This window comes from Tenacibaculum aiptasiae (assembly GCF_965221665.1).
GTDB classification, from domain to species: domain Bacteria; phylum Bacteroidota; class Bacteroidia; order Flavobacteriales; family Flavobacteriaceae; genus Polaribacter; species Polaribacter aiptasiae.
Map to the genome: position 1 here is coordinate 173,015 of NZ_CBDCSN010000003.1, position 57,671 is coordinate 230,685.

The 57,671-nt window shown below is 30.2% G+C and carries 50 protein-coding genes (2 of these 50 running past the window's edge); 26 read left to right on the forward strand and 24 right to left on the reverse strand.

Features of this window, described 5'->3' with window-relative positions; genetic code table 11:
• Positions 1-1,538, forward strand: the end of a protein-coding gene (locus tag ACOQN8_RS12520; RefSeq protein ID WP_420552941.1) for a TonB-dependent receptor. 1,690 nt of this gene lie to the left of the window's left edge; 1,538 of the gene's 3,228 nt are visible here — the last part of the coding sequence; the start codon falls outside the window, past its left edge; its stop codon occupies positions 1,536-1,538.
• Positions 1,539-1,765: 227 nt separating this feature from the next.
• Here the strand turns inward: ACOQN8_RS12520 and lysA are convergent, their stop codons facing one another.
• From lysA to ACOQN8_RS12535, 3 genes are all read right to left on the reverse strand, one after another.
• Positions 1,766-2,971, reverse strand: coding sequence for a diaminopimelate decarboxylase (gene lysA / locus ACOQN8_RS12525; RefSeq protein WP_235274033.1), 1,206 nt, complete (start codon positions 2,969-2,971; stop codon positions 1,766-1,768).
• 351 nt (positions 2,972-3,322) lie between these two features.
• Positions 3,323-4,561, reverse strand: coding sequence for a peptidase T (pepT, locus tag ACOQN8_RS12530; RefSeq protein WP_420552942.1), 1,239 nt, complete (start codon positions 4,559-4,561; stop codon positions 3,323-3,325).
• Positions 4,562-4,626: 65 nt separating this feature from the next.
• Positions 4,627-5,697: a DUF3810 domain-containing protein gene (locus ACOQN8_RS12535; RefSeq protein WP_420552943.1), complete on the reverse strand. Its 1,071-nt coding sequence runs from the start codon at positions 5,695-5,697 to the stop codon at positions 4,627-4,629.
• Positions 5,698-5,824: 127 nt separating this feature from the next.
• On the opposite strand from ACOQN8_RS12535, the gene dnaB reads away from it, so the two are divergent.
• Together dnaB and ACOQN8_RS12545 are read left to right on the forward strand one after the other, a co-directional pair.
• Positions 5,825-7,339, forward strand: a complete 1,515-nt coding sequence (gene dnaB, locus ACOQN8_RS12540; RefSeq protein WP_150899189.1) for a replicative DNA helicase — start codon at positions 5,825-5,827, stop codon at positions 7,337-7,339.
• 74 nt (positions 7,340-7,413) lie between these two features.
• Positions 7,414-8,673 (forward strand): asparagine synthetase B, encoded by a 1,260-nt coding sequence (locus ACOQN8_RS12545; RefSeq protein ID WP_420552944.1) that lies wholly within the window; start codon positions 7,414-7,416, stop codon positions 8,671-8,673.
• A 303-nt stretch (positions 8,674-8,976) separates the two neighbouring features.
• On the opposite strand, the gene ACOQN8_RS12550 is transcribed toward ACOQN8_RS12545, so the two are convergent.
• Positions 8,977-12,219 carry a S41 family peptidase gene (locus ACOQN8_RS12550; protein ID WP_420552945.1) on the reverse strand — a complete coding sequence of 1,081 codons (3,243 nt, stop codon included), beginning with the start codon at positions 12,217-12,219 and terminating at the stop codon, positions 8,977-8,979.
• A gap of 224 nt (positions 12,220-12,443) precedes the next feature.
• Here ACOQN8_RS12550 and ACOQN8_RS12555 point away from each other — a divergent pair, with 224 nt between their 5' ends.
• Together ACOQN8_RS12555 and bshA are read left to right on the forward strand one after the other, a co-directional pair.
• Positions 12,444-13,289 (forward strand): transketolase, encoded by an 846-nt coding sequence (locus tag ACOQN8_RS12555; RefSeq protein WP_150899187.1) that lies wholly within the window; start codon positions 12,444-12,446, stop codon positions 13,287-13,289.
• A gap of 131 nt (positions 13,290-13,420) precedes the next feature.
• Complete coding sequence (gene bshA, locus ACOQN8_RS12560) at positions 13,421-14,551, forward strand: N-acetyl-alpha-D-glucosaminyl L-malate synthase BshA (RefSeq protein ID WP_420552946.1); 1,131 nt, start codon at positions 13,421-13,423, stop codon at positions 14,549-14,551.
• A 34-nt stretch (positions 14,552-14,585) separates the two neighbouring features.
• Here the strand turns inward: bshA and aroB are convergent, their stop codons facing one another.
• Complete coding sequence (aroB, locus tag ACOQN8_RS12565) at positions 14,586-15,644, reverse strand: 3-dehydroquinate synthase (RefSeq protein WP_420552947.1); 1,059 nt, start codon at positions 15,642-15,644, stop codon at positions 14,586-14,588.
• Between the two features lie 104 nt (positions 15,645-15,748).
• Between aroB and ACOQN8_RS12570 the strand changes: the two genes are divergently transcribed.
• The 12 genes from ACOQN8_RS12570 to hisIE all read left to right on the forward strand — a co-directional run bounded on the left by ACOQN8_RS12570 (position 15,749) and on the right by hisIE (position 28,340).
• Positions 15,749-16,912, forward strand: a complete 1,164-nt coding sequence (locus ACOQN8_RS12570) for a proline dehydrogenase family protein (RefSeq protein ID WP_420552948.1) — start codon at positions 15,749-15,751, stop codon at positions 16,910-16,912.
• Positions 16,912-17,214: an LETM1 domain-containing protein gene (locus ACOQN8_RS12575; RefSeq protein WP_150899183.1), complete on the forward strand. Its 303-nt coding sequence runs from the start codon at positions 16,912-16,914 to the stop codon at positions 17,212-17,214. Before ACOQN8_RS12570 ends, ACOQN8_RS12575 begins: the two co-directional genes overlap by 1 nt.
• Positions 17,215-17,276: 62 nt before the next feature.
• Positions 17,277-19,046, forward strand: a complete 1,770-nt coding sequence (gene typA / locus ACOQN8_RS12580; RefSeq protein ID WP_150899182.1) for a translational GTPase TypA — start codon at positions 17,277-17,279, stop codon at positions 19,044-19,046.
• Between the two features lie 558 nt (positions 19,047-19,604).
• On the forward strand, positions 19,605-21,140 hold the full coding sequence (locus ACOQN8_RS12585) for a tetratricopeptide repeat protein (RefSeq protein WP_150899181.1): 1,536 nt from the start codon (positions 19,605-19,607) through the stop codon (positions 21,138-21,140).
• Between the two features lie 246 nt (positions 21,141-21,386).
• Positions 21,387-22,244 (forward strand): ATP phosphoribosyltransferase, encoded by an 858-nt coding sequence (hisG, locus tag ACOQN8_RS12590; protein WP_420552949.1) that lies wholly within the window; start codon positions 21,387-21,389, stop codon positions 22,242-22,244.
• Positions 22,245-22,260: 16 nt separating this feature from the next.
• The gene (hisD, locus tag ACOQN8_RS12595) at positions 22,261-23,541 is read left to right on the forward strand and encodes a histidinol dehydrogenase (RefSeq protein WP_420552950.1); all 1,281 of its coding nucleotides are present in this window, start codon (positions 22,261-22,263) and stop codon (positions 23,539-23,541) included.
• A 1-nt stretch (position 23,542) separates the two neighbouring features.
• Positions 23,543-24,568 carry a histidinol-phosphate transaminase gene (hisC, locus tag ACOQN8_RS12600; RefSeq protein ID WP_420552951.1) on the forward strand — a complete coding sequence of 342 codons (1,026 nt, stop codon included), beginning with the start codon at positions 23,543-23,545 and terminating at the stop codon, positions 24,566-24,568.
• 1 nt (position 24,569) lies between these two features.
• Positions 24,570-25,703, forward strand: a complete 1,134-nt coding sequence (gene hisB / locus ACOQN8_RS12605) for a bifunctional histidinol-phosphatase/imidazoleglycerol-phosphate dehydratase HisB (protein ID WP_420552952.1) — start codon at positions 24,570-24,572, stop codon at positions 25,701-25,703.
• Position 25,704: 1 nt separating this feature from the next.
• On the forward strand, positions 25,705-26,286 hold the full coding sequence (gene hisH / locus ACOQN8_RS12610; RefSeq protein ID WP_420552953.1) for an imidazole glycerol phosphate synthase subunit HisH: 582 nt from the start codon (positions 25,705-25,707) through the stop codon (positions 26,284-26,286).
• Positions 26,287-26,296: 10 nt separating this feature from the next.
• A complete protein-coding gene (gene hisA / locus ACOQN8_RS12615; RefSeq protein ID WP_420552954.1) occupies positions 26,297-27,010 on the forward strand; it encodes a 1-(5-phosphoribosyl)-5-[(5-phosphoribosylamino)methylideneamino]imidazole-4-carboxamide isomerase in 714 nt (237 codons plus the stop codon).
• Positions 27,004-27,756, forward strand: a complete 753-nt coding sequence (gene hisF, locus ACOQN8_RS12620) for an imidazole glycerol phosphate synthase subunit HisF (protein WP_420552955.1) — start codon at positions 27,004-27,006, stop codon at positions 27,754-27,756. Before hisA ends, hisF begins: the two co-directional genes overlap by 7 nt.
• Complete coding sequence (hisIE, locus tag ACOQN8_RS12625) at positions 27,753-28,340, forward strand: bifunctional phosphoribosyl-AMP cyclohydrolase/phosphoribosyl-ATP diphosphatase HisIE (protein ID WP_420552956.1); 588 nt, start codon at positions 27,753-27,755, stop codon at positions 28,338-28,340. The genes hisF and hisIE overlap by 4 nt, the downstream gene beginning before the upstream one ends.
• Before the next feature lie 37 nt (positions 28,341-28,377).
• Here hisIE and ACOQN8_RS12630 read toward each other — a convergent pair whose 3' ends face one another.
• The gene (locus ACOQN8_RS12630; protein WP_150899172.1) at positions 28,378-28,779 is read right to left on the reverse strand and encodes a hypothetical protein; all 402 of its coding nucleotides are present in this window, start codon (positions 28,777-28,779) and stop codon (positions 28,378-28,380) included.
• Between the two features lie 125 nt (positions 28,780-28,904).
• On the opposite strand from ACOQN8_RS12630, the gene ACOQN8_RS12635 reads away from it, so the two are divergent.
• Positions 28,905-30,056, forward strand: coding sequence for a class I SAM-dependent methyltransferase (locus ACOQN8_RS12635; RefSeq protein WP_150899171.1), 1,152 nt, complete (start codon positions 28,905-28,907; stop codon positions 30,054-30,056).
• 68 nt (positions 30,057-30,124) lie between these two features.
• On the opposite strand, the gene ACOQN8_RS12640 is transcribed toward ACOQN8_RS12635, so the two are convergent.
• Positions 30,125-31,633, reverse strand: a complete 1,509-nt coding sequence (locus ACOQN8_RS12640; RefSeq protein ID WP_420552957.1) for a hypothetical protein — start codon at positions 31,631-31,633, stop codon at positions 30,125-30,127.
• A 149-nt stretch (positions 31,634-31,782) separates the two neighbouring features.
• Here ACOQN8_RS12640 and yiaA point away from each other — a divergent pair, with 149 nt between their 5' ends.
• On the forward strand, positions 31,783-32,271 hold the full coding sequence (gene yiaA / locus ACOQN8_RS12645) for an inner membrane protein YiaA (protein WP_420552958.1): 489 nt from the start codon (positions 31,783-31,785) through the stop codon (positions 32,269-32,271).
• Between the two features lie 141 nt (positions 32,272-32,412).
• Entirely contained in the window at positions 32,413-33,336 is a 924-nt protein-coding gene (locus ACOQN8_RS12650) for an EamA family transporter (RefSeq protein ID WP_420552959.1), read from the forward strand.
• Here the strand turns inward: ACOQN8_RS12650 and ACOQN8_RS12655 are convergent.
• The 10 genes from ACOQN8_RS12655 to ACOQN8_RS12700 all read right to left on the reverse strand — a co-directional run bounded on the left by ACOQN8_RS12655 (position 33,311) and on the right by ACOQN8_RS12700 (position 42,684).
• Positions 33,311-34,129 (reverse strand): DUF1853 family protein, encoded by an 819-nt coding sequence (locus ACOQN8_RS12655; RefSeq protein ID WP_420552960.1) that lies wholly within the window; start codon positions 34,127-34,129, stop codon positions 33,311-33,313. The genes ACOQN8_RS12650 and ACOQN8_RS12655 overlap by 26 nt on opposite strands.
• Before the next feature lie 9 nt (positions 34,130-34,138).
• Positions 34,139-34,642, reverse strand: coding sequence for an OmpH/Skp family outer membrane protein (locus tag ACOQN8_RS12660; protein ID WP_272148687.1), 504 nt, complete (start codon positions 34,640-34,642; stop codon positions 34,139-34,141).
• Between the two features lie 62 nt (positions 34,643-34,704).
• Entirely contained in the window at positions 34,705-35,607 is a 903-nt protein-coding gene (gene miaA / locus ACOQN8_RS12665; protein WP_420552961.1) for a tRNA (adenosine(37)-N6)-dimethylallyltransferase MiaA, read from the reverse strand.
• Entirely contained in the window at positions 35,608-36,426 is an 819-nt protein-coding gene (locus ACOQN8_RS12670; RefSeq protein ID WP_272148689.1) for an ion transporter, read from the reverse strand.
• A 26-nt stretch (positions 36,427-36,452) separates the two neighbouring features.
• Complete coding sequence (locus ACOQN8_RS12675; protein WP_272148690.1) at positions 36,453-37,550, reverse strand: exonuclease domain-containing protein; 1,098 nt, start codon at positions 37,548-37,550, stop codon at positions 36,453-36,455.
• 32 nt (positions 37,551-37,582) lie between these two features.
• Complete coding sequence (locus ACOQN8_RS12680) at positions 37,583-38,263, reverse strand: YggS family pyridoxal phosphate-dependent enzyme (protein ID WP_420552962.1); 681 nt, start codon at positions 38,261-38,263, stop codon at positions 37,583-37,585.
• Complete coding sequence (locus tag ACOQN8_RS12685) at positions 38,253-39,491, reverse strand: DUF1015 domain-containing protein (protein WP_420552963.1); 1,239 nt, start codon at positions 39,489-39,491, stop codon at positions 38,253-38,255. Before ACOQN8_RS12685 ends, ACOQN8_RS12680 begins: the two co-directional genes overlap by 11 nt.
• Positions 39,492-39,494: 3 nt before the next feature.
• Positions 39,495-40,448: an NAD(P)-dependent oxidoreductase gene (locus tag ACOQN8_RS12690; protein ID WP_420552964.1), complete on the reverse strand. Its 954-nt coding sequence runs from the start codon at positions 40,446-40,448 to the stop codon at positions 39,495-39,497.
• A 57-nt stretch (positions 40,449-40,505) separates the two neighbouring features.
• Positions 40,506-41,570 (reverse strand): 3-phosphoserine/phosphohydroxythreonine transaminase, encoded by a 1,065-nt coding sequence (gene serC / locus ACOQN8_RS12695; RefSeq protein WP_420552965.1) that lies wholly within the window; start codon positions 41,568-41,570, stop codon positions 40,506-40,508.
• Between the two features lie 52 nt (positions 41,571-41,622).
• On the reverse strand, positions 41,623-42,684 hold the full coding sequence (locus ACOQN8_RS12700) for an acyl-CoA reductase (protein WP_420552966.1): 1,062 nt from the start codon (positions 42,682-42,684) through the stop codon (positions 41,623-41,625).
• Positions 42,685-42,756: 72 nt separating this feature from the next.
• Here ACOQN8_RS12700 and ACOQN8_RS12705 point away from each other — a divergent pair, with 72 nt between their 5' ends.
• A complete protein-coding gene (locus ACOQN8_RS12705; protein WP_150899158.1) occupies positions 42,757-43,107 on the forward strand; it encodes a 4Fe-4S dicluster domain-containing protein in 351 nt (116 codons plus the stop codon).
• Between the two features lie 98 nt (positions 43,108-43,205).
• On the opposite strand, the gene ACOQN8_RS12710 is transcribed toward ACOQN8_RS12705, so the two are convergent.
• The 4 genes from ACOQN8_RS12710 to ACOQN8_RS12725 all read right to left on the reverse strand — a co-directional run bounded on the left by ACOQN8_RS12710 (position 43,206) and on the right by ACOQN8_RS12725 (position 50,656).
• A complete protein-coding gene (locus tag ACOQN8_RS12710) occupies positions 43,206-45,929 on the reverse strand; it encodes a TonB-dependent receptor (protein WP_420552967.1) in 2,724 nt (907 codons plus the stop codon).
• Positions 45,930-46,056: 127 nt separating this feature from the next.
• Positions 46,057-48,987 (reverse strand): TonB-dependent receptor, encoded by a 2,931-nt coding sequence (locus tag ACOQN8_RS12715; RefSeq protein ID WP_420552968.1) that lies wholly within the window; start codon positions 48,985-48,987, stop codon positions 46,057-46,059.
• 16 nt (positions 48,988-49,003) lie between these two features.
• Positions 49,004-50,011: a FecR family protein gene (locus ACOQN8_RS12720; RefSeq protein ID WP_420552969.1), complete on the reverse strand. Its 1,008-nt coding sequence runs from the start codon at positions 50,009-50,011 to the stop codon at positions 49,004-49,006.
• Between the two features lie 78 nt (positions 50,012-50,089).
• Positions 50,090-50,656, reverse strand: coding sequence for an RNA polymerase sigma factor (locus ACOQN8_RS12725; protein WP_420552970.1), 567 nt, complete (start codon positions 50,654-50,656; stop codon positions 50,090-50,092).
• Between the two features lie 164 nt (positions 50,657-50,820).
• Here ACOQN8_RS12725 and ychF point away from each other — a divergent pair, with 164 nt between their 5' ends.
• On the forward strand, positions 50,821-51,912 hold the full coding sequence (gene ychF, locus ACOQN8_RS12730) for a redox-regulated ATPase YchF (protein WP_272148703.1): 1,092 nt from the start codon (positions 50,821-50,823) through the stop codon (positions 51,910-51,912).
• An 84-nt stretch (positions 51,913-51,996) separates the two neighbouring features.
• Positions 51,997-52,668, forward strand: coding sequence for a DUF2461 domain-containing protein (locus ACOQN8_RS12735; protein ID WP_150899152.1), 672 nt, complete (start codon positions 51,997-51,999; stop codon positions 52,666-52,668).
• 42 nt (positions 52,669-52,710) lie between these two features.
• On the opposite strand, the gene ACOQN8_RS12740 is transcribed toward ACOQN8_RS12735, so the two are convergent.
• The 3 genes from ACOQN8_RS12740 to ACOQN8_RS12750 are packed head-to-tail and all read right to left on the reverse strand — an operon-like array spanning position 52,711 to position 55,496.
• A complete protein-coding gene (locus ACOQN8_RS12740) occupies positions 52,711-53,460 on the reverse strand; it encodes an SDR family NAD(P)-dependent oxidoreductase (RefSeq protein WP_420552971.1) in 750 nt (249 codons plus the stop codon).
• A 50-nt stretch (positions 53,461-53,510) separates the two neighbouring features.
• A complete protein-coding gene (locus ACOQN8_RS12745) occupies positions 53,511-54,089 on the reverse strand; it encodes a TetR/AcrR family transcriptional regulator (RefSeq protein WP_420552972.1) in 579 nt (192 codons plus the stop codon).
• A gap of 60 nt (positions 54,090-54,149) precedes the next feature.
• Positions 54,150-55,496 carry an MATE family efflux transporter gene (locus tag ACOQN8_RS12750; protein ID WP_420552973.1) on the reverse strand — a complete coding sequence of 449 codons (1,347 nt, stop codon included), beginning with the start codon at positions 55,494-55,496 and terminating at the stop codon, positions 54,150-54,152.
• Positions 55,497-55,597: 101 nt separating this feature from the next.
• Between ACOQN8_RS12750 and ACOQN8_RS12755 the strand changes: the two genes are divergently transcribed.
• The 3 genes in view from ACOQN8_RS12755 to ACOQN8_RS12765 are tightly spaced (at most 36 nt apart) and all read left to right on the forward strand, a layout consistent with a single transcriptional unit that may run on beyond the window.
• Positions 55,598-55,984 (forward strand): acyl-CoA thioesterase, encoded by a 387-nt coding sequence (locus tag ACOQN8_RS12755; RefSeq protein ID WP_150899148.1) that lies wholly within the window; start codon positions 55,598-55,600, stop codon positions 55,982-55,984.
• Positions 55,985-56,020: 36 nt separating this feature from the next.
• Positions 56,021-57,139, forward strand: a complete 1,119-nt coding sequence (locus tag ACOQN8_RS12760) for a DEAD/DEAH box helicase (protein ID WP_235273995.1) — start codon at positions 56,021-56,023, stop codon at positions 57,137-57,139.
• A protein-coding gene (locus ACOQN8_RS12765; RefSeq protein ID WP_150899146.1) for a trimeric intracellular cation channel family protein crosses the window boundary here: on the forward strand, positions 57,140-57,671 show its 5' portion. It continues 89 nt past the right edge of the window; only the first 532 of its 621 coding nucleotides appear in the window; its start codon is at positions 57,140-57,142; its stop codon lies beyond the right edge, outside the window.

Sequence of the window (57,671 nt, forward strand, 5' to 3'; positions counted from 1 at the left end):
ACGGTGCAATTTCAGCACATAATGCTTTAAATAGTGCAGGTATAGGAAATCCAGGAGGTTGGGCGTTAGCAGAAACCAATGTAGGTCAATTAGCTTTTTATGTTCAAGATGAATGGGAAGTTAACGACAACCTTAAATTGACTTACGGAATTAGATTTGATAAACCATTATTTTTCGATACTGCTGAGAAAGCACAAGATGTAATAGATAATGCATGTTGTTTTGCTCCTAATATAGATTATTTTAATCCAAATACAGGAGAAACAGTAAGATTAGATAACAGAAAAATGCCAACTAATCAATGGTTAGTGTCACCTAGATTTGGATTTAATTGGGATGCAAAAGGAGATAAAACATTACAAATAAGAGGTGGAACAGGTGTGTTTACAGGACGTTTACCTTTTGTATGGTTAGGAAACCAAATAGCCAATCCTAATGTGTTTTTCTATCAAATGGTGGATCCAGATTTTAAATTTCCACAAGTATGGAGAACCAATATTGGAGCAGACTATAAATTTGAAAGTGGTTATGTAATTTCTGGTGATATTGCATATACTAAAGATATTAATGGAGCGCATGTTCAAAATTGGGGATTACGTAATCCAACAGGAACATTACAAGGAGTAGGTACAGGAAACAGAGAAATTTATGCAAATTCAGATAAAGGAAACAATGCCTATGTATTTACAAATTCAGATAAAGGGAGAACTTTCAATGCTTCATTTAAAATAGAAAAGACTTTTGAAAACGGATTGTATGCCAATGTTGCTTATAGTTATTTAAATTCAAAAGATGTAAATTCAATAGAGGCAGAAATTACAGGAGATGCTTTTGCCTTTAACCCAGTAGTAGGAAATGCAAATAACGATGTATTAGCTTTCTCTAAATATGGAGATACTCATAGAATTATTGGTGTAGCTTCTAAGAAATTTAATTATGGTGGAGGTAAATACGCAACCACTATTTCTACATTCTTTGAATATGCAAAAGGAGGAAGATTTAATTATACATATGGAGGTGATATAAATAATGATGGTTCTGCATTAAATGATTTATTATATGTTCCAACTGCATCAGAATTAACTCAAATGAATTTTGCCTCAGCAGCCGAAGCTACAGCTTTTGAAGCGTATATAAACCAAGATGAGTACTTAAGCTCAAGAAGAGGTCAGTTTGTAGAAAGGTATGGGGCATTAGCACCATGGAGAGGAAGATGGGATTTAAAAATCTTACAAGATTTTAATTTTAATGTTTCAGAAAATAAACAAAATACAATTCAAGTAAGTTTAGATATATTAAATGTAGGTAATTTAATTAATTCAGATTGGGGAGTTGTACAACAGGTAGGAAATGTACAACCAGTTGGGGTAAGATTTCCAGATGTAAATCCAGCAAATACCAATCCAGCAAACTATGTTCCTGATTATACTCAGGCACCAACATACTCATTTAATCCAAATTTAACAGAAACATTTGTATATGATACGAGCTTAAATTCTCGTTGGCAAATGCAACTAGGATTGCGATACATCTTTTAAAAGATGCAATTCAACGACAAAAACCTTCATTTCATGGAGGTTTTTTGTTTTTTATAATAAAATTTATTAATAAAGGGGGTTTTACCTATGAATTTAATTAAAAAAAAGTTTCATATTTGTATCAGTTAATAAAGATAGGGGACTTTATTACAACGTTTTAAGATATAGTCTTTGAGGGGTTGATTATATTTTAAAAAAACTCTGACTTCTAAAGTCAGAGTTTTTATTTATACAGATACTTCTACTTGGTTTTTTAAGATGTCCTCAAAAGTTTCTCTTTTTCTTATTAAGTAATCTTTCCCCTTATAAATCATAACCTCAGCAGGTCTGTATCTCGAATTGTAGTTTGAAGCCATTGAATAACAATAAGCTCCTGCATTATGGAAGCATAAAATATCTCCTTCTGAAATTTCATTAATTCTTCTATTAGAACCAAAAGTATCAGATTCACATATGTATCCGACAATGCTATAAAAACGTTCTCTTCCTTTTGGATTAGAAATGTTTTCTATATGATGGTAAGAATTATAAAACATAGGGCGAATTAAATGGTTTAAACCACTATCAATGCCCGCAAAAACAGTAGAAGTTGTTTGTTTTATAACATTAACCTTAGCTAAAAAGTACCCTGCTTCACTTACCAAGAATTTACCTGGTTCAAACATTAGAGTGACATCTTTACCGTATTCTTTACAAAAACTATTAAAACGTTGAGAAAGCTTTTTACCTAACTCTTCAATATTTGTAGAAATATCACCTTCTTTATATGGAACTTTAAAACCACTTCCAAAATCAATAAAATCAATGTTATCAAACTCTTTAGCAGTATTGAATAATATTTCTGATGCCCTTAAAAAAGTATCAATGTCTAAAATATCAGATCCAGTATGCATATGTACACCATTTATTCGCATTCCCGTATTTTCTACCACTCTTTTAATATGTGGTACTTGGTGAATTGAAATACCAAATTTAGAATCTATATGCCCTACAGATATTTTGCTATTTCCTCCAGCCATAATGTGTGGATTAATACGAATACAAACAGGTACTTTAGGATGTTTTTGTCCAAATAATTCAAGTATAGATAAATTATCAATATTTATTTGAATCCCTAGTTTGGCAACGTCTTCAATTTCTTGTAAAGAAACACCATTAGGTGTATAAATAATATTCTCAGGAGCAAAACCAGCTTTTAGGCCTAGTTTTACTTCTTGAATAGAAACAGTATCCAATCCACTTTTTAAAGAATTAAAAACCTTTAAAATATTAATATTAGATAAAGCTTTGGCAGCATAGTTTATTTTTAGGTTCTTGACCTTTGAAAAAGCACCAGTAATCTTTTTATACTGGCTAATAATTTTTTCAGTATCGTAAACATAAAGTGGGGATTGATACTTCCCAGTTAACTCTAATAAGGCTTTTCTATCCATTTTTATTATTATTTAATGCCTCAAAATTAGATAATGGGTTTGTGCTAACAAATTATATATAAGAAATAAACATATCTGTTCTTTTTGTGAAAAAAAAAGGTTGTTTACATATCTTAAAAAGGGGGTTTTCCTAATGTAATGTGTTGAAAAAGAGACATATTTGTCATGAAATAAATGTAGGGGATTTATTTCACAGTTAAATGATATTTTCTTTAAGGGGTGATTATATCATTAAATTAAAGCTCTAGTGTTTCACTAGAGCTTTTCTTTTGTTTGAAAAATAGATTTAGAAATAAAAAAACTCTAGCTATTGCTAGAGTTCTTATTTTTATAGTTAAGTATATATACTGTTTATTTGAATTTAGTAGCTACTTTTTGAGCAATACCTACAATTACTTCACTTGCTTTGATAATACTTTCAACAGGTACGTATTCGTAACGTCCGTGGAAATTATGACCACCAGCAAAAATATTAGGGCAAGGTAAACCTTTGTAAGATAATTGAGAACCATCAGTACCCCCTCTAATAGGTTTGATAATTGGAGTAATGTTCATTTCCTTCATCACCTCTTCAGCAATATCAACAATATACATTACAGGAGTAACTTTTTCCTTCATGTTATAGTATTGGTCTTTAATATCAACAGAAATTAATTTTTGACCTCTTTTAGCATTTAATATCTCAGCTAAATCTAACATTGCCTTTTTACGGTTATTGAATTGATTCATATCGTGATCTCTTACAATATAGTGTAATGTTGTTTTTTCAACAGAACCTTCCATGTGGTGTAAGTGAAAGAATCCTTCATAACCAGTAGTTTTTTCAGGAACTTCATCTTCAGGTAAAGCATTAATGTATTCATTAGCTATTAACATAGAGTTAATCATTTTACCTTTTGCATAACCAGGATGTACAATTTTACCATCAATGGTTACTTTGGCTCCCGCAGCATTAAAGTTTTCATATTCTAACTCACCAATTTGGCTACCGTCCATTGTGTATGCCCATTGTGCACCAAATTTTTCAACATCAAACATATGAGCTCCTTTACCAACTTCTTCATCAGGAGGGAAACAAACTCTAATTTTACCATGCTTAATTTCTGGATGCTGAATTAAGTATTCCATAGCAGAAACAATTTCAGTAACACCAGCTTTATCATCGGCACCTAATAAAGTAGTACCATCAGTAGTAATAATTGTTTGTCCTTTATACTGTAATAAGTCTTCAAAATAATCAGGAGATAAAACAATGTTTTCTTCTTTATTTAAAACGATGTCTTTTCCGTCGTAGTTTTCATGAATTTGAGGCTTCACATTGGCTCCAGTAAAATCAGGGCTCGTATCAATATGAGCTACAAAACCTATAGTAGGTACTTCGTAATCTAAATTACTAGGCAATGTTGCCATTAAATAACAATTCTCATCTAACTCAACATCTTCCATTCCTATTTCAATCAATTCTTTTTCAAGAACTCTAGCTAAATCCCATTGTTTTTCAGTACTAGGAAAAGCAGGGTTATTAGGATCACTTTCAGTATCAATAGTTACATACTTTACAAATCTATCAATAATATGTTGTTTGTTCATTGTTGTTAATTTTATCAGCTTCAAAAATAACTATTTCAATAGTATTTTATATATATAATTGAAGTTTAATTTGCTTGTTTAAAGTAAGCTATTAGTAGGTCTACTACATAGCTATAAGAATCAATTCCTTTTGTTTGATTGTTAGCTTTTAAGTAAGAATTATACCCTTTTTTAAAGTAAGGTTCAATAGGGTTTTTAAATTGCTTCCAATGTAAATAACTACTTCTATAGTCTTTCAGAATGCCTTTGTTAATTGTTTTTCTTATTTCAAGCGCTATTTTTTTATCTCGTTTATATATTTGACCAAAACAGTAGTTGTATGCCATTCTGTAACCTGAGTATTGAAAGTATAAATCGTCGTTGGCTATGCAAGCCAAAAAGCCGACAAAATTAGCATCATTTTCAGCAGCCCAACCTATTTGATGTGCCATTTCATGACAAGTAGTGGCTGGATAACCTGTTTTAGGAATCATATCGTTTACTTGAGCTTCCCCTGTTATTGGATTGATGTAGCCTGAAGTTGTATTATATGACTGAAATAAACTTACCAGAGAATTTTTAATAGAAGGATTTGTATAAGCCAACTGCGGATAGGATTTAGTTAACTTATTATAACCACTGGGTGCTAACTTATAAATTTCTTTTTGAGAATAAGGTACTTTCACTTCAATAGAGTCGTTGTTAGTTATAAGCAAGTGAATTCTATTTAATTCAGAAACGATTTTTTTTGTGGTTGAAACTAACTCATCAGTCGTATAAGCAGATTGTTGTAAGTTCAGGTTTTTAGCTAAAGGTTCACGAAAATAATTCAATCCCCAAAAAGCATAAAAGCAAGCATAAACAACTGCTAAAATGGAAACAAATTTGATTAACTGAGGTAGTATGAATTTAAATTTGGTTTTGAACAAACGATAAATAGCTTTGATAAATAAAAACAATAAAAAGAAGCCAAGTACATCACCAAAAGAAAAAGGAAGCCATCCTAGAAGAATTCTAAAGAATTTTGAAATATAAGGATACAATCCATTACTGTAATATTGTTCTATCCATTGTGTTTGTTGACTTAAAAAATGAATAAATATGATTTGAAATGGAAGAGTTAACGCTAGAATTAAATGTTTTTTTGAGTGCCTCATAGTGTCAAAAATAAGAAAGTTGAAACGTTATCAACAAGTTAATAACAATTTTATTGGCGAATTTGTGTAAAAAGAAATTTAGGTAATGCTGATATAAATATCAGCATAAAAATATACTTTTGTTCTCATGGAAAAAACGCACTCTGTTAGGGGAACAAAAGTTGATAAGGCTAGAATAGTAAGTCTTGAAAAAGGAAAATTACCACCACAAGCTCTAGAACTTGAGGAGGCAGTTTTAGGTGCTATGATGATTGATAAAAAGGGGATTGATGAAGTAATTGATATTTTACATCCTGAGGCTTTTTACGATAAACGTCATCAAGAAATATATTCTGCAATTTATACGCTTTTCCAAAACTCAGAGCCAATTGATTTACTTTCTGTATCGAATCAATTGAAGAAAAACGGAAAATTAGATGTTGCTGGTGGGGATTTTTATTTAATAGGATTAACACAAAAAGTAGCATCGTCTGCACATATTGAGTTTCACTCACGTATTATTTTAGAGAAGTTTATACAACGTAAGTTAATTACTATCTCTTCTGAAATTATAGAGAGTGCTTATACAGAAACAATAGATGTATTCGATTTATTAGATGACGCCGAGGGAAAGTTATTTGAAGTAACGCAAGGAAACCTTAAAAAAGGAGCAGAAAGAGCAGATTCTTTAGTACAACAATCGATTAACAAAATTCAAGAGATATCAGGTAAAGAAGGGATGAGTGGTTTAGCCACTGGATTTACCAAATTAGATGCTTTAACATCTGGGTGGCAACCTTCCGATTTAATTATTATTGCAGCACGTCCTGGTATGGGTAAAACGGCATTTGTAATTTCGATGGCTAAAAATATGGCGATTGAATTTAATCATGCAGTAGCTATATTCTCACTGGAGATGTCATCGGTACAGCTAATTACTCGTATGATATCATCAGAAACTGGATTAACTTCGGAGAAATTACGTAAAGGTAACTTGGAACCACACGAATGGGAGCAGTTAAACGTAAAAGTAAAGAGGTTATCAGATTCGCCAATCTTTATTGATGATACTCCGGCACTTTCAATTTTCGATTTACGTGCAAAAGCAAGACGTTTAGTGTCACAACACAATGTACGTATCTTAATTATTGATTATTTACAGTTAATGACAGCTGGTGGAGCAGGAGGAAACCGTGAGCAGGAAATTTCTACAATTTCTCGTAACTTAAAAGCACTAGCAAAGGAATTAAATGTACCAGTAATTGCGTTATCACAGTTATCGCGTGCGGTAGAAACTCGTGGAGGTTCAAAACGTCCGTTACTATCCGATCTTCGTGAATCTGGGGCGATTGAGCAGGATGCCGACATCGTATCGTTTATCTTTAGACCAGAATACTATGGAATGACAGAATGGGATGATGATGATCATTCACCATGTGAGGGACAAGGAGAGTTTATTGTAGCAAAACACCGTAATGGTGGTTTAGATAATATTCGTTTGAAGTTTACTGGGCACTTAGCAAAATTTTCGGATTTAGAAGAAGGATTTAGTAGTGAATTCCAGTCGAGTATGAACTCAAGTTTTAATGATGAGATTTCATCAAATAACTTCACTTCACCAGAAGATGCTTTCGGTCCAAGTGATGACGACGTACCGTTCTAGAATATTAAACAATTCATAAAATAATTTAAAATACACAATTGCTAAACAGTAATTGTGTATTTTAGTTTTTACATATGAAGAAATATATATACATAATAGCATTATTGTTATTCTCAAATTCAATTTGGGCATCATTTATCTATGTACCAATGAGTCATGATAATCAAAAGAATCATTTAAAAGCATATGGAATTGTTTATTATGCATTACAAAATGGTTTGAAAGCTAAGTGGCTGTTAAACTATGATGGAGGTGCTTTTTTAATGGAGAATAATGAGGCTGTTGAAAAGGAATGTAAAATTAGAGGAGTTTCTTATCAAATAATCTCCGATGCCAGATCGAAATTAATATTAGAAGAAATTTCATCACCATCTAAAAATCAAGAAGCGGTAACTTTAGAAAAAGCTCCTAAAATAGCGGTGTATTCACCTAAAGGAAAAATGCCTTGGGATGATGCTGTAACTATGGTGTTATCCTATGCAGAAATTCCATTTGATGTTATTTATGATGAAGAAGTGTTAGAAGACAAGCTATTGTTATATGAATGGTTGCATTTACACCACGAAGATTTTACAGGGCAGTATGGACGTTTTTATGGAGCGTTTAGAACAGCACCGTGGTATATACAACAAAAAAAGGATGCAGAAGCATTGGCTAAAAAGTTAGGATATACCAAGGTCTCAGAACAAAAAGGAGCCGTTGCTAAAAAGATACGTGACTATGTAATAGGAGGAGGGTTTATGTTTGCAATGTGTTCTGCTACCGATAGTTTTGATATTGCTTTAGCAGCAGATGGAGTTGATATTTGTGAAGGAATGTTTGATGGAGATGCTTCTGAACCAAACTATCAATCGAAAATAGATTTTAATAAAACCTTTGCTTTTAGAGATTTTGAATTAATTCGTAATCCAACAACATATGAGTTTTCTTCTATAGATATGACTCGTAAACGTAGAATAAAAAAGGAAGTAGATTACTTTACGTTAAAAGAATATTCGGCTAAGTGGGATCAGGTGCCAACGATGCTAACACAAAACCATACTCAGTTAGTAAAAGCGTTTATGGGACAAACCACTTCTTTTGATCGCAAAACTATCAAACCTACTATTATGGTTTTAGGAGAAAATAAAACCAATGGAGAAGGTAGATACATCCATGGAACAAAAGGAAAAGGAATGTTTACTTTTTACGGAGGACATGATCCTGAAGATTATCAGCATAGAGTAGGAGATCCAAAAACAGAATTAGACTTGCATCCAACCTCTCCAGGCTATCGTTTAATTTTAAATAATGTACTTTTTCCAGCAGCAAAAAAGAAAAAACAAAAAACCTAAACATTTTTTAGTTGAAAGTATCAGCGGCGTTCGCTGACCCAATAAAAACTCAACGAAACTATCAGCGAAGCTCGCTGGTGGTTTCGAAACTCGACGAAATGCTCAGCGAACTTCGCTGAGCGTTTTGTTTTAATGCAATTCAATCAACGAGCTTCGCTGATAGTTTCGTTTTAATTCAGAGCTATCAGCGAGCTTCGTTGAAAGAAAAAAAACTATAATACTTAACAAGCTGAATGTATTGTAACAAAAAAAGGTTAAAGTATTATGAACTTTAACCTTTTTTGATATTGAATGTATTTAAAACTATTTGATGTCTTTAAGCATTTCAGATATAGATCGCTCTAATTGTTGGTCACGACCTTTATCGATAATACCAGGCATATTTTTTACTTTAATAGTAGGCTCTGTTTGGTTGTTTTCCATCCATCTTCCAGATTTATCTTTCGCACTAATAGGAACAACACCCCAGTAACTTCCATTTGGTAACCCTTCCCATCCTGCAAAACTACAAGTACCAGGAACTGGCATACCTACTGTTTTTCCAATTTTAAGATCAGTATATCCAGCAGCATAACAATGTCCATCAGAATACATACTCTCGTTAAAGATAGATAATGTAGGTTTTGTCCAACGTGAAGTAGGTTCACCTCCAACTACTTTAGCTTCTGTTTCGTATGAAATAAAAGGTACTCCAGTAAAGAACATAGCTAAATCAGCAACTAGGTCACCACCACCATTAAAACGTGTGTCAATAATAATACCTTTACGATCAGAAAATTTACCCATAATATCTTTGTAAATACTTCTGTATGGACCGTCGCTCATTCCTGGAATATGAACATAACCTAACTTTCCATTACTTAATTTATTTACTTCTTTTTCGTTAGTTTTTACCCATCTCTTATATAATAAACGGTTTTCTTGTCCTAAAGAAATAGGTTTTACAGTAATAGTTTGTTTTTTCTTTGTTTTAGGGTTTGTGATATCAAGTAAAACGAATTTCCCTACTTTTCTGTTTAAGTATTTAGCAACATCTTCGTTTTTATCAATTGTAACACCGTCAATTTTTTCAATAATCATCCCTGCTTTAACGTTAAAAGATGATTTATCTAAAGGTCCATCTTTAATAACTTCATCAATTAAAATTCCGTCTCCTTTATGGTTATAATTCATAAAAATACCAAGTGAAGCAGTTGCATCAGCATTTTTAATACTGGTACTATATCCAGCTCCAGCATGAGAAACGTTTAATTCACCTAACATTTCAGAAAGCATTTCAGAAAATTCAAAAGAATTACCAATAGATGGTAAGTACTTTTTATATTCTTTTTTCATTTTGTTCCAGTCAGTTCCGTGGAAATCTGGGTGATAAAAAATAGCATTGGTTCTTATCCATACATGATCGAACATAGCTTCTCTTTCAGCTGCTGTATCCAACATCATTTCACCACTAATCTTTACTGGTTTTTTGCTCTTTTTAGCAGGATCTATCTTAGAAATTCTTCCACCACTTAAAAGATATAGGTTTTTCATGTCTTTATCCCATTGTAATGAACCGTAATTAGCGTTTAAACGCATAACCATTTTGGTTTCTTTGGTACGTAAATTAGTACTCCAAAGATTCATTTTTCCTTCAAAACGAGCTAAGTAATATAAAACATCACCTTTTTTAGAAAGTACTGCATCGCCAAGGCTTGAAGAATGAATAGTTAATCTTTTAATTCGATCTTTCATACTATCCCAATCGAAAGTAAGCGGTTTTACTTTTTTCTTGTCTTTATCTTTTTTCTTTTTGTCTTTTTTATTCTTCTTGTCAGCTTCTTTCTTCTTTTTATCCTTTTCTTTTTTCTGAATAGCTTTAATTGTTTCCATCAATTTAAACTCTTCATCGCTAAGGTTAAATTCATCCCAAGCTTCTTGTGTAAAGAACATACTATAAACATCAGATTGAGAACGTCCGCTAGTAGCATAAGACTTTAACCCATTTCTGTTACTAAACCATAACATTTGCTTTCCACCGTTCACCCATTTAGGATAGTAATCGTTATAACCGCTCTCAGTTAAGTTTATACGTTTGCTACCATCAGCAGCCATTAATAAAGCTTCACTATTACTTAGTGTTTTACTCCATCCAACCAATAACCATTTGCTATCAGGGCTCCATGTGTAGTACTTATCACCATCTCTCATGTGGAATAAATCTTTTGGAGTTAATAAGGTTACTTGTTTTTTAGTTTTTAAGTCCATTACTTTTAAAGTACGTCTTCCTTCAACAAAAGCTATTTTAGAACTATCAGGAGAGAACTCAGGTAAGTAATTATCAAATTTGTTTTCAATAACTGGAGTTTCTTTTAATAAAGTTGCTGCAAAAAAGAAAGGTTCTTCTTTACGTACTTTTTCTGTTTTATAAATACTCCATTTTCCATTTCTTTCACTACTATATACTACCGATTTTCCATCAGGAGTCCAAGTAACAAAACGTTCTCTTTCTGGTGTATTGGTTAATCTTTTAGTAAAAGATTCACTTACAGAAGTTACAAAAACTTCACCTCTAGAAATAAAAGCAATTTCTTTTCCATTTGGAGAGATAGACATTTCATTAACACCTCCATTAATAGAGATGAATTTATCTTTATTGTCTTTGCTTTGTGTTCTAATAATAACATTCACTTTTGAAGGTTTTTCACCTTCTTTCATGGTATATAATTCACCATCGTAACCAAAACTTAATATACCATTACCTACACTTAAGAAACGTACAGGATGTAATTTGAAATTTGTTAGTTGTTGATCTTGGTTAGCATTATCAATATTCATTTTATGAACATTAAAAGAGCCACTTTTTTCACTTAAATAATAAATGTTTTTTTCATCATCAGAGAAGAAAGGATGTCTATCTTCACCAGCAAAAGAAGTAAGCATTTTATGAGTTTTCTTTTTAGTATCGTAACTCCAAATGTCTCTAGTGATTGATGATTTATGATGCTTACGCCATTCGTTTTCACCACCTTTTTTATCATGGTATAACATGGTGTTACCATTTTTAGATACCTGTACATATTCAGCAGGTACCGTCATTAATTGACTAACACGTCCAGCTGTTACAGGTACAGTATAAAGTTCAGGTTGAGAATTGGTAGGATATTGTCTGTGTTTTACTTCATCCTGACGTTGTGCTCCGAAAATAACCTCTTTGTTATTTGCTGAAAAAGAAAATGGAATTTCGTTAGTAGAGTGAAACGTTAATCTTTTAGCCTCGCCACCTATGGCGTCCATAATATAAATGTCGAAATTACCATAACGATTAGAAGCAAAGGCAATTTTTTTACCATCTTTACTCCAAACGGCTTTGTAATCGTGTGCCTTATGAAAAGTTAATTGAGTTGCATTTCCACCAGCAGAAGGAACTTTATATAAGTCACCTTTATAAGTAAAAACAATTTCTTTTCCATCTGGCGAAATTGAGGAGTGTCTCAGCCAATTGGGATTCTCTTGAGAGAATAGCTGTAGCGTTAAAAACGCGAATAATATTGATAGGTACTTCATTTAGTTAATTTTTTGTGCAATCTACTAAATTGTAGTACCTAATTATGTTAATTTAAGTTAAAATGAGCGGTGTTTATTTGTTTAATTCTTTGATGAAATAGGAAGGTTTAAAGAAGGTAAAATTAAAGATAAAAATTATCGAACCCTTTTTTAAATAAGAATTGAAAAAGTAATTGGCAATTATTTTTTAAACTATTACTTTTGTCGAGATAAAACAAAAAATAATGTCGACAACACAACAGCTTCAAGAATTTACACAACAGGTACGTAGAGATATCGTTCGTATGGTACATGCAGTAAACTCAGGACACCCTGGAGGATCTTTAGGATGTGCAGAATTTTTTACTTGCTTATATCAAGAAATCATGGATTATTCTACAGATTTTAAAATGGACGGAAATAATGAAGATTTATTCTTTTTATCAAACGGACATATATCGCCAGTTTATTATAGTGTATTAGCACGTAGCGGATTCTTTCCAGTTGCTGAGTTAGCAACATTTAGAAAGTTAGATACACGTTTACAAGGACACCCAACAACACACGAACACTTACCAGGTATTCGTATTGCTTCTGGATCTCTAGGTCAAGGAATGAGCGTTGCAATTGGTGCAGCTCAAGCAAAAAAGTTAAATGGAGATGACAAAATTGTATATTCATTACATGGTGATGGAGAATTACAAGAAGGTCAAATCTGGGAAGCAGCAATGTATGCAGCAGGAAAGAAAGTAGATAACTTAATTGCTACTGTAGACGTAAACGAAAAACAAATTGACGGTACTACTGACGAAGTTTTAGCAATGGGAAGCTTAAAAGCTAAATTTGAAGCTTTTGGTTGGGATGTATTAGAAATTAAAGAAGGAAATGATGTTGATGCTATTTTAAAAGGAATGGCTGATGCAAAATCTCGTACAGGAAATGGAAAACCAGTTTGTGTATTATTATATACAGAAATGGGGAACGGAATTGACTTTATGATGCATACACATGCATGGCATGGTAAAGCTCCAAACGATGAGCAATTAGAAGCATCGTTAGCACAAAATCCAGAAACATTAGGAGACTACTAAGAAATAGTTTTTAAAATAACATTCAAAATCCCGCTTTTATGCGGGATTTTTTTATGTTTTTCTTCACATTAAAGCGTAAGTAAAAACGTAAATTTACGTCATTAATAAAACCAAATAATAAAACCCAATAAATGAGAATAGGAATTGTATGTTATCCTACCTTTGGAGGAAGTGGAGTAGTAGCAACTGAACTAGGTATGGCATTAGCTGATAAAGGACATGAAGTACATTTTATAACATATAATCAACCAGTTCGACTAGACTTTTTTTCACACAGAATACACTTTCATGAAGTAGTATTAGAAGAGTATCCTTTATTTCAATACCAACCTTATGAATTAGCATTGTCTAGTAAGATGGTTGAAGTAGTTGAAAAGCATCAATTAGAAGTGTTACATGTACATTATGCAATACCGCATGCCTATGCCGCATATATGGCTAAAAAGATGTTAGAAGAAAAAGGTATCAATGTAAAAGTAGTTACTACATTGCATGGTACAGATATTACTTTAGTAGGAAGTCATCCAACGTATAAAACAGCTGTAGAGTTTAGTATTAATAAATCGGATGAAGTAACTACAGTTTCTAATAGTTTAAAAGAGGATACATTACGTTTGTTCAATATTGATAAGGATATAAAAGTAGTATATAACTTTATTGATGGTGATAAATATGACAAAGCGCACCAAGCTGAATGCAAACGTATTGGTTTGGCAAAACCAGAGGAAAGAATTTTAACGCATGTAAGTAATTTTAGACCAGTTAAGCGTACCGACGATGTGATTCGAATATTTAATCAAGTTCAAAAGGAAATTCCATCAAAACTATTAATGGTGGGGGATGGGCCAGAACGTTTAAAAGCAGAGAACTTAGTAAAAGAATTTGGTTTAGAGGATAAGGTGTTATTCTTAGGAAATAGTAATGAGGTAGCTAAAATATTATGTTATTCAGATGTGTTTTTATTACCATCAGAAACAGAGAGTTTTGGATTAGCGGCTTTGGAAGCAATGGCAGCAAGTACAGCTGTTATATCAACAAATACAGGTGGTCTTCCAGAAGTAAATATAGATGGTAAAACAGGTTATTTAAGTGACTTAGGTGATGTAGATGATATGGCTAAAAATGCTATTAAGATTTTAAAAGACGAGGCTATATTAAATCAATTTAAAGAACATGCCAAAGAACATATAAAGTTGTTTTCTCTAGAAAATATTTTACCAGTATATGAAGAAATATATAAAAGCTGTTCGGTAACAGCATAAATAAAAAAGGCGAGAAATTTTCTCGCCTTTTTTATTATATGTTATAGTATTTTAAACTGTCTACAATTAGGTTTGATGGAACTTTGCAATCGATTTTAAAATCTTCATAATCTTTTAAAAGAACAAAGTTAATTTCACCACCTATATTCTTTTTATCGTGCTTCATTAATTCAAGAATAGCAGAAAAGTCATCCTCTAAAATTTCTATTTTACCATATATAGTATGAATAGCTTTTTTAATTTCTTCAAGTTTATCTTTTGAAAAACCTAAAGTTTCAGAAGAAATATATGCTTCACAAACCATACCTATAGCAATAGCTTCACCATGAGTTAGGTTTTCTTTATGGTCACTTTCTAAAAAATAAGATTCAACACCATGTCCAATAGTATGACCCCAGTTTAAAACTTTACGAACATTTTTCTCTTTAGGGTCTTCTAAAACAACTTCGTTTTTAATTTCAATAGATCGATGAATTAAGTCTATAATATTTAATTCAGGATTGTCTTTAATTTCATTAAATAAACGAATATCGTGTGTCATTCCGTATTTAATAATTTCTGCAGTACCAGACCTAATCTCTCTAGGAGTAACTGTATGTAAATATTCAGGGTCTAATACAATCAATTCAGGATTAGCAAAAACACCAATCTGATTTTTTAAAACACCCAAATCAACACCAGTTTTTCCACCTACAGAAGCATCTACCATACTTAAAAGAGTAGTAGGAATGTTTACAAAATCAATTCCACGTTTAAATGTAGATGCAACAAAACCACCTAAATCGGTAATTACACCACCACCAAGAGTAATTAATAAACTTTTACGATCGGCACCTAATTCGGTCATAGCATTCCAAACACCAATACAAGTATCGATGTTTTTATAAATTTCACCAGCATCAATTTGAATAATTTCAATGGGTTTGTCGGTTTCTAGTAATTGCATAAATCGGGTATAGCAATGTACTATGGTATTGTCATCTACAAGAACAAAAATAGATGAGTAGTTATTGTTGCGAATTAAATTAGCTAATTCGATGTACGCTTTTTCTTCAAAATGGATAGGGTATGTTGCTGCTTGAATAGAAGTCATTTCAATCTATAATTTAAAGGCGAAATTAAATAGAAAAAATTAAAATATATCATATGGGTCTGTTATATTTGTCTTTAAAATCAAATAATAATATTACCTCGATAATGAGACTTTTTGACAACACCGAAACTGCTTTTAAATTAAAATCTGACTCAGAGTTAGAAAGAGCATATTTTTTGTTTAAAATGATACAGAACCAGCCAATGGTTCGCATAGGAACAGCGGTAACTAATTTTGCGTTAAAGGCGCACTTACCAGTTGAAGGTTTAATCCGTTCAACAGTTTTCGATCATTTTTGTGGAGGAGTAACAGAAGATGACTGTTTACCTAACATAGAAAAAATGTATGATCGTGGTAATGTACATAGTATTTTAGACTACTCAGTAGAAGGAAAAGAAGATGAAGCACAGTTTGATGATGCTTTACAAATGACTTTAAAAACAATTGATTTTGCTGAAGAAAAAAAGTCAATACCATATGCAGTATTCAAACCAACAGGTTTTGGACGTTTTGCTTTATACCAAAAATTAACAGAGGGTGAAGAGCATACAGAAGAAGAAAAAGTAGAGTGGGCAAGAGTTGTAGAGCGTTTTCATATAGTATGTAAAGCAGCAGCAGAGAAAGATGTCCCATTATTAATAGATGCAGAAGAAAGTTGGATGCAAGATGCAGCTGATGATTTGATTGAAGAGTTAATGGAAATTTACAATAAAGAAAAAGCTATTGTATTTAATACATTACAAATGTACAGACATGACCGATTAGAATACTTAAGAGGTTTATATCAAAGAGCACATCAAAAAGGATATCATATAGGTATGAAAGTAGTACGTGGTGCCTATATGGAAAAAGAAAGAGAAAGAGCAAAAGAAAAAGGATATCCATCACCAATTTGTGTAGATAAGCAAGCAACAGACGATAACTATAATGAAGCTGTTCGTTTTATGATGGAGCATAAGAACATGGCAATCTTTGCTGGAACACATAACGAAGAAAGTTCTTATTTGTTAATGGATTTAGCAAAAGAGTACAATATAGAGTCGACGGATAAGCGTATGTGGTTTGGTCAATTATATGGTATGAGCGACCATATTAGTTTTAATTTAGCCCAAGAAGGATACAATGTAGCTAAATATGTTCCTTTTGGACCAGTACGTGATGTAATGCCATATTTAATTCGTAGAGCAGAAGAAAATACCTCAGTAGCAGGTCAAACTTCAAGAGAATTAAATTTATTGAAAACCGAAAGAAAGCGTCGTAAACTGTAATGAGTACGGTTGACGAAATAAAAGAAGCTATTCAAAAAAATAAAAAAAGACTAGCTAAAGAGCTTCAAGAAAGCAAAGAGCTAGTTTTTTTGATAAAAAAATCTCTTACCACAAATTTATCTGAAGAAGAAAAGATAAAGGTAAAAGAGCAAATGTTAGATATATGTAAAGCTATTCCTGCGTTTACAGTTTTTATGTTACCAGGAGGAGCTTTACTACTACCATTACTAATAAAATTTATTCCAGATATACTCCCAAGTGCCTTTCGAGGAGACGATGAATCTTCAGAAGAAGAAAAATAATTCAACTTCCCTATAGTATTCATTTTTAAAACACTACTTTTGCAGCTTCAAAATAAGCACGAATGCAATCAATTAGAAACATCGCTATTATAGCGCACGTTGACCACGGGAAAACGACTTTAGTAGACAAAATTATAGATCAGGCAAAAATCTTAGATGAACGTAAGGAACGTACTGATTTATTGTTAGATAACAACGATTTAGAGCGTGAGAGAGGAATTACAATTCTTTCTAAAAACGTATCTGTAAACTATAAAGGAGTTAAAATTAATGTAATTGATACTCCAGGTCACGCCGATTTTGGTGGAGAAGTAGAACGTGTATTAAAAATGGCTGATGGTGTTTTATTATTAGTTGATGCTTTCGAAGGGCCAATGCCACAAACACGTTTTGTATTAGGTAAAGCAATTGAGTTAGGTTTAACACCTATTGTAGTTGTAAACAAAGTTGATAAAGAAAACTGTACACCAGATTTAGTACACGAAAAAGTTTTTGATTTAATGTTTGCTTTAGAAGCTACAGAAGAACAATTAGACTTTACAACAATTTATGGCTCGGCTAAAAATGGTTGGATGAGTACTGACTGGAAGGATGAGAAGACTGATATTATCGATTTATTAGATGCGGTAATTGAAACTATTCCTGAAGCTCCGTACAGAGAAGGATCACCACAAATGCAAATTACATCGTTAGATTATTCTTCTTTTAAAGGAAGAATTGCTATCGGACGTGTATACCGTGGAGATTTAGAGAAGAATAAAGATTACATGCTTTGTAAAGCTGATGGAACTACGAAAAAAGTTCGTATCAAAGAATTACACGTTTTTGAAGGAATGGGTAAAGCTGAAACAGAAAAAGTTCGTAGTGGAGATATTTGTGCAGTAACTGGTATTGATGATTTCGAAATTGGAGATACAATTGCAGATTTAGAAAATCCTGAAGCATTACCAAGAATTGAAGTAGATCAACCTACAATGAGTATGTTATTTACTATTAATAACTCACCTTTCTTTGGTAAAGAAGGAAAATATGTAACATCTCGTCACTTACGTGATCGTTTATTTAAAGAGATGGAGAAAAACCTTGCATTACGTGTTGATGAAACTGATACAGAAGATAAATTCAATGTATTTGGACGTGGAATTCTTCACTTATCAGTATTAATTGAAACAATGCGTCGTGAAGGATATGAATTACAAGTGGGGCGTCCACAAGTAATTTTAAAAGATATTGATGGTGTAAAGAGTGAGCCATACGAAACATTATCAATTGATCTTCCTGAAGATGTAGCTTCAAAAGCTATTAACTTAGTAACATTACGTAAAGGAGACTTATTAGTAATGGAGCCAAAAGGAGATTTACAACATTTAGAATTTAATATTCCTTCAAGAGGATTAATCGGTTTACGTAATAAAATTTTAACAGCAACTGCTGGTCAAGCGATCATCAACCACCGTTTTAGTGAGTATGGTCCTTATAAAGGAGAATTTAGTGATGAGTTAAAAGGAGCTATTGTTTCTTCTGAAACTGGTAAAGCTACAGCTTATGCTATTGACCGTTTACAAGATAGAGGACGTTTCTTTATTGATCCTAACCAAGAGATTTATAAAGGGCAAGTTGTTGGAGAAAACTCAAAAGATGGAGATTTAGCTGTAAACTTAATTAAAGGAAAGAAATTAACTAACGTACGTGCTTCTGGTTCTGATGATGGAGTGAAAATTGCACCAAAAGTTGATTTTTCTTTAGAAGAGTGTATGGAGTATATTAGACCTGATGAGTACTTAGAAGTAACTCCAGAAAGTTTACGTATGCGTAAAATCTCTTTCAGATAGATTTAAAGCAATAAAATATTATTCATAATGAAAGCCACCTGTTGAGGTGGCTTTTTTATTTTGGTTAATTAAAATAGCCTTTGTTTATGTTAAAATAGTATTGGTCTGTTCAAGTAGTGTTCTAGCTGTTTTATTTGATTTAATTAAAAATAGATTGTCATAAACCTTGAATTAAGCTAGTAAATTTTTATTATTGCGTTTTATTTACAAATTGTAAAAGAAACAAAAGTTAAATTAGAAGTTTTAAATAGACTAAAAAAAATACAAGAGAATGTTAAAATAGTATTGAAAAGGAAAAGTTACCAAAATGATTAACGAGGAAATCTATAAGGGGAAAAAGAACATCATTATACTTTGGTAACTTTGAACAAAAATAAAATTATAGTAAGGGGAAAGAACTAATAATTTCGAGACAAAAATATTTATTCAAAACAGAACAAAATAGCCTGTAGTAGAATTGATGTATTTTTGTGTTAAAATCTGATGAAAATTAAAGCTAAATTTTAAAAATAAATTGCTTGTAGTATAAATGAAGTACCTGAAAAAACATTAATTAAAGTGAAAAACAATAAAACATTTTTATTTTTTTTAATAATATTTTTAATAGCCCCCCTAGCTATACTAAGCCAAGAAAAGGCAATAACAGTAAAAGATTATAAAGAAAAAGTAATAAAAGACTATTACAGATTTCAACGAACTGAAGATGGTCAACTATTAGATAGTATTCTGCGTTTTATTAAGCTCAATAAAATTGAAGTAGAAGAAGACACTATAAAAAGTAAAATATATTATCTAAATGGAGTTAAGAATTTATTCTTAACTAGATATGATAAAGCTGAAGAAACTTTTTTAAAATCTTATGAGTTAGCCGAAAAAACAAACGATATTCTTCTAAAGGGAACTATTTTTAACTCTCGAGGCGTAACAATTACAAAAGGAAGTGCTAATTACAAAAAAGCAAAAGTTTTATTTGAAAAAGCAGTAGTTGAGTATAAAAAAATAAATGAAATTCCTCAACAGATAGATGCTTACTACAACTTAACGGTGAATGCAAAAAGAAGATGTAAGTGGGAGGAATCCAATAAGTATGCTTTTGAGTTTTTAAAGTTGTTAAATAAATACGAAGAGAAAATAACAGGATTAAGAAGAATGCACTATTTTATTGGTCATAACTATTTGAGACTAAAAAAATATGATGATGCATTTCGGAATTTAAAAATAGCAGAAGGAATTACTTTTAAAGATGATAGTTTTAGTTTTACTACAAGTTTGATTAATGAAACTTACGGGAAACTTCATGAAGAGAAAAAAGAGTATAAGAAAGCTTTAGAACGATATAAAAATGTAACTAATAACTTAAGAGCTGCTAATAAAGAAACAGAAAAGAGAATAGAAGATTTTTATACTCGAGAATTAGAGTTAGAAAATGAGTTACAAGAAAAAGGAAAGGAAATAATAAAGGATCAAAACAGAATAATACTTTGGAGTGTTTTAACAATTGTTTTATTGGTAGTTCTAATTCTAACTCAAATTTTTTATTGGAAAAGAAATAAAGAAAAAAACAGAGAAATTAAGGAATTAAACAAAGAGTTAGCAGGCTTAATAGTAGATTTAAAAGGTAAAAATAAAGAGCTTTCTAAAAATAAGAAGGAAATAGAAAACCTATTAAAATTAAATGAACAAGCGTTATTTTCAAGAGTTTTAAAAATCTCAACGTATAACGATGCTATTAGAAAAATATGCAAAGATTTAGAGACTCATTTGGAGAACAATTTAGATGCATCAAGTTACTTTATAACTATAAATAAAAAATTACTGAATTTAATTTCAGAAGAAGAATTATGGGAAGATTTTAGAATACAATTTGAGAAAACTAGACCAGATTTTTATAATAAATTGAAAAAAGTAGCACCAAATTTATCGGTTAACGATCTGAAGCATTGTACTTATATTGTATCGAATTTGAAAAGTAAGGAAGTAGCTCAGTTAGTCAATGTTTCTCCTAGAAGCGTAGAAACTGTCAGGTACAGAATTAAGAAAAAAATGGGACTGGAAAAAGAAGAAAGTTTGTACGATTTATTGAGTAATTTATAATTAACATTAATTTAATTAGGAAAATTAAAAAATTATTTCAAATATTTGTGAAACAGAAATAAAGACATGAACTTTAATCAATTACATCATCATCATCATATTTGCACTCAAGCGAAGTGAAGATGTATTGATTAAAAATAAAATATATTTAAAACCCGTTTGAGTAAATCAAACGGGTTTTTTGTTTCCAAAGGCGCCAGGAAATTATCTTCTCTATAAAGATTTACTCAAACCAAACTTAAGAAAATGAGTAAATTAAAAATAGCCATACAAAAATCAGGAAGACTAAATAAAGATTCCTTACAAATATTAAAAGACTGCGGTATTTCTATTGATAATGGTAAAGATCAATTGAAAGCTTCAGCAAGCAATTTTCCATTAGAGGTTTTCTATTTACGAAATGGAGATATTCCACAATATCTAAAAGATGGAGTTATTGATATAGCAATTGTTGGAGAAAATTTGTTGATAGAAAAAGGAGAAGGAATCGAGTTTATAGAGAAACTTGGGTTTTCAAAATGTAAAGTATCTCTAGCAATTCCTAAAGGAGATGAGTATAACGGATTGTCTTTTTTTCAGAATAAAAAAATAGCAACATCATATCCGAAAACAGTACAAGACTTTTTAACCAAAAACAATATTGAATCACAGTTACATATTATTAATGGATCGGTAGAAATAGCTCCCAATATTGGTTTGGCAGATGGTATTTGTGATATCGTTTCTAGTGGTTCTACACTTTTCAAAAATAATTTAAAAGAAGTTGAAGTCATCTTAAAATCCGAAGCAGTTTTAGCAGTTTCACCGAAATTAGAACCATTGCAACAAGAAATTTTAAATAAGCTGCAATTCAGAATACAATCGGTTTTAAAGGGTAGGAGGTCTAAGTATATTTTACTAAATGCACCTAACAATAAGCTTGATAAAATCATCAATATTTTACCAGGAATGAGAAGCCCGACAGTATTGCCATTAGCAGAAAAAGGCTGGAGTTCTGTACACTCGGTATTAGACAAAAATGAGTTTTGGGAAATAATAGATGAGTTGAAAAACAATGGAGCAGAAGGGATTTTAGTGTGTCCAATTGAAAAAATGGTAGTTTAAATTTTAAGGAATAAAAATGAAGATTATAAAATATCCTAATAGAAAAGATTGGAAAAACCTTTGCAAGAGAGCTACTTTAAGTGAAAGTAATTTAGATGAAGTAGTTAAAGAGGTTTTGGAAGATGTTAAGTTAAATAAAAACAAAGCTTTAATTAAATACGCGAAAAAGTTTGATGGATTAGATATCACTTCTTTTGAAGTAACTGAAGAAGAAATAGAGATTGCTAAGAAAAAAGTAAGTAACGATTTAAAAGAAGCAATACAGTTAGCAAAATCAAATATTGAGATTTTTCACACTTCTCAAAAAGAAGAAGAAAAAAAGGTTATAACATTAGAAGGAGTTACTTGTTGGCGTAAAAGTGTTGCGATAGATAAGGTTGGACTTTATATTCCTGGAGGTACAGCACCTTTGTTTTCAACAATTCTAATGTTAGGAGTTCCAGCAAAAATAGCAGGATGTAAAGAAATTATTTTGTGTACACCACCAAATAAAAAAGGAGAGATAAATCCGGCGATTTTATATACGGCATCGTTAGTTGGAATTACTAAAATTTTTAAAGTAGGAGGTTCACAAGCAATAGGAGCTATGGCTTATGGTACTGAAACCATACCTAATGTGTATAAAATTTTAGGGCCAGGAAATCAATATGTAACTAAAGCAAAAGAATTAGTGCAACAGAAAGGAGTTGCTATTGATATGCCAGCAGGACCGAGTGAGGTTTTGGTTATTGCAGATGAAACTTCAAGTCCAGCATTTGTAGCAGCAGATTTATTATCACAGGCAGAACACGGAACAGATAGCCAAGTCGTATTGGTAACAACTAAAACTACCGTAGTAGAAGAAGTGTTAAAAGAAGTTGAAAATCAATTAGAAGAGTTGCCAAGAAAAGAAATAGCAAAAAAAGCATTAGAAAATAGTTTTGCGGTTGTTTTAAATGCCATTGAAGAAACTGTTGAATTTAGTAATGAATATGCGCCTGAGCACTTAATTATAGCTTCTGATAAAGCAACTCAATACATAAATAAAATAGTTAATGCAGGATCAGTGTTTTTAGGAAATTATAGTTGTGAAAGTGCAGGTGATTACGCAAGTGGAACAAATCATACATTACCTACAAATGGATATGCTAAAAATTATAGCGGCGTTTCTTTAGATAGCTTTGTAAAGAAAATAACTTTTCAAGAAGTAACAGCAAAAGGGATTTCTAAAATAGGAAAAGCTATTGAGTTAATGGCGGAGGCAGAAGGTTTGCAGGCACACAAAAATGCAGTAACATTAAGATTAAAAGCTATATAGAATGTTTGAGTTAGAAAAAATAGTTCGACCTAATATCCAAAGTTTGAAAGCGTATTCTTCTGCAAGAGATGAGTTTAAAGGAGAGGCAGAAGTGTATTTAGATGCTAATGAGAATCCATTTGGTACTTTAAATCGTTATCCAGACCCACAACAAAAAAGTATTAAAGAGAAAATCTCAGAAATTAAAGAAATAAATACGAATCAAATTTTTGTAGGCAATGGAAGTGATGAAGTAATTGACTTGGCATTCAGAATATTTTGCGAACCAGGGAAAGATAAAGCTTTGACTTTTTCACCAACTTATGGAATGTACGATGTTTCAGCAGAGATAAATGATGTAGAATTAATTAAACAACCATTATTAGCAGATTTTCAAATCAATTTAAATCAGTTACAGCCTTACTTGGAAATGGATGAAGTAAAGTTAATTTTTATCTGTTCTCCAAACAACCCTACGGGGAATATAATTAACAAAGAAGATATAGAATACATTCTTGAAAATTTTAATGGAGTTGTAATTATTGATGAAGCTTATATTGATTTTAGTACAAAAGAATCTTTAGTCGCTGAAATTAAAAATTACCCAAATTTAATTGTAAGTCAAACATTTAGTAAGGCATGGGGATTAGCAGGAGCTAGGGTTGGAATAGCTTATGCAAGTTCAAAAATTATTGATTTATATAGTAAAGTAAAGCCTCCATATAATGTAAGTTCTTTGAATCAAAATGCAGTTTTGGTGAGTTTGAATAATCAAACAAAATTCGAAATTGAAAAGAATATCATTTTAATAGAGAGAGAAAAAGTAATAACTCAATTATCTCAATTGCCAATGGTCAAAACAATCTATCCTACCGAAGCTAATTTTGTATTAGTTGAAGTAGAAAAAGTAAATGAATTGTATAAAGACTTGGTAAAAAAGAAAATAATAACAAGAAACAGGAATAGTGTAATTAATAATTGCTTACGAATAACAATAGGCAGCCCAGAAGAAAATCAAAAACTAATCAACGCATTACAAGAATTATAATATGAAACGAGTATTATTTATAGATAGAGATGGAACTTTAATTAAAGAACCAGCAGATGAACAAACAGATTCATTTGAGAAACTTCAATTTTATCCAAAAGTATTTCAAGGTTTGGGTAAGATAGCAAAGGAGTTAGATTTTGAATTGGTATTAGTAACTAACCAAGATGGACTTGGTACAGAGGTTTATCCAGAAAATACATTTTGGCCTGTACATAATTTTGTAATGAATACTTTAAAAGAAGAAGGAATAATTTTTTCAGAAGAATTTATAGATAAAACATTTGCAAGAGATAATCAACCAACAAGAAAACCTAATACAGGTTTATTAACAAAGTTTTTTTCAGAGGAGTATGATTTAGCAAATTCATTTGTAATTGGTGATCGCTTAACTGATATTGAGTTAGCTAAAAACTTAGGGGCCAAAGGAATTTATATAAACGACGAAACTTTTTTAGGAACTGATGAAATTACAGTTAAAAAAAGTGAGTTGGATGAATTTATAGCGCTTGAAAGTAATGATTGGAATGCTATTTATGAATTCTTGAAGCTAGAGGAAAGAGTAGCGGGTATTGTTAGAAATACGAATGAAACAAAAATAAGTATTCAATTAAATCTTGATGGAACAGGGAAAAGTGATATAAGTACAGGAATCGCTTTTTTTGATCATATGTTAGATCAAATAGCGCGTCACGGACAAATGGATTTAGCTATAAAAGTAAATGGAGATTTAGAGGTAGATGAGCACCATACAATTGAAGACACCGCAATAGCATTAGGGGAGGTTTTTAATAAAGCTTTGGGGAATAAGCTAGGTATAGAACGTTATGGTTTTTGTCTTCCTATGGATGATTGTTTAGCTCAGGTGGCTATAGACTTTGGAGGAAGAAATTGGTTAGTATGGGAAGCAGAGTTCAAAAGAGAAATGGTAGGGAAAATGCCAACAGAAATGTTTTTTCACTTCTTCAAATCATTCACTGATGGAGCTAAATGTAACTTGAATATAAAAGCAGAAGGAGTAAATGAACACCATAAAATAGAAGCAATATTTAAGGCTTTTTCTAAGGCGATTAAGGTTGCTGTTAAGAGAGATTCTAGTAAAATGATTTTACCATCAACCAAAGGAGCGTTATAAAATGATAGCAATTATAAAATACAATGCAGGAAATATAAGGTCTGTGCAAAATGCAATTAGTCGTTTGGGATACGAGAGTATTATAACCGATGATTTAGAAGAAATACAACAAGCAGATAAAGTAATATTTCCAGGAGTAGGTGAGGCTAGTTCAGCAATGAAGTATCTTAAAGATAAAGGGCTAGATAGAATATTGATATCATTGAAACAACCAGTATTAGGAATTTGCTTAGGACTTCAACTAATGTGTAAATCATCAGAAGAAGGAAATACAAAATGTTTAGGGATTTTTGATGCTGAAACAAAAAAGTTTCCTCCGTTGAAAAAGGTACCACATATGGGATGGAATAATTTTTCAACAATAAAAGAATCAAAAATAACAGAAAGTATAAATGTTAATGATGATGTATACTATGTTCATGGTTATTATGCAGAGCTCTCAGAAGATACAGTTGCTACATGCAATTATATAGAGTTGTTTAGTACTGTGATGCAAAGAGATAATTTTTATGCAATGCAATTTCACCCAGAGAAATCGGCAAGTATAGGTGAGAAGTTACTAGAGAATTTTTTAGAATTATAAAACAGATATAATGAGAATTATACCAGCGATAGATATTATAGAAGGAAAGTGTGTTCGGCTTACAAAAGGTGATTATTCAACTAAAAAAATATATAATGAAAATCCATTAGAAGTAGCTAAGGAGTTTGAAGATAATGGAATAAAATATTTACACTTAGTAGATTTAGATGGAGCGAAATCAAAGCATATTGTAAACTATAAGGTATTAGAAGAAATAGCAACAAAGACTAATTTGAAGATAGATTTTGGAGGAGGTTTAAAGTCTAATGATGATTTACGTATTGCTTTTGAAAGTGGAGCAAATCAAATAACAGGAGGAAGTATAGCAATTAAAAATCCAGATGTTTTTATTGGATGGTTAACTAAGTATGGAAGCGAAAAAATTATTCTGGGAGCAGATTGTAAAAATAGAAAAATAGCAACACAGGGTTGGTTAGAAACCTCGGAGGTAGATGTGATAGATTTTATAAAAGAGTATGAAGAAATTGGAGTGCAAAGTACTATTTGTACAGATGTAGCTAAAGATGGTATGCTTCAAGGAGCCTCGGTAGATTTATATTTAGAAATTTTGAGCAAAAGTGCAGTGAATTTAATAGCAAGTGGAGGAGTTGCTAATATAGAAGATTTAGTAAGACTAAAAGAGATAGGTTGTGAAGGAGCTATTTTAGGAAAGGCTATTTATGAAGGAAAAATAAGTTTAAAAGAATTACAAGAGTTATGTTGAAAAAAAGAATAATTCCTTGCTTGGATATCAAAAATGGAAGAACAGTTAAAGGAGTTAATTTTATAGATATTAGAGACGCAGGAGATCCAATAGAACTTGCAAAAAAATATGTAGAAGAAGGAGCGGATGAATTGGTCTTTTTAGATATTACTGCAACTCTAGAGAATAGAAAAACTTTGGTGGAATTGGTAGAGAGAATAGCCAAAGAAATAAATATACCATTTACCGTAGGAGGAGGAATAAGTACAGTAGATGATGCATTAGCTTTGATTAAAGCAGGAGCAGATAAAGTGAGTGTTAATTCATCAGTAGTGAAAAATCCTCAGTTAATAACTGATTTAAAGAATCGTTTTGGAAGTCAGTTTGTAGTAGTAGCTATAGATACTAAAAATGTAAATGATGAGTGGAAGGTATTTACCAAAGGAGGAACTTATGAAACAAGTTTAGAAACAGTTAGTTGGGCAAAGGAAGTGGAGCGTTTAGGTGCTGGAGAAATCTTATTAACTTCTATGAATAGTGATGGTACTAAAGAAGGGTTTTCAATAGAAATTACAAACTTAGTAAGTAAAAAAGTTAACATACCAGTAATAGCCTCGGGAGGAGCAGGGATAGAAGAGCATTTTAAAGAAGTTTTTACAAAAACAGAAGCAAGTGCAGGGTTAGCAGCTAGTATTTTTCACTTTTCAGAAATACCAGTACCAAAACTTAAACAATATTTAAAAGAACAAAACATAGCAATACGATGAATATAGATTTTGCAAAGGGAAATGGATTGGTTCCAGTAATTATTCAAAATAACTTTACCTTACAGGTTTTGATGCTGGGATATATGAATGAAGCAGCTTTTTTAAAAACACAAAAAGAAAAAAGAGTTACATTTTATAGTAGAAGTAAGAATAGATTGTGGACAAAAGGAGAAGAATCAGGTAACTTTTTAGAAGTAAAAAGTATTCAACTTGATTGTGATAAAGATACTTTATTGATAAAAGCGATTCCTCAAGGTCCTACCTGTCATAAAGGAACAACATCGTGTTTTTCAGAAGAAACATCAAAAGGGTTTTTGTATAAACTAGAAGAGACCATAAATAATAGAATAGATGATAATGTTGAAACATCCTATACTAATAAATTATATAAAAGAGGCATTAATAAAGTAGCACAAAAAGTAGGAGAAGAAGCTGTAGAATTAGTAATTGAAGCAAAAGACAATAATGAAGAATTGTTTAAAAATGAAGCAGCAGATTTATTATATCACTTTTTAATTTTATTGAAAACTAAGAATTTAAGTTTGTTAGATATAGAAGAAACATTAAGTTCTAGGAATTCATAAATAAAAAGGTGAATATTTCTAATATTCACCTTTTTATTTAATATTCTACGGAAAGAGAAGTGTCGTAGTATTTCTTTTTTCCTTTATAATACCCATAGTTAAAGACTAGAATTTTTTTATATTTTCCTTTGAAAACTTTTCTGTAATAAGATAACTCTTGAATGTTTTTGGCATTGAAAAGAATTTGTTCTTTGTTATTGTTTACTTTACCGTAGATAGAAATTTGATACTTATTTTTTGATTCTGATTCTTTAAAGCTTGTAGAATAGATAATTTTTGAAACCATAAAAGGTTGTTCTTTATTATCGTATTTATTTGGTGACTTAAAGAAAATATTGGCGTACTTACTTTTAATATTCTTTAGTTTTAAATTCTCTTTTTGAGAAAAAGAAGAAATACTAAACCCTAAGAAAATGATAATTAACAATAAATTTTTCATAATTCTATGATTTAAATGTTATTAAATTTAGTTAAAATATTTTAAATGAGTGTTTTATGTGTTTTTGTTTGTTCAAACTTTAATACAATTTATACTTAACTAAGTTAATTGACTATTTTTGCAAAATGAATGAATTTCAACAGTTAAGAGATACACTAAATCAAAGTGTTTTAGAATCTAATTTTGTAAAGCTTACCTTAAGTAAGCCTATTAGAAAAAGTGATGGATTGCCAAATGTATATGTTAGATTGATAAAAATAAAAGGAACAGAAATGTTTCAATTTACTTATCATTATACAACTAATGATAAAGTAAAAAACTATACATTAAAAGAAGCAATATCAGAATTAGAAATCTTATTAATGGATAATTTTAGAGCAGCAACGCTTTTTACATTGTCTAATGATTTGTTGGTGTTTATATCAAAAAAGAAAAAGGTATCTTATAAATTAAATGCCCCAAGTTTTAAAAATAAGTTACCTGAAACACACGATAAACCAAAAGAACGATTAGCTGAAGCTGGAAGTTATTTGCAGTATTTAGGTATTACAGATAAGTCAGGTAAGGTTATTCATAAAATGGCAGATAAATACCGACAAATAAATAAGTATCTAGAAATTATAGAAGGATTGCTAAAATCAACAAAACTCCCAAAGAAAATCAATATTGTTGATATGGGATCTGGAAAAGGATATTTGACTTTTGCTTTGTATGATTATTTAGTAAATCAAAAAAAGTATAACGCTACAGTAACTGGTATTGAGTTAAGAAAGGAATTAGTTACCTATTGTAATGATGTTGCTAAGAAGTCTGAATTTAAAAACTTATCGTTTGTAGCACAGCCAATTCAAGAATACGATAATAATAAGATAGATATTTTGATAGCATTACATGCATGTGATACTGCAACTGACGATGCTATTTATAAAGGATTATCTTCTAAAGCAGAATTAATTATATGCGCTCCATGTTGTCATAAACAAATCCGTCAGCAAGTAAAAGGAAAAGAGCAAGAAAGTCCATTATTAAAGTATGGTATTTTTAAAGAACGTCAGTTTGAAATGGTAACAGATACTATAAGAGCACTTATTTTAGAAAAGAATAATTACAATACTAAAGTATTTGAATTTATAAGCAATGAGCATACTCGTAAGAATGTAATGCTAGTTGGTACTAAATCTTCTAAAAAGAATGATGTTTCAAAAATTGAAGACAAAATCTCAAGTTTAAAAAATGCTTATTCAATAGAGAATCATTATTTAGAAACACTTATGTAAATGTGTATATAAAAAACCCAAAAATCACCTTTTAAAGGTGATTTTTGGGTTTTACAAGAATATTATATCTAAGCTTTAACCTGATCAATTAATTCTAAAGTAACATCAAATACACTTTTTTTATACATTTTACTTTTCAGCCAAGCATAAAAACTCATTACAAAAAGATCTTCATGTTTAGCGCCTATGAAGTCAAAAGAGTTTTCAACTTTGTTAAAGAAATCAGTAGAAGTGGCTGACTCTGGATTTTTATAAATCTTTTCAACCAAACCTAGGTAATTAATAACACGAAGTTGTCCAATATCTTTTAAATAGTCGTAGTATTTTCTTTTAAAACTTAATAACCTAGATTCAAATAAGTCAATATTATTTAATTCTAAATGAAGTAAAATTTCAATAAGATTTTTTTTAATTGTCCATTCCATACTATTTTTCTCAATATACCAATTGTCGGAATGATAAAATTTAGAAAATAATTGTAGCGCTTTTTGTAGTTGATTATTTTGAAAGTAAAACATAATTAGACTTAAGCGGATATCTAACATAGTTTTTATATCAGTATTTTTTTTGTCAATTAGGTTTTCTAAAATATGTATAGCTTCTGCTTGTTTGTTGGTATAGTTTTTATTTAAGGCAAATAATAGTGAATAATTGTACTTAAAATAGTTGTAGTACTTTCTTTTACCTTGAAGCATATACTCATGCATTATATTGAGATAATACATAGATTTGTCAAAGTTTTTATTCCTAAATAAGGTATTAGAAATTAAATATAGTACTCTAATATGATAGTAGAGTTGTTTTTCATTTTCCTTTTTCTTTTTAAGAGTTTCGTAAGTATCAATAAGAAAAGCTTCAACAGTGATAAAATCTTTACTTACAAAAGCTGAAATACTCGCAATGGTTATTAACTGATACAAAGATTTAAAAGACATACTATTGTTGATGCTAATATTATGTTCTTTGAAAATAGAATTGGTAATTTCTTGGAAACTTAAATGACTACCACCTTCGTAGTTCATTGTTTTTAGAGTTTGTCTAATTTTAGCGTATACAATGTTGAGCTCTTCTTCAAGAAAATGATTCTTTTGGTTTTCTTTAAAGTCACTTACAATAGCATCTATGTTAGTATTAGGAATTGTATATGCATATTGAATTTTAGTATGATATATTTCGCTAAGTATTGTAAAGAGTTGATATTCTTTAGCAATATTTTCAGCTTTATCTAAAATTTTATAAGCCGTTTTATAGTTTTTGTTTATTAGAAAGTCTCTAGCAGCAAGAATGTATTTTACAATTTGAATATCAATAGAGTTTTCGCCTTGTAATTTATTATTGGCTATAAAATCAATTAGAGAGTCTATTAAACGTTGTTTTAGAGTATAATAAGCATCTCTTTTTTGACTTTTATATAAGTCATTACAAATAATAGAAATCGATGTTTTTCCCTTTGTTATAAGTTTAAATAGTTGAATGTTTTTTGCATCTTTTCGTTTATTCTTTTTCTCTAAGTAAAGTATAAACTTATGTTGCTCATCGGAAGATAAGGTAGAAATTATAGACTTTAAATCTATCATTATATCGTTGGTTATTTGTTTTTAAAACATAGTAAATATTGTTTATTTTTAGTTTTTTAGTTAAATTATATCGTTTGTTTTTTTAATATTTTGTTTTTAAAAAAAATAATAGTCATTGCATTTTTGTCCTGTAATTAAAAATGAAAATTATGAATAACCAAATAGAAACTTTTGAACATACTAAAGAGGTTAAAAAGAAAAAGAATAAAACAGTTAAAGTTTTTGATCAAAAACCAACATCGGCATTTGTGGGAGCTTCATGGGGAGTATTAATAATAGGGATTTCAGCATATTGTATTGGACTATGGAACGCGGAGATGGAGTTGAATGAGAAAGGCTATTATTTTACAGTATTGCTTTTTGCGCTATTCTCAGTTATCTCTATACAGAAAACAATTAGAGATAAATTAGAGGGAATACAAGTAACAGAGATTTATTACGGAATGAGTTGGTTTACCACTATAACATCTATTGTTCTGTTAGTAGTTGGACTTTGGAATGCAGATTTATTATTGAGTGAAAAAGGATTTTATGGTATGTCTTTTACATTAAGTCTTTTTGCTGCCATATCTGTACAAAAAAATACAAGGGATATTGCTTATATAAAGGAAAATGAAAGTGAAGAAAGGAATCATTAATTAAGAAAACTCGTATGTATAGTAATATGCATGCGAGTTTAATGTTTATTGTAGTTTATAGTTAATAGAGAAAATGAAATTCCTTTTGTTTGAATAAATTGAAAGTATAGTTGTACTTTTATCTCTAGAAGGCAAGCAAATATGAAAACATCAAAACTATTAATAATTGGAGCGTTTTTTTCTATCTATATTATATGGGGATCTACCTATTTATTTAATAAAATAGCAGTAACAGAAATTCCACCTTTATTTTTAGCAACCATACGTTTTTTAATGGCTGGTTTATTAATTATTTTGATAGCTAAATTGATGAAGATATCTACAAAATTATCAAAAAATCAGTTTGTTAATTCGGTAATAGCGGCGTTCTTGTTCTTGGTATATGGTAATGGTGTTTTTGTATGGGCGTTGAAATATGTAGATAGCGGCTTTGCAGCATTATTGGCTTCAACTCAGCCTTTATTTGTATTGTTCTTATTGCGTTTGATTGATGGGAAAAGAATGCAAAGAAAATCAATGATAGGCGTTTTGTTAGGGATGATAGGGATGTACTTATTGGTAAGTCAGGAAGAGATTTCAACCTCAGAAGGAAGTGTTTTAGGAATTTTTATGATGTTAACTTGTGTGTTAAGTTGGAGTTATGGCAGTGTTTTTGTAGCTAAGGCCGATTTGCCTAAAAACTATTTAGTAAGTACAGGATATCAAATGTTATTTGCTGCTATAATGTTAGGAACAGCAAGTTTAATTTTTAAAGAAACATGGATCTCTCCATTTGAATGGTCATATAAAACTCAAATGTCAATGGTATTCTTAATTATTTTTGGAGGGATAGTTGCTTTTACTGCATTTAATTATTTACTAAAAATGGTATCTCCAGAAAAAGTAGCAACATCCGCTTATGTAAATCCAGTAATAGCTTTGGTTTTAGGTTGGAGTTTGTTAGATGAAGAATTAACACGTCAATCAATAATAGCTTCTATAGTATTGTTAACCGGAGTGTATTTTATAACCTCAAGGAAAAGAATAACTAAAAATAAAGTTACCACCAAACCACAAAAAATTTAAAAAGTTCACCATTAGGTTTTTTTAGCCAGCATAACGGAGCGTTTTCTTCGTCTAAATAGATTTGAAGTTTAGAAGTAAAATCATCAAAATTTAGCCAGTTAATGTTAGTATGAGGTACTACTAACCAATTATGTTTGTTTGGAATATAAAACTTTGAGTCTTTAAATTGCTCTAATTCATTAGTATGAATGTAAAATCCAGCAATACATTCATTGTTTATAATTGGAAACTCATCTTTATTATAATTTTTTAAATGAGTGAACAATTGAGCTTTGAAATATACTTGTTGTTCAATTTCATGAGCAGATAAATTTAAATCTTGTAAATAAGTAGCACACTCTTTAGAATAGAGTAGGGGTAATTGTTTTTCTTTTAATTTAGTTAATTTTTGATACAAACTATCTCTTCTATTGGGACCTATCCAATGCTCAATTTCAGTACTTCCTACTTTAGAATCATATAAATAGAACTTATAAATAATTTCTAAATGAATTGGATTGTCTTCTTTTAATAATATACAATCTAATTCTCCTACTGTTCTTTTTCCTTCTTGAATTTGTAAATTTTCTGTAAGTATTTTTATAGTAGGGTTTTGTTGTAAGTGAAAAGAAACAAAACGTTCTACAAGTTTACCTAAGCGAAGTTTTTGAATAATTATAGCATCAAAAGAAGTAGTTCGGGTGTTTAGAATTTCAAACTGTATGAAATCAAAAACACCTTTTCCATACCATAGAAAAGGTGTTTCTAAAAATCCTTTGTATTGTAATAATAAGTCTTTTGATTTTTTATCCATTAAAAGAATTTATTCTTTAATACCTAGTTTTTCTAATACTAGTTTTGTAATGTCAAAGCGCTCATCAACATAACCAAATTGATTTCCATTAGTGGTTAAAATTTGAGTATAACCATTAGCTTTTGCTACTTCAGCTATAACTTCACTTAATTTTTTATATAAAGGACGCATGTTTTCATCTCGCTGAAGTTGTAATAATTTAGCTCCATTTTGTCTAAAGTTCCCAATTTCTTGTTCTAAAGCTGCAATTTCATCAACTTTACTTTTCTTTTCTTCTTCTGATAATGTTTTTTGAGCAGCTTTAAAAGCTTCTACTTTTGCTTTGAAGTCTTTTGCTTTTATTTGGAAAGAAGAATCTAACCTTTTGTTATAATTTTCCACTCTACGAATAACATTTTTCATTTGTGGCATTTTACCAATAATGTAGTCACTATTAACAGTACCAACTTTAGTCTGAGCATATGATAAGGTTGTAAATAATGTTATTGCAAAAAGTATAAATTTAAATTTCATTGTTTTCTTAATTAATTTTCACAAATATATAAAAGAGAATAAATTGAAAAACTTAAAAGTAGTTAAATTTTATTTTCTATTTCTTGGATAATATGCTGTGTGTCATCTTGAAAATCGAACCAAATAATACTTTTGTCTTTTCTAAACCAAGTACCTTGTCTTTTAGCAAAACGACGTGTGTTTTTCTTAATTTCTTCTATGGCAAATTCTTTAGAGAAATTTTCATCAAAATATTCGAAAAGCTCTCGATATCCAACGGTTTGTAACGCGTTTAGTTTTTTATGAGGATATAGTTTTTTAGCCTCTTCCAGTAAACCATTGTTCATCATAATATCAACTCGTTGGTTAATACGATTATACATAATTTCTCTATCAGCGGTTAATCCTATTTTGATTGATTGAAAATTACGTGGTGCTTTAGGTTTATTTTTAAAAGATGAATATGTTTTATTTGTGCCAATACAAATTTCTAAAGCTCTAATAAGTCTATGAGGATTGTCTATGGCAATAGAATTATATGTTTCTAAATCTAAGTTTTTTAATTGATTTTGTAAAAATTCAATTCCTTTTTCTTCTAACTCTTTAGTAAGATTAATTCTAATAGCAGGATCTACATCAGGAAAATAATCTAAACCTTTTAAAGCAGCATCAACATATAAGCCACTTCCACCTACCATAATTTGAATAGGATTTTTAAGAAACAATTCATCTAATTTAGTTAAAGCATCTTTTTCAAATTGCCCAACAGAATAATCTTCAAAAATACTTCTATTTTGAATAAAATGATGTGTTGCAGAAGCCAGTTCCTCAGCGTCAGGAACTGCAGTTCCAATACTCATTTCTTTATAAAATTGACGAGAATCACATGAAATGATATCACAACCAAAATGTTGCGCTAGTTTTATACTCAGTGCAGTTTTTCCAATAGCCGTTGCACCAACAATGGTAATTAAAGTGTTTTTCATTTAGTCGTGTAATTTACTTCCACAATGATTACAGTAAGAGGCATCATCGTCATGTCCTTCATAAGAGCAACTAGGACAAGATTGTGTATTTAAGTTTATATCGTTCACTTTAACCATTTCAGAACTAACTATACCCGTAGGAACAGCAATAATACCATAACCAAGAATCATAATAATACTAGCTATAAATTGCCCAAAAGGTGTATGAGGAGCAATATCTCCATAACCAACAGTTGTAAGTGTTACAATGGCCCAATATACACTTCTAGGAATACTTGTAAAACCATTATCTCCACCTTCAATCAAATACATTACAGTACCTAAAATGACGCATAAAATTAATACGAAAAATAAGAATACAGCTATTTTAGCTCTACTTGCTTTAAGTGCTTTCATAAAGTTATTAGATTCTCCTATGAAACGAGCAAGTTTTAAGATTCTAAAAACACGTAGTAATCGTAATGCTCTTAAAGCAACTAAACTATGCGTGCCAGTAAAGAAAATAGCTAAGTATTTGGGTAATGTTGAAAGTAAATCAATAACACCATAAAAACTAAAAATATACTTTTGAGGTCTATTTATAGAAACGATACGAACAATATATTCAACAGAAAAAAGAATCGTAATAAACCATTCAGAAATGTTTAAAATTTCGCCATACTTCGCATTGATGCTATTAACGCTTTCTAACATAACTAACACAATACTAGCTATAATTGCAATTAATAATACAATGTCGAATAATTTACCCGCAGGAGTATCCGCTTCATAAATTATTTCATGAAGTTTTTCTTTCCAATTTTTTGATTCGGTTTTCAAATGAAAAAAGTTGATTTAAGACAATATTACAAATTATTTTCTACTTGTAGTCTTACTATTTTAGGTACTTTGTTTTTAAGTAAGTAGTTTTTAATTATGGTTTTAGCCAACTGTTTGTCTTCAATTGGAGTAACCATAGATTTTAAAATAGCTAGTTGATTTTCTTGAAAAGCCAAATTGGTAAAAGTATATCCAACTACTTGATTGTTTTCTACTAAAATAACACCATGTTCTTCAGGTATTCTCCCTTTATCTACAATTAAAAAGTTATCGTGATTGAAGTTTCTATCATTAACTTTTCTTCTACGAATAATATTAAATTTAGGTTTTAATTTAAGAAGTTCTGTATGGTATTTTAAACGTGTAAGAAGAATGTTTCCAGTTTCTTCATAACTTATTTCTACAACTCTCTTTTGTACTTTTTGAGCCTTAGGCGTTTCTTTTAAAAAGAGTTTATTTACTTCCTGTTTTATATTTTTTCCTCGACCAATGTATATGATTTTACCTTCTTCATTGTGAGCATAAAATACACCTTGCCTTTCTGGAAGTTTGTCTAATATTTTTAAGAAGCGTTGCTTTTCGTGTCGGTTATCAGTATATTTTATGGATTGCTGAATAATTTCTTTATCAATATCTTTTTCTAGTAATAACTTGAAAAGTTGCACAGTAGCTAAAGCATCACCATTAGCTCTATGTCTGTCAGACATTGGTATACCAACAAACCTACATAGTTTACCTAAACTATGCGATGGAGCTTCTGGAATTAATTTTTTGCTTAGTGAAACAGTGCATAGGGTATTACGTTGGTAATTAAACCCCAAACGATCAAATTCTGTACGTAATATTCGGTAATCAAAACTAGCATTATGAGCAATGATAATACAGTTTTCAGTTATTTCAATAATTCGTTTTGCTACTTCATAAAACTTAGGTGCATTACGAAGCATTTTATTGTTAATACCTGTTAGTTTAACAACAAACTCTTGAATTTCTCTTTCAGGATTTACTAAACTTATAAATTGATCTACTATTTGATGTCCATCAAATTTGTGAATAGCAATTTCAGTAATGCCTTCTTCGTTAAATTTACCTCCTGTCGTTTCAATGTCTAAAATTGCGTACAATTCTTTTTCTCTTTTAGCTGATTAATGTAAATTTAAACAATATAATTTCTAACTCCAAAAATAGAACTACCAATTCTAACCATATTGCTTCCGTTTTCTATAGCTAATTGATAGTCACCACTCATTCCCATTGAAAGTGTGTTTAGGTTAGAGTATTTTTCCTGATTTTTCTTGAAGAAATTAGCTAATGACGAAAATTCTTCTTGAAGTTGTATTTGATCATTAGTAAATGTAGCCATTCCCATTAAACCAACAATATTTATATGTTCTAGTTCAGATAATTCTTCTGAAGATAATATTTCTTCAATATCAGAAAATAATAATCCAAATTTAGTATCTTCTTTAGCTATACGAGCTTGTAAAAGACAATTGATAACTCTATCGTGTTTTTTAGCTTGTTTATTAATTTCTTTCAAGGTTTTAAAACTATCTACACCATGAATTAAATCAACAAAATGAGCCATGTACTTAACCTTGTTTCGTTGTAAATGACCTATCATGTGCCACTTAATATCTTTAGGTAAGTTATCGTACTTATTAACCATTTCTTGTATTTTGTTTTCACCAAATACACGTTGGCCAGCCTCATAAGCTTCTTGAATGTCAGCTATAGGCTTGGTTTTAGAAACAGCAACTAAGGTTACATTTTCTGGTATACTATTTTTTATTTTTTGAAGATTTTCTTTAATTCCAGTAATCATATTAGAATTCATAAATAGTTAAGGCACTTCTTAATTTTGGTTCAATGTAGGTAGTTTTTGGAGGCATTAATTTTCCTGAATCTACAATACTTTTTAATTCTTCAATAGTGGTTGGTAACATTCCAAAAGAAATTTTAAAATCGCCACTATCAACTTTTGTTTTTAATTCTAAACTGTCTGATTTATCTTGTGAATAGATAATTTTTGATGCATTTCTAATATCATTAATACCTAAAATTGGTTTTAGAACTGTTGTATAAAGAATTTGTGCATCTAGTCGACTTAAAGAATCGGTAAATTCATAAGCAGATTTTCTAAGGTACAGTGCATAAAACTCTCCATTTAAATACATACTAAAGTGATGTTTCTCTTTAGGTCTGTACAATTCTTGACCTCTATTTTCAATTCTGAAAAAAGTATCTAATTCAATTAAAAATTCATCAGGAGTTAAACCATTTAAGTCTTTTATAAAACGATTAAACTCATAAATACTTAATTGGCTTTCTGGTAATAAGTAACTCATGAATGAGTTGTATTTTTCTTTACCGGTATGATTTGGATTGTCTTTGGCTAAATTTTTAGCAAGTAAACAAGAAGAAGTAGATCTATGGTGCCCATCTGCTATATATAAAGTATCGACATTATCAAATGCTTTTGTGATTTGCTCAATATCATTTTTATCATTTACAACCCATAATAAATGATGATCCTTGTCGGTAGTAGAAAATTCATATTCAGCTCTTTCAGCCTGATATTTTTTGATGATAGATTCAATAACATCATTATCAGGGTAGGTAAGGAGTACAGGTTCTGAGTTGAATCCTGTATTCTTTAAATAGTTTTCAAAAAGTAATTCTCGTTCTCTAAGAGTTCCTTCGTGTTTTTTTATAACATCATTATGATAATCTTCAACAGAGGTTGCAGCTATAATTCCACAAAAAGAATTTGTTGGAGTTGTTTTTTGATAGATATAAAAAGCAGGTGCTTCGTCTTGAGTGAAAATTTTATCTTCTTTAAATTCTAAATAACGATTGTGTACCAATTTAAAGCGTTGTTCTCCACTAATATCTTCTTTATGATATTTATATCCAGGATTAATTACATGTAGAAAAGAATAAGGGTTAAACACTAATTTAGCTTTTAACATCTCTGAAGTATAAATTTCATATGATTTAGATGAAACCATAGCTACTTTATCACGAGTAGCTCTTACTGCTTTAAAAGGTTTTACAATTGCCATAAATTATTCAGAAAGTAATTTAATAATTTGGTTTGCTAATTCAACTCCTGTTCTTTCTTCAACTTCTACAGTTAAAGAACCTATATGAGGAGTTAATGAAATATCAGGATTCATTAATAATTGAATTGCAGGAGTTGGTTCGTTATCAAATACATCTAAACCTGCATATTTTACTTTACCACTTTCAATAGCGTTTACTAAAGCAACTTCATTAATAAGATTTCCTTGTGAAGTATTAATAATTCCTACACCATCTTTCATATTGTTAAACTGAGTTTCTTCAAGAATATAATCTTCTTGGTTAGAAAGATGTAAGGTGATAAAGTCGGCATCTTTGATAACTTCATCAAAAGAAGTAGTTTCTATTTCAATATTTGCCGATTGTCCATTGAAAAAAGGAATGTTAATTGTAGCTCTTTCTACATTTGAATCTGTTGCTATTACGTTCATACCAACTCCCAAAGCTATTTTAGCTACGGCTTGTCCAATGCTATCGAAACCAATAATACCAATTGTTTTACCTCTTAACTCAGTACCTTTTGCATACTGTTTTTTTAAGGTGTTAAAACGAGAATCACCTTCTAAAGGCATATCTCTATTTGATTGGTGTAAAAAACGAGTAATACCGAAAAGATGTGCAAACACTAACTCTCCAATTGCGTTTGAAATTGCAGAGGGAGTGTTTATTACATAAACACCATTATCTACCGCATAATCAGCATCAATATTATCCATAGTGATACCAGCACAACCAATTAATTTAATACTTGGGCATGCTTCAATTAATTCTTGACGAACTTGTGTGTTATTCTTAACAATAATAGCATCAATATTATTGTCGTTTATATAGTTTTCTAACTGATTTTGAGCAACCTTTGCGCTGATTACTTCAAATCCTTTACTTTCTAAAATTTCTATTCCGCTTTTAGAAATTCCGTCATTTGCTAATATCTTCATCTTAAATCTATATTGTTATTACGAGAAATAGTTTAACCTAATTTTTCCAATAACTTTTTATGCTGTTCTTTCTAGTTCTTGCATTACATCTACCAAAGCTTGCACACTATATAAGGGTAATGCATTGTACATGCTTGCTCTATATCCACCAACACTTCTATGACCATTTAAACCATTTATATTAGCTTCATGCCACATAGTATTGAACTTTTCTGTTAATTTTTCATCAGCTAGAGTAAAAGTAGCATTCATATGACTTCTGTCTTCTTTTGCTACATTACCATTAAATAAAGGATTGCGATCAATCTCATTATATAAAAGTGCTGATTTTTGCTGATTTACTTTTTCAATAAATTCTATTCCTCCTAAATCTTTTAACCACTCTAATGTTAGCATAGAAGTATAAACTGCAAATACAGGTGGTGTATTAAACATACTTTCTTTATCAATAAATACTTGGTAGTTTAACATTGAAGGAATAATTCTTTCTACTTTCCCTAATATATCTTCTTTTACAACAACTAATGTAGTACCCGCTGGGCCCATATTTTTTTGTGCTCCTGCATAGATTAAATCAAATTTTGAAAAATCTAATTGACGTGAAAAAATATCTGAACTCATATCACAAACTAAAGGCACATTAGTTTTAGGAAAAGTTTTCATTTGCGTTCCGTAAATAGTATTGTTACTAGTACAGTGAAAATAATCTACATCGGTAGGAATTGTATAATTTTTAGGAATATAATTAAAGTTTTCATCCTTTGAAGAGGCTACTTCAACTAGTTCTCCAAATAACTTTGCTTCTTTAATTGCTTTAGAACTCCAAGTTCCTGTATTTAAATAGGCAGCTTTTTTATTTAGTAAATTATAAGCTGTCATTAAAAACTGATTACTGGCACCTCCTTGTAAGAATAAAGCTTTGTATCCTTTATTTTCAAGGCCTAATAATTCTAAAACTAAACTTCTTGCATTTTCAATAACATCAACAAAAGGTTTACTTCTATGCGATATTTCAATTAATGATAAATTATCGTTATTAAAATTTATAACCGCTTCAGAAGCTTTTTTTAAAACTTCTTCTGGTAAAATACATGGTCCTGCGCTAAAGTTATGCTTTTTCATTTTGTAGTTGTGTTTGTTAATAGCAAAGGTGCAAATTTATAGAGTTTAATCTTTAAATTTTTGCTAAAAATTCAAGAGTATTTATACCATCTGCATAATCCCATAATTGAGGGTGTTGTGTTTGGCCAAATGCAATTTCATTATCAATAAAATTGTTAGCAACTACACATTGAATCTGATCTTTATCTTCCCAAAGTTTGATTTTTAAATCATCAGCATTTTCATAATATTCATAAAAAACTGAAGCAATAGGAGAGGCATAGCTTTGATCTTCTTTAATCATAAGAAACCCATTTTCTAAAATATCAAATTCACTCATTAAATATACCGCTTTGTTATAATCGTAGTTATTAGCATATTTAACATTGTTAATGATTTCATGTTTATTGTACATTCCTTTGAAAAATGAATCGAAATCATAGTTTTTAGGAACAAATAATTTAGAAACAGAACGACACCCTAATCCAAAATAACGGAAAACATCCTCACTTAATTTTTCAAAATCTTCCTTAGTTTCATTTCCTGTTAAAATAGCAACTGAGTTTCTGTTTTTTCTGATAATACTAGGTTTGTCTTTAAAATAGTATTCAAAATAACGAGCAGTATTGTTGCTTCCTGTTGCTATTACAGCATCAAAATCAGTTAATTTTTGTTCAGTAAAAGTAATTTTACCTTTAAACTCAGGTTCAACAAATTCTAAATATTTAGCTAAAAAAGGTAATAAGTGCTTATCGTTAGAAGACTGTTTTACTAAAACAGAATGTCCAGCTATTAAAACAGATAAGAAGTCATGAAATCCAACTAAAGGAATATTCCCAGCCATAATAATAGCAACTTGTTTAGTTTCATTATGACCTAACTTTTCATTAGAAATCCATTTTTGTATAGAAGTTTCAGTTAATGCTTTAGACCAATTTTCGGTAGCGAATAATAAATGATCTTTAGTAAACCAAGTATTATTTTCTCCAGCAATTTTTAATTGATGTTTAAAACCATCAAAAAAAATGTCGTTAAATTTAACTGTATCTTTTTGTGCTACATTCTTTTGAGTGAATTGACCTAAAAATTCTCCTAATTTTACAAAAGCAGCGATTCTATTTTGGATTGTATCCATTTATTTTGTTTCTAAATTAATTTGGAACTATTTTTGCGCTTGCAAAGTTACAAAAACTGAAACAGATTAATTATGGCAATTATAATAACTGATGAATGCATAAATTGTGGTGCATGTGAACCAGAATGTCCAAATACAGCTATCTACGAAGGAGCTGAAGATTGGAAGTATGCAGACGGTACTGATTTGGAAGGAGATATAGTGTTACCTAATGGTAAAAATGCTAATGCAGATGAAGAACAAGAACCTATATCTGATGAAATTTATTATATCGTAGCTGATAAGTGTACAGAATGTAAAGGATTTCATGAAGAACCTCAGTGTGCTGCAGTTTGTCCTGTAGATTGTTGTGTTCCTGATGATGATAATGTAGAAACTGAAGAAGAATTATTAGCAAAACAAAGTTTCATGCATAATGAATAATTCATTGCTTGTTCAGTAAATATATACAAAACACCCAAACTAACTAGTTTGGGTGTTTTTCATTACATAAAATAACTCAAGTAAATGAAAAGTGGGGATTATAATTTAAAACCTAATCTCGCAAAGAAGTAAGCTCCATCAGAGCCCATTTGAACAGAGTCTGCCAAACCTCCTTGGTCAGTCCATCCATCAAATTGTGGAGTAGGATATACATTGAAAATATTATTACCTCCAATGGTAAATTTTAACTTATCTGTAAAAGCGTAACTAAAACTTAAATCGGTTGTAATAGCTGATTCATAAGTATCTACTGAACCTTTTGCAGGATCTAATAAAGCAGCAACGTCTGCTTGTGATTTTGGGGGAGTATCTACCCATTGGAAATCATATAATTGTACTTCACTAAATTTTGTAAAAGTTAAATTAGTATCGAATTTTTTATAGGAGTATCCTAAGTTTAAATTAAATTTATGATCAGGTGCTGAAGCTCTTAAATAAGCTTGAGAGAAAGGACTAAAGAACGTTAGTTCAGCTTCTTCAGCGCTTAACCCTAAGGTTGTTTGTAAAGTTGTAGGAGTATTTATGCTTTTGATTTTTGTATCGTTGAAGTTTCCTACTAAACCAATATTAATTTTATGATCATTAAAACTCTTTTTATAGTTTAATACAATATCTAAACCTTGTGTTTTTGTATCTACACCATTTGCAAAGAATTGAGCAGCATCAACTCCTAAGTTCAAACTTGAAGCATCAAAATTATCAGTTAAAATAATTCTATCGTCTACAGTAATAGAATAAGCATCAATAGTAGCAGTAAATCCACCAATTTTATATGTGAAACCTAAACTTGTATTAAAAGCTTTTTCTTCTTTTAATTGTTGAATACCAAAAGCTCTTGTAACAGTACTATTATTAGCAGACAATAAAGATGGTAAAGATTGTCCATTAACAATATTTGTAAACTTTAAGTTGTAATATAATTGAGCTAATGAAGGTGCTCTAAATCCTGATGAAATAGATCCTCTGAAAGTTAAGTTTTTACTAGCTTTAAATCTAGAAGCTAGTTTAAAATTGAAAGTACTTCCAAAGTCACTATAATCTTCATATCTAAGAGCAGCTCCTACTAAAAACTTTTCTGAAAAATTAAATTCTGAGTCGAAGTACATACCTACATTACTTCTAGACCTGTCAATTTCATTATCTGGACTATATCCAGGGAATCCTTGAGAACCTCCAGGTAAATCGTTTCCATTACTATCGGTAGCTACGGTTTGAGTAGCAGGATTTGTGATTAAAACACCGTTGTTGTCATAAAGTCCGTAAGAAGCCTCTTCACCTGAAAATATAATAAAGTTTTCAGTTCTATATTCGATACCAAAAGCTAAATTGATACCACTTAAAGTATTTTCTAAGTATTTAGTAAAATTAATACCTGTGGTATTTTGTGATAAACTATGACCTCCGGCATCAAAATCTGTAGGAGAAGCATCTTTTAAAGAAGCATTATTTGAATCTTTTATAAAGTAATGGAATTTATTTTCTCCATAAGTATTATTAAAATCTACTTCCCATCCATTGTTCAATTTGTGTTTAATACCCGCAGAAATAGAAATATCTGTAATATTAGAGGTAATTCTAGGAGTAAATCCATTTGGATATAAACTAGGAACAGATCTATTATCTCCATCAGCAAAACTACTTCTAGAAAAAGCATAAGCATCAGTATCTCTAAAGTTTCTACCTCCAAAAGCATAAACTTCTGTGTTGTCGTTAATAGGTAAACTAGAATTTACCATGAAGTTAAAACCATCAATAGCTGCGCTACCATATCCTTTTCTCCATGAAAACCCTGGTCTTAAGGTTCTATCTTTCGATAACAATTCAGTAGTGAAATTAACAAAACCACCTCTGTCATTTAATTTAGCTCCATAGTTTAAGTCAAATTTAAAGGTACCTCCATCAAAACTTTTATCTTTTCCATCTAATCTGTTTTTACCATTTACATTGTATAAAGTTTCTCCTGTTGCAGCTTCCCAACCACTACCAACGTTTGTACTGTATACTCCATATCCGAAACTTCCAGTTACTCCGTCTGTGTTATCCTTTAAAACAATATTGATAACCCCAGCAATAGCATCTGAACCATATTGAGCAGAAGCACCGTCACGTAATACTTCAATTCGTTTTATTGCAGCCGCAGGAATAGCATTTAAATCTGTTCCAGAATTTCCACGTCCTCTTGTACCGAAAATATTTACTAATGATGATTGATGACGTCTTTTTCCGTTAATAAGAACCAATGTTTGATCAGGGCCTAAACCACGTAATGATGCTGGAACTATATGGTCAGCTCCATCTGAACCAGATTGCTTAGTAGCATTAAATGAAGGAGCAGCGAATTGTAAAATGTCATTTACTTCAACCTTACCATTTTTAGTCGCTAGATCTTGTACATCAATAATATCTACAGGTACAGGAGTATCAACAGCAGTTCTTTTAGCATTTCTTGAACCTACTATGATTACTTCATCTAATTGTAATCCTTCATTTAAAGTAATATTAAAACTAGTTTTTCCATTTACAGGGACTTCTTTGGTTTCAAAACCAGAAAAACTAATAATTAATATTGCTCCATCTTTAACTGTTAAATTAAAATTCCCATCTAAATCTGAGCTAGTTCCATTAGAAGTTCCTTTTTCTAAAATGTTTGCTCCAGGCAATGGATTGTTATTAGTATCTTTTATTGACCCAGTTATTTTTGTTTGAGCCCAAGTAACACTAGTAAATAGTATAGTGAAAATTAGTAATGTAATTTTTTTCATGAATATATGATTGATTAATAGAAAAAACGTTAGTTGTTTAAGAAGTTTGTTCTTAATTGAGTTGTACGTTATACTATTAATAAGTAGAGTTTGTTTTTTTATACTCCTTTTTTATGAAAAAAATATTTTAAAGTTTAAAATTTAGTTTAGTATAGAAAAATGTACCGTTTGTTCCCATTTGAGTAGCATCCCATAAACCTCCACTATCTACATGGCTTCCTTGAACAGTAGGGTAGGTGTTAAATAAGTTATTAATTCCTAATTGATAGTTTAAAAAATTAAATAATTGATATCTAAAATTAATGTCAACGGTATATTTGGGTTCATAGATATCTGTAGCCGCAGCAATTCTCTCTTCTTCAGAATTATTAAAATAATAAATAGGTTCTTGAATTTGCCAATCAATAAGTTTTAAGCCACTGTATCTTGTGATATTCAAATTAGAACTAAACTTATTTTTTTGATAATTTATACCTAAGTTGAATTTACTTTTAGGAGCAGAGGCTAATAGGAAATGTTGTTCTCTAATTCCAAAGAAAGTTTCTTTGTCTAAATTTCGATGTTTAATTTTACTAATAGACATTCTATTAATATTTCCATTAAAGTTTATGGATAATTTTGAACCTCCAATTTTTTTAAACCATCTAGCTTTTAAATCCAAACCTACAGTTTCTGTATCAACTCCATTGGCAAAAAACTGTATGTTATCTACATTACCTACACCTAAATTAGTGGCATCGAAAATACCACTTAAAATAATTCTATCTTTAATAGAAACATAATAAGAATCTACAGAAAAACTAAAGTCTTTATAATTTGCAGCAAAACCGAAACTAGTGTTTATCGCTTTTTCTTCTTTGAGTTTATCAATTCCTAGTTTTTGTGTGATTGGATTGTTGTTAGCTACTAATAAAGATTCAACGGGTAAATTTCCTAAGTAGTTTGTAAAAGTTAAATTATAATAAATTTGAGCTAAAGAAGGAGCTCTGAAACCTGTACTAAAAGAACTTCGTATGTTTATGTTAGGAGATAATTTTATTCGAGTAGCAAGTTTGGTATTTAATGTGCTGCCAAAATCATTATAATATTCATATCGAATAGCAGTGGCTAACATCCACTTTCTTGTAAAGTCAAACTCAGTATCAATATAGAAACTAAAATTGGTTCTGTCTTCATTGACTTCATTCATGGGGGAGTATCCAGGAAAACCTTGTGATCCTCCCGGTCTTACAAAACCGTTATAAGTTACTAAGTCTGAGTTTGGAGTTTGAGAATTTACAAGATTTCCGTTTATATCGTAAGCACTGTAAGAACTTTCTTCTCCTGCAAATATTTGATAGTTTTCAATTCTATGCTCAAAACCAAAAGCAACATTTATACCTTTTAATGACTGCATAAAATATCTAGAGAAATCTATACTGGTGGTATTTTGCATTAATTGATGCCCACCAGCATCAAATTCTGTAGGAGAGTTTTCTTGTAATGTAGCATTTAAGGTTTCCTTAATAGTGTAATGAAAGTTATTACTTCCATAGGTGTTATTAAAGTCAATATTCCAATTTTTAAAGTTTGTTTTGATACCTACAGACATAGATTTGTCTGAAATATCAGAGGTAATTAAAGGATTAAAACCATTTGGGTAAATAGCTAAAACATTTCTTTCACTATCAGCATCTCGAGAAAAAGCAAAAGCTTCTGTATTTCTATAGTTATAACCTCCAAAAGCATAAAATGAAATATTTTCCTTGATAGGAACTTCAGAATTAAAAAATAAACTAACATTTTGAGAAGCTGCTTCTCCATATTTTTGTCTTAATTCAGTTGGAGCTCTAAATGTGTGGTCTTTTGATAGAAATTCTGTACTAAAGTTGATAAATCCTTTCTCTTTTATTTTGAAGCCATAGTTTACATCTACTTTATAGGTAAGACCATCTATGGTATTTATAGGTGCTATATTTTGAATGCTTGGATTTGCATTATGAAAGCCAAAAGTTGTATTGGCCGATAAAATATTAGTAGTGTCTTTTAAAACAACATTAATAACTCCAGCAATGGCATCTGAACCATACTGGGCTGAAGCACCATCTTTTAAAATTTCTATGCGTTTGATGGCCGAACTAGGAATAGCGTTTAAATCGGTGCCAGAGTTTCCTCTTCCTCTTGTTCCGTATAAATTTATTAAAGAAGCTTGGTGTCTTCTTTTACCGTTAATTAATACTAAGGTTTGATCTGGTCCTAACCCCCTATAAGTTGCTGGAACAATATGATCAGCACCATCGGCCCCCGATTGTTTAGTAGCGTTAAAAGATGGGACAGCAAACTCTAAGAGTTCATTAACCTCTGTGAGTCCACTATTATCTATTGTCTTATCAATATTAATAATGTCAGTAGCAACAGGTGCATCTTTTTTAGATCTATTTTTATTTCTTGATCCTACAATATGTACTTCTTCTAAAAACAAATCGTCTTTAAGAATAATTTGTAGTTGTTTTTTTTGAAACTCAATAGTTTGATTAAGGTATCCTACATGACTAATTCTTATAAGATTACTTACATTTTTTAGTGCTAGAGAAAATGTTCCATCTGAAAGGCTAATGGTTCCGTTTTGTGTATTACTTTCAACAATACTAGCTCCTTCAATAGGTTGTAGTTTTTTATTTAATACAATACCCTTTACTAAGAAAATGCTATTAGCTTTTTGAATAGAATCATTAATTATTTGATTTAATGTTGAGGTATCCTGTACTTCTGAAGTATTGTTTGATTTTGAAGTGTCTTTGGCATAGATAACATAATAATTATTTCCTAAGTAATCCAAAGTTAAAGAAGTAGTTTGCTTTAATAATTCAATAGATCTATTTAAAGGTAAATTGTCAAAAGTATTTAAGTCGACTGTCTTGTTTTTAAGTAAATCTGATTTATAAGTAAAATGAATATTATGCCTTTTACTTAATGAGTCTAATAGTTGAGTAACAGGCCTTTTTTTTTGAGAAAAAACTTTTGTAGAATATAAACCTATTAGCAGTAATAAAAAGAAAAAATGTTTATTGAAAGACATTAAATAGGTTACATAATTATTTTTTAGTAACGACTAATTTACTGTTTTCTTTAATTATTTCAACATTTACCGATTTTTTAATGGCTTGTAAGCAAATATCAATATTGGTTGTAGGTACAGTTCCTGTAATTAAACTATGCTTACTTTCATTGTCTTTAAAGATAACTTCGTAACCATAGGTTTCAGTAACCTTTTTTAAAGCATCTTCTAATGATAAATTATTAAATGTTAAAGTACCATTCTTCCATGAAACCTGCTCTTCAGCCGAAATGTTTTCTTGTTCAACTAAGATTTTATTTTCTTTAGAAGAATAAGAAATAAAGTTGCCAGGTATCATTTTTTTAGAATCACCATTCTTTAAAGCTAACCATATATTTCCTTCTTCTAAATATACTTGTGTTTTTTCTTCTTTAGTGTTTACATTAAAAACAGTTCCGTATACTTCAACCTCTAAATCATCCGTAATTACCCAAAATTTAGCATTGGTAGTTTGTTTTTTGTCTACTTGAAAATAGGCTTCACCTTTTAACCAAATTTTTCTACTATTACCCTTTTTGTAAGAAAGAGAAGAATTTGCATTTAATGTAACTAAACTTCCGTCTTTTAATTTTAAGTCTAAAATTTCTCCATAACCAGTTTCATGAGTTATAGTGCCAGAATCAGAAAGTTTAAGAAGAACAGCACTTAAAATTAAAATAAAACTAGCAGCAATACCTAGCCATTTATTATAATTAGGTTTAGAAATTGTTTCTTTTTTAACTGTAGTTTTTTCTTGCTTTTCTTTTATTGCGGATTTAAACTTATTCCATTCAAAATCAATTTTTTCTTCTGGAACAATTGTTTTCTTTAATTGAATACCCAAGACAATGTCCTTAGCTTCTTCAACAATTTCTCTTTTATCAGGGTTGTTTTCCAGCCAATATTCCCAAAAAGTTTCATCAGAAAGCTTTTCTTTTTTAACCCAGTTTACAAAAGAAGGATCTTCTATAAAGTCTGTTATAATATTGAAGGTTTTTTTTGTCATATTCTTAACTTAACAAGTTTCCCTGCATCTATAATAAGAGTTTCTAATAAATTATATACTCTTTTTGGGAGGGCAAATTTACGAATTAAATAATTGAGAAATTTTTATGTTATATCTTAAGCTTTTTAAAGCTTTATGTAATGTGTTTACAACGCTCTGATAGTTAATTTCCATGGTGTCAGCTATTTCAGCTGTTTTAAGATTACAATGAAATTTTAAAAAAATAACCTCTCGTTGTCGTTTAGGCAGTTTATTTAAAATCACTGCTAAGTTTTTATCTATAAAAGATTCAGATTCTTGGTGAATTAATGTTTCTTCAACAGTAAATTGAATATCAACCATTTTCTCATCAATATCTCTAACAAAACGTCTTTTTTGTTTTTTTTGTAATTTTTTAATTATCAGTCTTCTGTAAGAAGCAAATAAATAAGGAGCAATACTATTTAAATCGCTTAGGTTTTGTCTGTGCTCGTAAATGTAAATGAAAAAATCTTGTAAAGAATCTTCTGTTAAAATAGAATCTTTTGAAATTTTTAAACCATATGAATAAAGCGCACTATAATAACTTTTGAAGAGCGCTTCAAAGGCTTTTAAATCTCCATCTTTTAAAGATTTCCATAAGATTTCATCAGATAAATTCTTCATTATAGAGAAGTTAGTTTGCAGTTAAAAGTACACAAAAAAATAAAAAAAATGTAAAGGGTATATATTTAAAACTAAAATTAAGAGAATTCAGAATTGATAATTAGATAAAAATAGAAACCAAATATGTATATTTGCAATCGCAAAATTTTCAATAAAAGAATAGAATGAAAGCTGGAATTGTAGGACTACCAAATGTAGGAAAATCAACATTGTTTAATTGTTTATCAAATGCAAAAGCACAAAGTGCAAACTTTCCTTTTTGTACTATTGAACCAAATTTAGGAGTCGTAAACGTACCTGATGCTAGGTTAGAAAAACTTGAAGAATTAGTTGTGCCTGAAAAAGTAATACCTGCTACTGTAGAGATTGTAGATATTGCTGGTTTGGTAAAAGGAGCAAGTAAAGGAGAAGGGTTAGGAAACCAGTTTTTAGCAAACATTAGAGAAACTGATGCAATTTTACATGTATTACGTTGCTTTGATAATGATAATATTGTACACGTAGATAATTCTGTAGATCCAGTTAGAGATAAAGAAACTATTGATATAGAATTACAGTTAAAAGATTTAGAAACAGTTCAAAAACGTTTAGAGCGTGTAAAAAGAACGGCTAAAACTGGAAATAAAGAAGCTCAAGTTGAATTAGAAATTTTATTGAAAGTAGAGGCTACTTTATTAGAAGGTAAATCTGTTCGTTCTATTGAGTTTACAGAAAAAGAAGAGGAGTTTGTAAAGCCATTACAGTTCATTACATCAAAACCAGTTTTATACGTATGTAATGTTGATGAGAATTCAGCTGTATCTGGAAACGACTATGTAAATAAAGTAAAAGAAGCTGTAGCTCATGAAAATGCTGAGGTTATTGTTTTAGCAGTAGGAACTGAAGCTGATATTACTGAATTAGAAGATTATGAAGAGCGTCAAATGTTTTTAGCTGATATCGGTTTAGAAGAACCTGGTGTTTCTCGTTTAATTAGATCGGCTTATAAATTGTTGGATTTACAAACATATTTTACTGCTGGTGTTAAAGAAGTAAGAGCTTGGACTATTCCTGTAGGATCTACGGCGCCTCAAGCTGCTGGAGTTATTCATACCGATTTTGAAAAAGGTTTCATTAGAGCTGAAACTATTGCTTTTGATGACTATGAAACTTACGGTAGTGAAGCGAAAGTAAAAGAAGCTGGAAAAATGAGAATTGAAGGAAAAGATTATATTGTTAAAGATGGAGATGTAATGCACTTCAGATTTAATGTGTAATCAATTTTAAGATAATATTACAAACTCTATTGAAGCAATTCGATAGAGTTTTTTTGTACCTTAGATTTTTTTAATTTAGGATTTATGCAATTTGAAAAACAAACATTTCAGTTTTTAAAAAAATTAGAAGCTAATAATAATAGAGATTGGTTTGCTGAGAATAAAAAATTATACGATGCCTCTCTTGGTAACGCTAAAGATGTATTCTCTAAAATTTATGAAAATTTAGAAATGCATGATGATATAGCTAAACAGAAAATATATCGAATTTATCGAGATGTACGTTTTTCAAAAGATAAAACACCTTACAATCCTCGATTTGCAGTTTCGTATTCAAGAAATGGTAAAGAATTACGAGGAGGTTATTTTTTACAAGTAAAGCCAGGTGATACTGTTTTAGGAGGTGGTTTTTGGCAACCAGAAAAAGAAGACTTGTTTCGAATAAGAAAAGAATTTGAACTGGATGATAGTGAAATTAGAGAAATTTTATCCGAAGAGAAATTTGTTAAATATTTTGGAGGGAAATTAGAAGGAGATGAGTTAAAAACAGCTCCCAAAGGATTTGATAAAGAGCATAAAGCTATTGATTTAATTAAAAAGAAAGGTTTTATAGCTATCCGAAACTTTACTGATGAAGAGGTATTGTCAAGTAATTTTGCAGAAGAAGTAGATAATTCATTTAAAGCATTGCGACCTTATTTTAATTTGATGAGTGATATTCTTACCACAAATTTAAATGGAGAGTCATTATTATAAGAAAAAGCTGAGAATATATCTCAGCTTTTTGTTTTTATAGAATTATATTTGGCTTAAACCACCATCAACTTCTAATTCTACACCGTTAATGAATGATGCTTCATCAGAAGCTAAAAATAATGCAGTATTTGCGATTTCTTCCGAAGTTCCAAATCTACCTAACGGTACTTGTGTAGCGAAACCTTTCCCCATTTCTTCTACTACCTCTTGTGGTAATCCCATTTTTCCATAAATAGGAGTGTCAATTGGTCCTGGAGCAATAGAGTTTACACGTATACCTCTCGATTTTACTTCTGAAGTAAGAACTCTAGCATAAGCTCTTAATGCTCCTTTACTTGCTGAATATACAGCTAGTCCATCAAAGCCTTTCTGATGTACTATAGAATTTGTAAATAAGATACTTCCTTTATCATTCATAAAAGGTAAAGCTTCTTTTGTAGCTAGTATTGGTCCTTTTACATTAATATCAAAAACTTCATTGTAATGTTCAGCTGTGATATCTGTAGTAGGAGTGACTGGAGCTATACCTGCATTTAAAAATAGAATGTCAATATTCCCATATTTATCAACAGCTTTTTTTATTAGTTGTGTATTATCTTCATCTTTTGATACGTCAGCTACTACAGTAATAAAGTCACCTTCTAAATCAGTAGTGGCCTCTTTTAAAGCGCTTTCTCTTCTTCCTGCTAATACCACTTTAGCTCCGTTTTCTAAGAATAATTTTGCTGTTGCTAATCCAATTCCACTATTAGCTCCTGTTATTACTGCTACTTTGTTTTGTAATTTATTCATGTTTAGTTGTTTTTATTTGAAACGTTCGTTTCAAAATGGGTTAAAAAAAATTAATTTAATATAGAAAGTGTTGTTTTTACGATACTTTCTAAACGACTATAATCATTCATTATAATACCAGAAATACCTAAGCCTTGTAAAGAGTTAAGTAAGTAATGCGCATATTGATCTGAAGACTTATTAGTGTTAATAGAACCTTCTAACTGTCCTTTTTCTATAAGGTCTCTTAATAATTGAATCATATTATTATAATTATTATTTAAAAAACCTTCAATAACTGTTTCCTGATTGGCCATTTCAGAAGTACAATTATTAATAAGGCAACCTATGTTTTTATTATCAATATTGTTTCTAACATTCAATAAAAAAATAGCTTCAATAGCTTTTATTGGAGTTGCTGCTTTACTAGTAACTTCATCAACATTACACTTAAATATTGATTGATAATATTTTAAGCACAGCATATAAAGATCGAGCTTACTACCAAATGAATTGTAAATACTAGATCTGTTTAAACCAGTAGCATCTACCAAATCTTGCATAGAAGTCAAACTGTAGCTTTTACGATGAAAAACTCCAGTAGCTTGCTTTATTGCTTCTTCTTTATTAAATGTTTCTACTTTTGGCATTTATTTGAAATGAACGTTTCAAAGATATGTGTTTTTTTAATATTGAATTAAAAAGAAGTGTTAATTTTTATTTTGTAGGTTTAATCGAATCTCTCTTTGTAAGAAAAAGAAAGTAACTAAAGTAGATAAAATATCAGCAATTGGAAACGACATCCATACACCATTTACTCCATAAAACCTTGGTAAAATATAAACTAATGGAATTAAGAAAATACCCTGCTTTAATAAAGTTAATACTAAGGCAGGTAAAGCTTTACCGGCAGCTTGAAAATAAGCCGATCCAATTAATTGTGTTGTAATAACAGGAGTAGCTAGGAAAGCAATAATTAAAGCATTAGGAGTACTACTTAATAATTCTTTATCGTTTGTAAAAAGTCCTACCAATTGAGAAGGAAATAACATAATTAGAACAAAAATCACAGAAGCTATAATAGTACCAAATAGTATAGAAGTTTTAATGGTTTCTTTAACCCTTTCAGAATCATTAGCTCCATAATTATAACCTGCAATAGGCAAAAAACCTTGTGTAACACCCAAAACAGGGAATAGTGCAAACATCATTACTCTATTTATAATACCATAAACAGCAATTGCTATTTCACCACCATATTTGAATAATGTAAAGTTTAAAATAATTATAAGTAAACTAATTACTCCTTGACGTACTACTGTAATTCCTCCTAAAGCAACAATTTCTTTTAAAATTACTGGATTAATCATAAAGAATTTAGGAATAATTCTTAATTCGGTGTTTTTTGATAAGAAGAACCATAAAACGAATAAACCACTAACTCCATAAGAAATAGATGTAGCAAGTCCAGCACCAAACATTCCAAGGTTAAAAACTTTTATAAATAAAATATCTAAAACAATATTTGAAATAGCAGGAAATATTAAAGTAAACATAGCGTAATTAGGTTTGCCAACGGCTCTAATTACTGGATTCCCCATCATAGCAAAGGCTAAAAAAGGAACTCCCCATATGATTACGTGAAAATACTCCGCAGCCGGAGCTACAATATTACCATTAGCACCAAATAATTGTAAAACAGGTAAGCAAAAAAAGGTTCCTATTAAAACAAATAGAATAGATAAAACAACTGTTAAACTTATTTGATTTCCAAAAACTTCAAAAGCTTTAAAAGTATCTTTTCTACCTAGAGCTCTCGATATAATAGAACTACCTCCAATTCCAATTCCCATCCCAATAGAAGAAATGAAAAAAGCAATAGGTAATACAACTGTGATAGCGGCAATAGCCATAACGCTAATCCACCTACCAACAAAAATGGTATCTACAATCATGTTTAAAGACATTACTAAAATCCCAATAGAAGCGGGGATAGCTTGCTTTAAAAGAAGTTTACTAATTTTTTCAGTACCAAATTTGTTGGTTATTTTATTCATAATTAAATTCTAGCATTCGAATATCTTAAATATTATCATACTTGAAAGAAATGAAACAAAGATTTAAGTAATAATTAACATCATTCTTGTAAGTTTGTTAAATGAATCTTTACGAAAAAAAAATTATAGTAACATCAAAAGATATTGATGAGTATAATCATGTGAATAATGTAGTTTATGTGCAATGGATGCAAGACGCATCAAATGCTCATTGGACTCAACTTATAAAAAATGTTCCAAAACCTGATTATGTTTGGTTTGTAATTCGACATGAAGTTGACTATAAAAATCAAGCAGTTTTAGGAGATGAGATAACTGTAAAAACTTGGGTTGGAAAGACAGAAGGTATTAAATCGGTGCGTCATTTTGAAATTTATAAAGAAGAATTATTACTTGTAAAATCGCAAACAACATTTTGTTTATTAGATGCAGAAACGAAAAGACCTAGAAGAATAACTAAAGAAGTAACAAACCTACTTTTAGGATAAAAATAAGCAATATCTTTGCACTTATAAATTAATAGTATGACAACATTTACAGCTTTAGGAGTACGAAAGGAATATGTTAAAGGATTAAAAGAGTTAGGGATAACAACTCCTACCGAAGTTCAAAAAGAAACGATACCATATTTATTAGAAAACAACTCAGATTTTATTGGGTTAGCACAAACTGGAACAGGAAAAACTGCAGCTTATGGTTTACCAGTTTTACATAAAATAAATCCTTCAAAAAATACAACTCAAGCCTTAATATTATCGCCAACAAGAGAGTTAGTTCAGCAAATTAAAAAGCAGTTATTTAAGTTTACTAAATATGTAGATGGTAAAATTTTTGTTGAAGCTGTTTATGGAGGAGAGAAAATAGATCGCCAGATTAAAAATTTACAAAGAACTACACATGTAATAGTAGCTACACCTGGACGCTTAATTGACTTGATAGAGCGAGGTGAGGTAAATTTAAAGGATATTAAAATGCTAGTACTTGACGAGGCTGATGAAATGTTGAGTATGGGGTTTAAATTAGAATTGAATCGTATTTTAAAATATACTTCAGGAACTAGAAAAACGTGGTTGTTTTCTGCAACGATGCCCGATGAGATTAGAAGCATAATTAAAAAATATATGAATGCTTCAGCTAAACAAGTTGAAGTAAATAAAAACTCATTGGTAAATGCAAACATAATTCATCAGTTTGTACAAACTACAATACCTGAGAAAGTAGATGTAATTATTAAGTTTTTAGAAAAAAGACAATCGGAAAGAGGAATCATTTTTTCAAGAACAAAAGCGGGTGCACAAAAGTTAGCAAAAGAGTTGAAAGAGGAAGGTTTTTCAGTTGAAGCTTTAGAAGGAGATATGCAACAAAAAGAACGTGATAAAGTAATGCGTGCTTTTAAAAAGGAAAATCTTCAAGTTATTGTATCTACCGATGTTGCTGCCAGAGGAATTGACGTACAAAACTTAGGTTTTGTATTGCACCATCAATTGCCAGAAAAACTAGAATATTATACACACAGAAGTGGAAGAACAGCCAGAGCTGGAAAAAAAGGAGTTTCTTTAGTATTAATTCTTAATAATGAAAGAAATAATATTAAAGAAGTTGAAAGAAAACTAAAAATTGAATTTTCTGAAATAAATATATAAATGAGTATCATTTATGCTATAGATATCGCAGGAACTTTTGCTTTTGCAATAAGTGGAGCATTGGTAGCAATGAAAAAAGACTTCGATGTATTTGGAGTCATTATTATTGCTTTTGTTACCGCAGTAGGAGGTGGGATGATACGTGATGTTTTAATTAATGCGCATCCTATAAACTGGATTGGTGATATTAATTATATCTGGACAATTTTAACTGCTGTAGGAGTAACATTTTTATTTAGAAGTAAAATAGCTCCTTTGCGTAAAACAATGTTTCTGTTTGATACTATTGGAATTAGTGTGTTCACTTTATTAGGCCTACAAAAAGGATTGAGTTATGAATTGCATCCGTTTGTAGCTTTAGTTATGGGAATGGTATCTGCAGTTTTTGGAGGAGTTATTAGAGATGTTCTTACTAGAAAAGTTCCTCTAATCTTTAAAAAAGAAATTTATGCCTCAGCTTGTTTGGCAGGAGGAGTTATATATTTAATTTTAGGTAATTTTAATCTGAATGAAGATTTGCGATTTATTTTAT

Excerpts from the sequence above, each read along its gene's own strand:
- lysA (WP_235274033.1), bottom strand. The coding sequence starts at position 2,971 with ATGGATAGAAAAGCCTTATTAGAGTTAACTGGGAAGTATCAATCCCCA.
- pepT (WP_420552942.1), bottom strand. The coding sequence starts at position 4,561 with ATGAACAAACAACATATTATTGATAGATTTGTAAAGTATGTAACTATT.
- ACOQN8_RS12535 (WP_420552943.1), bottom strand. The coding sequence starts at position 5,697 with ATGAGGCACTCAAAAAAACATTTAATTCTAGCGTTAACTCTTCCATTT.
- dnaB (WP_150899189.1), top strand. The coding sequence starts at position 5,825 with ATGGAAAAAACGCACTCTGTTAGGGGAACAAAAGTTGATAAGGCTAGA.
- ACOQN8_RS12545 (WP_420552944.1), top strand. The coding sequence starts at position 7,414 with ATGAAGAAATATATATACATAATAGCATTATTGTTATTCTCAAATTCA.
- ACOQN8_RS12550 (WP_420552945.1), bottom strand. The coding sequence starts at position 12,219 with ATGAAGTACCTATCAATATTATTCGCGTTTTTAACGCTACAGCTATTC.
- ACOQN8_RS12555 (WP_150899187.1), top strand. The coding sequence starts at position 12,444 with ATGTCGACAACACAACAGCTTCAAGAATTTACACAACAGGTACGTAGA.
- bshA (WP_420552946.1), top strand. The coding sequence starts at position 13,421 with ATGAGAATAGGAATTGTATGTTATCCTACCTTTGGAGGAAGTGGAGTA.
- aroB (WP_420552947.1), bottom strand. The coding sequence starts at position 15,644 with ATGACTTCTATTCAAGCAGCAACATACCCTATCCATTTTGAAGAAAAA.
- ACOQN8_RS12570 (WP_420552948.1), top strand. The coding sequence starts at position 15,749 with ATGAGACTTTTTGACAACACCGAAACTGCTTTTAAATTAAAATCTGAC.
- ACOQN8_RS12575 (WP_150899183.1), top strand. The coding sequence starts at position 16,912 with ATGAGTACGGTTGACGAAATAAAAGAAGCTATTCAAAAAAATAAAAAA.
- typA (WP_150899182.1), top strand. The coding sequence starts at position 17,277 with ATGCAATCAATTAGAAACATCGCTATTATAGCGCACGTTGACCACGGG.
- hisG (WP_420552949.1), top strand. The coding sequence starts at position 21,387 with ATGAGTAAATTAAAAATAGCCATACAAAAATCAGGAAGACTAAATAAA.
- hisD (WP_420552950.1), top strand. The coding sequence starts at position 22,261 with ATGAAGATTATAAAATATCCTAATAGAAAAGATTGGAAAAACCTTTGC.
- hisC (WP_420552951.1), top strand. The coding sequence starts at position 23,543 with ATGTTTGAGTTAGAAAAAATAGTTCGACCTAATATCCAAAGTTTGAAA.
- hisB (WP_420552952.1), top strand. The coding sequence starts at position 24,570 with ATGAAACGAGTATTATTTATAGATAGAGATGGAACTTTAATTAAAGAA.
- hisH (WP_420552953.1), top strand. The coding sequence starts at position 25,705 with ATGATAGCAATTATAAAATACAATGCAGGAAATATAAGGTCTGTGCAA.
- hisA (WP_420552954.1), top strand. The coding sequence starts at position 26,297 with ATGAGAATTATACCAGCGATAGATATTATAGAAGGAAAGTGTGTTCGG.
- hisF (WP_420552955.1), top strand. The coding sequence starts at position 27,004 with ATGTTGAAAAAAAGAATAATTCCTTGCTTGGATATCAAAAATGGAAGA.
- hisIE (WP_420552956.1), top strand. The coding sequence starts at position 27,753 with ATGAATATAGATTTTGCAAAGGGAAATGGATTGGTTCCAGTAATTATT.
- ACOQN8_RS12630 (WP_150899172.1), bottom strand. The coding sequence starts at position 28,779 with ATGAAAAATTTATTGTTAATTATCATTTTCTTAGGGTTTAGTATTTCT.
- ACOQN8_RS12635 (WP_150899171.1), top strand. The coding sequence starts at position 28,905 with ATGAATGAATTTCAACAGTTAAGAGATACACTAAATCAAAGTGTTTTA.
- ACOQN8_RS12640 (WP_420552957.1), bottom strand. The coding sequence starts at position 31,633 with ATGATAGATTTAAAGTCTATAATTTCTACCTTATCTTCCGATGAGCAA.
- yiaA (WP_420552958.1), top strand. The coding sequence starts at position 31,783 with ATGAATAACCAAATAGAAACTTTTGAACATACTAAAGAGGTTAAAAAG.
- ACOQN8_RS12650 (WP_420552959.1), top strand. The coding sequence starts at position 32,413 with ATGAAAACATCAAAACTATTAATAATTGGAGCGTTTTTTTCTATCTAT.
- ACOQN8_RS12655 (WP_420552960.1), bottom strand. The coding sequence starts at position 34,129 with ATGGATAAAAAATCAAAAGACTTATTATTACAATACAAAGGATTTTTA.
- ACOQN8_RS12660 (WP_272148687.1), bottom strand. The coding sequence starts at position 34,642 with ATGAAATTTAAATTTATACTTTTTGCAATAACATTATTTACAACCTTA.
- miaA (WP_420552961.1), bottom strand. The coding sequence starts at position 35,607 with ATGAAAAACACTTTAATTACCATTGTTGGTGCAACGGCTATTGGAAAA.
- ACOQN8_RS12680 (WP_420552962.1), bottom strand. The coding sequence starts at position 38,263 with ATGAATTCTAATATGATTACTGGAATTAAAGAAAATCTTCAAAAAATA.
- ACOQN8_RS12685 (WP_420552963.1), bottom strand. The coding sequence starts at position 39,491 with ATGGCAATTGTAAAACCTTTTAAAGCAGTAAGAGCTACTCGTGATAAA.
- ACOQN8_RS12690 (WP_420552964.1), bottom strand. The coding sequence starts at position 40,448 with ATGAAGATATTAGCAAATGACGGAATTTCTAAAAGCGGAATAGAAATT.
- serC (WP_420552965.1), bottom strand. The coding sequence starts at position 41,570 with ATGAAAAAGCATAACTTTAGCGCAGGACCATGTATTTTACCAGAAGAA.
- ACOQN8_RS12700 (WP_420552966.1), bottom strand. The coding sequence starts at position 42,684 with ATGGATACAATCCAAAATAGAATCGCTGCTTTTGTAAAATTAGGAGAA.
- ACOQN8_RS12705 (WP_150899158.1), top strand. The coding sequence starts at position 42,757 with ATGGCAATTATAATAACTGATGAATGCATAAATTGTGGTGCATGTGAA.
- ACOQN8_RS12710 (WP_420552967.1), bottom strand. The coding sequence starts at position 45,929 with ATGAAAAAAATTACATTACTAATTTTCACTATACTATTTACTAGTGTT.
- ACOQN8_RS12715 (WP_420552968.1), bottom strand. The coding sequence starts at position 48,987 with ATGTCTTTCAATAAACATTTTTTCTTTTTATTACTGCTAATAGGTTTA.
- ACOQN8_RS12720 (WP_420552969.1), bottom strand. The coding sequence starts at position 50,011 with ATGACAAAAAAAACCTTCAATATTATAACAGACTTTATAGAAGATCCT.
- ACOQN8_RS12725 (WP_420552970.1), bottom strand. The coding sequence starts at position 50,656 with ATGAAGAATTTATCTGATGAAATCTTATGGAAATCTTTAAAAGATGGA.
- ychF (WP_272148703.1), top strand. The coding sequence starts at position 50,821 with ATGAAAGCTGGAATTGTAGGACTACCAAATGTAGGAAAATCAACATTG.
- ACOQN8_RS12735 (WP_150899152.1), top strand. The coding sequence starts at position 51,997 with ATGCAATTTGAAAAACAAACATTTCAGTTTTTAAAAAAATTAGAAGCT.
- ACOQN8_RS12740 (WP_420552971.1), bottom strand. The coding sequence starts at position 53,460 with ATGAATAAATTACAAAACAAAGTAGCAGTAATAACAGGAGCTAATAGT.
- ACOQN8_RS12745 (WP_420552972.1), bottom strand. The coding sequence starts at position 54,089 with ATGCCAAAAGTAGAAACATTTAATAAAGAAGAAGCAATAAAGCAAGCT.
- ACOQN8_RS12750 (WP_420552973.1), bottom strand. The coding sequence starts at position 55,496 with ATGAATAAAATAACCAACAAATTTGGTACTGAAAAAATTAGTAAACTT.
- ACOQN8_RS12755 (WP_150899148.1), top strand. The coding sequence starts at position 55,598 with ATGAATCTTTACGAAAAAAAAATTATAGTAACATCAAAAGATATTGAT.
- ACOQN8_RS12760 (WP_235273995.1), top strand. The coding sequence starts at position 56,021 with ATGACAACATTTACAGCTTTAGGAGTACGAAAGGAATATGTTAAAGGA.